This window comes from Enterobacter sp. C3_dUdeg (genome assembly GCF_057536195.1).
In genome coordinates, this window is the sequence record NZ_BAAKFX010000010.1 from 56,852 (window position 1) to 113,303 (window position 56,452).

Genomic DNA, 56,452 nt, shown 5'->3' on the forward strand with positions numbered 1-56,452 from the left:
TATTAAAGACGGCAAAGCTGTCGCGATCGAGTTCGATTACGACGAAACCGTGGTAGACGAACAGGGGGTCAATAAAGGCAGCGTGACTCGCAAGATGAGTATTCCGCTCCTGGCGGCGGTCACCCACCCCATCATCTGTATCGAGGACGGTACCATCGACTTTGAGCTGGAAGTGAGCCAGAGCGAAGCCAGTTCCAGCAGCACCGAAGCGGAGGCCTCCGTGGAAGCGTCCGTCGGCTGGGGCGTTTTCAAAGCGAAAATGACCGGCAAGGTCTCCCATAAATCGGAGCAGACCCGTTCGACCGATACACGCGCGAAATATTCCATTCATACCCAGATTAAACGCCAGGAGCCACCTGAAGCTCTGCAGCGCGTGATTGATTACCTGACCAACGCCAAAACCAAGCCTGTCGCCGCGCAATAATCTTCCACGCCGCGACATACGTGCGATTCCGTAACGCAGGGGCTACCCGGGTAGCCCTTTTTCCAGGAGCGAAATATGTCTTTTAAAAAATGGCTGCGCGGCGGCAAGGATGAGGAGCCGGAAAACAGTGCGGGCAAAGAGGATGAAGGCACGCCGCCGGTACAGGAAAACACGCTTCCATCGCCTCCAGCCGATATTCCCGGCGTGCCGATCTCGCTTGAAGATATCACGCGTGGGATGCAGTACGCGGCCACTGCGGCCAACGAACTGATTGCTCAGCAGTATATGAAGGCGCTGGATCCCTTTTTCGAACCCGCAGAAGACGGTTCGTTAATTCCACGCACGGTACAGCTGGCGCTGGATGAAAAGCACTACTTTGACCTGCCCTTAGTCGCGCTTTCGACACCGCGCGGGCTGATGCTGGAAAAGATGAAGGTCAACCTGACGATCCGTACGGAAGGCATGCAGGCGCCTTCCCGCCAGTCCGGTGAAAACGAATTTGGCCGCTTTCACGTCAGCCTTTCGCCTTCCAGCGATAACAAAGGCGGGCGTGACAGCCGCCACGTCGATGTAGAGATGCAATTTACCGCACTTGAGCCACCGGAAAGCGTCATGCGTTTGATTGACGAATACACCAACAAGGTGATTCCCCGCCCGAAAGCAGAGGAGACTCCGTAATGCAAAAACAACCAGAACGTACAGGTGACAGGGGCATTCAGCTTATTTGCCAGTTTGAAGGGCTGAGGCTGGAGCGTTATCGCGATGCCGTAGGTTTATGGACCATCGGCTACGGCCATTTGATCCTCAAAGAGGAGATGGAAAAGCTCACCAAAATTACCACCGGTGAAGCCAAAGATCTGCTGCGCAAAGATCTGAAACGCACCGAGGACGGCGTGAAAAAACTGCTGAACAACGCTTCGACGCAGAACCAATTCGACGCGCTGGTTTCGTTCGCCTTCAACCTTGGCGTGGGCAATTTAAAGAAATCCACGCTGCTCAAAAAATTCAACGCAGGCGATATCCAGGGCGCCGCACTGCAGTTCAAAAGCTGGAATAAGGCAGGCGGTAAGGTTTTGACCGGGCTTACCCGACGCCGCGAGGCGGAAATGAAGCTATTTCTTAGTTAATTCAACAGGAAAATTACAATGAAACCACTTTACATAGTGAAAATGGCCGTACTGTCTGTTTCGTTATTCAACGTGTTACAGGCAACCGCCGCCATGCCAACCTGCGAAGAGGAAATAAAGGAAGCCAACACCTTTTTATCTTCTCAGGGTATGGTGCCCGTCAATAACGTGACCGATCTGGCGACAACGCTTCGTCATATAAAAAATTTTGGGCGCCTGCCCGACCGCTATATTACCTCGGATGAGGCCAAACGCCTCGGCTGGTCGGGAAGTGAAAGCGAATCGCTTTGGGGTCTTAAACCCACCAATCAAAAATGGATCGGTGGCGATAAATACAGCGATCGCGCTCTTCCTTCCAGTCAGCCCTGGCTTAGCGCGGATATCGATGTCGTGAAGGGGTATCGCTCTCCCAAGCGTTTGATTTACAGCCTGTCAGGGCAACAGCGCTTTATTACGACCGATAAGTATCAGCATATTGTTGAGCTGGATCCCTGCCAATAATAAGCGCCCGTTACGATAATAAATCCCCTTTTCCGAGGGGATTTATCCTTGCAGAGGATGAACGTATGTCTGACATCTATCTCCCGACCCTCATCAGTGAAGCCTTGCTGGCTTTTTCAGGTTTATTTGGCGGCGTCAGTATCTCGTTTTTCTGGCAACCGCAGCGATTGCACCAGCACAGCCGATTTATGGCAGGCATTATTTTTGGTGGAATCAGCATGGGCGCGGCCGTCGCATTAGGTGGATTAGCAGCCCGCTGGTTAAAGATAGACCTTAATCAGGCCGATATCACGCTTGGTTTAGGGTATATCCTCGGGGCAATGAGTAATGGCCTGATCGTCTGGCTGGCAAACTTTTTTCGCCGGCATGAACAGCGCGATATTTTTGATGTTGCAAGCGTCATCAAAAGTAAAGTCAGACATGAATCACTTTCTCCGCCTGATTTAACCCACAACAAACCCGATGGAGAATAAATGCTTAACATAATGAATGGCTGGGTGCTTCCCTTTATTATCTTCGTCGACCTGATAACATCGCTGCTGATTTTGTTTGCCGCCTATAGCCGAAGAGTCCATGCCCTGCCGGTAATGTGTAAAATTGGCTTAGCCGCCCTCGCCTTTGGTTTTTTTGGTGAGAGCAGCTTAAACATGAAATTTATTCTTACCGGTGCTGATATACTGAGTGACAGCTTTCCATTTTGGCTATTGCAGGACTTCGGAACGCTGGTGGTGGTGATATATTATTTCAAATCTCAGTACCGTTAAAAAAACAAAGCGCAACAGAGGTCTGTCTGTTGCGCTTTTCTTTTAACGCATTTTGACTGCAGCCCTTCGCTTTGCTGAAAATCGGCTAATTAGACATATATTTAAAATAGAGCATTGCGGCCTGCGTCCGATTGTTGACCTGTAGTCGGTGAAAGATGGATTCCAGATGCACTTTGACCGTACCTGCGCTGATATTCAATTGCCGGCTGATCTGCTTATTTGTTCCTCCATTCGCCAGCAGCTTAAGAACTTCCTTCTGCCGACGACTCAGGGAGTAGATCGGCAACCCGCCAGTGGGTTGTTCTCGCTGGACCACGGCTTGCTCCGGAAAACAGACCACCCCCGAGGAGACCATACAAAGTATCTGGCTGATTTTCTCGGCGGGGAGATCCTTGGTAAAAATGCCCTTAATGCTTTGGCGGATGTAGAAGTTGAATATCTTATCCGTCGTTTTTCGTAACATCACCACGATCGGTAGCTCAGGCCAGTTTGTCATCAAATTAGTGATAAAATCACGGCACTTCATTTCACCATCCAGCAAAATAATGCTGACCGGCATAGAGGTTAAAATTGCGTGTGCATCTTCAAAATTGCTCGCTGCAAAAACAGTGCATTCCGGCATGACGCGTTCCAGCTCTGTTTTCATACCGTGAATGAAGATCGGTAATTCATCGATCATTAATATATTCATCGTAGCATAACCCCGTGTGAAATCTATTTTCTTAGGTTATTTAACCAACTTATTCCGAAATTAAGTATGCGTGCTATTACAAAACTGTAAAAACAGCATTCGGCATAAGGCAAATGTCATATATCCAAAGCAAAAAGTTAAGCAGTACTACACATTAAACATAGCCATATTTAATTAAGAACGATCTTATCGTTATTAAAAACATCCTGGGCTCAATAGCATATTCCCAGAAATATTGCTGGCACTTATTATTTTACTGCACGCGTGCCATCCACCTACATATTAATATTTCAATGAGGTCATTTATGACAATACTAACAGTGTATTTCTGTGGTACTGGATCTAATAAATTTGATGAGTCTCATGCTAATTACTGGAACGGCGAGCTCATCTCTTCTCTGGCAGCCAATAACAAGGGTAAAGAGTTCGCCGAATGGGTCATTCTTGATGGTCCGGGGAGCGGCAATCTACAAAGCGATGAGCTTTGGGTCAAAAGCGGAGAATATTCTCAGCTTCGCGCCCAGCTTCTGGGCAGCGGCTGGAATGAGAATGTTCAGCATGCGATCAATATTATCAAAGGACACGTTGACTGGCAGCGTGAGAAGCTCACAAAAGAAAACTATGAGCAGCTTAAAAAGGCGGGTGTACCGATTCAGGACGTTGAGGTTACCGGCTCATTTTGGTGGCGCAAATATGACTATGGCGATCGTAAAGTGACCCAGCAGGCGCTGCAGCAGCAAATCATCAAAACCTTCCGCCAGGGTCAGATCCTGCCCACTCAGGTGAACCTTGTTGGGTGGAGCCGGGGCGGAATTAGCTGCCATATGCTTGCCAATGCAATGCTTGCCGATCCCCTTTTAACGACGATTCCGGTGAATATTTTTGCGGTCGATCCGGTTCCGGGTATGGGTAATTTCCAGGCGGACAAAGTCACTCTGGGCAGCAACGTGAAGGAGTATGTGGCTTTCTATGCCAGACATGAGCGATCAAAAGGTTTCTCGTGCGTCATTCCACAGACCGATAGCGCGACAAAAGTCCATATTTATCCCATGTCTGGTCGCCACGCTACGCTGGTAGGGAATGCTTCGGCCAATGGGAATAGCGGGGAAAAAGTGGTCCATGAGCCCGGCACGATCGTGCGTCATTTCGCCGAAGTTTGCCTGCAAAGATGGGGCGTCACGCTGGATAAAAAGCTCAATCTGGATGGAGTGCAGCTGCTGGAATTGCATCAGGCCATTCAGCGTAACGCTCCGCTATTCGCCGAAATGCAGAAAACGGTGTACACCATTTCGGAAAACGATGGGGGGGAGCGTTATGTCTCGTTGGGCAGCACCGGAAAACGGTTCTCGTCCATCCAGGGTTCGCGCTTCAGTCCGGAGTCAGGGCTCGCGTCGGATTATTTGACTAATCAGGCGATCTATAACGTGTTGAAATAAGCGTTACGCGTCCAACGGCAGCTAATGCCGTTGGACGACTATCTGCGAGTCTCAGTCGATGTACTTCATCGCAACCCTTGACGTCAGGCGCGTGATAAGTTCGTAAGCACTCACTTTCGTAATTTCAGCAATGCGTTCGACGGGCAAACCTTCACCCCACATCACGACATCGTCGCCGGGCTTATCCTGGGCTTCAGGCCCCAGATCGACACAAATCATGTCCATCGCCACGCGGCCGACGATCTTCACCTCGCGACCGTTGACCAGAACCGGCGTACCCGACGGCGCGGCGCGCGGATAGCCGTCACCATAGCCCATCGCCACCACTCCGAGACGGGTATCACGCTCGCTGGTCCAGGTACCGCCGTAGCCCACCGGCTCGCCCGCTTTATGGTCACGCACGGCAATCAGGTTAGAGACCAGCGACATGACCGGCTGGAAGCCAAAGTCCGGCCCCCAGGGTTTGTTCTCCAGCGGCGACACGCCGTAGAGAATGATGCCCGGTCGCGCCCAGTCGAAGTGCGACTGCGGCCACAGCAGAATACCGCCGGATGCCGCAATCGAGCGCATCCCCGGCTTGCCTTCGCAAAAGGTGTTAAAGATATCCAGCTGGCGCTCGGTCGCACCGCACTCGGGCTCATCGGCGCGGGCGAAGTGGCTGACGATATTCACCGGCTGGCGCACGTTTTTGCACCGGCATAAACGCTGATAAAACGCTTCCGCGCTTTCCGGACGCACGCCCAGACGATGCATGCCCGTGTCGAGCTTCATCCAGACGGTCACCGGCTCGCTCAGTTCGGCGGTTTCGAGTGCGGTTAGCTGTTCTTCGTTATGTACCGCCGTGTGCAGATGCTGGTCAGCAATGGTCGGTAAATCTGTGGCTTCGAAAAAGCCTTCGAGGAGCAAAATGGGTTGAGTAATGCCGCCCGCACGCAGGCGGAGGGCTTCTTCAAGACGGGCGACGCCAAAGGCGTCGGCATCGGGGAGCGTTCGCGCGGTCTCAAGAAGACCGTGTCCGTAAGCGTTCGCTTTCACGACTGCAACGAGCTTGCTGGCAGGCGCCAGTTCACGCAGACGTTGCAGGTTGTGTCGCAGAGCGCGGCGGTTAATAACAACAGTTGCCGCTTGCATTTGAATTCCTTAGAAATTACTCATCATCATATTGAGGACCGGCATAGTTGTCGAAACGCGACCACTGTCCGTTAAAGGTCAGACGCACCGTCCCGATTGGGCCGTTACGTTGTTTACCAATAATAATTTCGGCGATCCCTTTCAGGTCGCTATTCTCGTGATAAACCTCATCACGGTAGATAAACATGATTAAGTCGGCATCCTGCTCGATGGAGCCGGACTCACGCAGGTCAGAGTTGACCGGGCGCTTGTCGGCACGTTGTTCCAGAGAGCGGTTCAGCTGCGACAGCGCGACGACCGGTACGTGCAGCTCTTTGGCTAACGCCTTGAGCGAGCGGGAAATCTCCGCAATTTCAAGCGTACGGTTGTCGGAAAGCGACGGGACGCGCATCAGCTGAAGGTAGTCGATCATGATGAGGCCGATGCCGCCGTGTTCACGGGCGATACGGCGCGCGCGGGAGCGCACTTCCGTCGGCGTCAGGCCGGAGGAGTCATCGATATATATGTTACGTTTTTCCAGCAGAATGCCCATGGTGCCGGAAATGCGCGCCCAGTCTTCATCATCGAGCTGGCCGGTACGAATGCGGGTCTGATCCACGCGCGACAGCGACGCCAGAGAACGCATCATAATCTGCTCGGAGGGCATCTCAAGGCTGAAGATCAATACCGGCTTATCCTGCAACATCGCCGCGTTTTCGACGAGGTTCATCGCAAAGGTAGTTTTACCCATCGACGGACGCGCGGCGACGATAATCAAATCCGACGGCTGCAGACCGGCGGTTTTCTTGTTCAAATCGTCATAGCCGGTGTTTACCCCGGTCACACCGTCGTGCGGCTGCTGGAACAGCTGTTCGATACGGGCAACGGTGGCGTCGAGGACATCGGCGATGTTTTTTGGACCTTCGTCTTTATTGGCGCGGCTTTCGGCGATTTTAAAGACGCGGGATTCAGCCAGATCGAGCAGGTCTTCGCTGGTACGCCCCTGTGGATCAAAACCGGCTTCGGCGATCTCATTCGCCACCGAAATCATCTCGCGGACGACGGCACGTTCGCGCACGATATCGGCATAAGCGCTGATGTTCGCTGCACTAGGCGTGTTTTTTGACAGTTCCGCCAGATAGGCAAACCCGCCGCAGCTGTCGAGCTGACCAAGACGCTCCAGCGATTCCGCGAGCGTGATCAGGTCGATCGGACTGCCCGACTCCTGCAGGCGCGCCATTTCAGTAAAGATGTGGCGGTGCGGGCGGGTGTAGAAATCTTCCGCCACGACGCGCTCGGCGACGTCGTCCCAGCGCTCGTTATCCAGCATTAAACCGCCCAACACCGACTGTTCCGCTTCAATCGAGTGCGGCGGGACCTTTAACCCTGCGACCTGGAAATCACGCTCGCGAGGTTCAGTCTGTTTGTTGAAGGGTTTGTTTCCTGCCATAGTGAATGGAGTTACCGAGATAAAGAGTGGGTCGAAAGATTACCATATTTTTCTTACGGAGGGAGCATGGCAACGCGCATTGAATTCCAGAAACACGGTGGGCCAGACGTACTGAAAGCGGTGGAGTTCACCCCTGCCGCGCCTGGCGAAAACGAAGTGCAGGTTGAAAACAAAGCCATCGGCATTAACTACATCGACACCTATATTCGCGGCGGTCTCTACCCGCCGCCGTCAATGCCGAGCGGCCTGGGCACCGAGGCAGCCGGTGTCGTCGTCAAAGTGGGCAGCGCGGTTAAGCATATTAAAGAGGGCGACCGCGTGGTGTACGCGCAGTCTGCGCTGGGCGCTTACAGCTCCGTCCACAACATTCCGGCGGATAAAGCCGCCCTGCTGCCTAACGCCATCTCCTTTGAGCAGGCGGCGGCCTCGTTCCTGAAAGGTCTGACGGTTTACTACCTGCTGCGCAAAACCTATGAAATTAAGCCCGACGAGCAGTTCCTGTTCCATGCCGCAGCGGGTGGCGTCGGGCTCATCGCCTGTCAGTGGGCAAAAGCGCTGGGCGCGAAGCTGATCGGCACCGTCGGAAATGCACAAAAAGCGCAGCGCGCGCTGCAGGCGGGCGCCTGGCAGGTGATTAACTACCGTGAAGAGAGCATTGTTGAGCGGCTGAAGGAGATCACCAGCGGCAAAAAAGTGCGCGTGGTGTATGACTCGGTGGGGAAAGACACGTGGGAGGCGTCGCTGGACTGTCTGCAGCGCCGTGGTCTGATGATTAGCTTCGGCAATGCGTCTGGCGCGGTCACCGGCGTTAACCTCGGTATTCTGAATCAGAAAGGTTCGCTGTATGTGACTCGCCCTTCCCTGCAGGGATACATCACCAACCGGGAAGAACTTGAGGAAGCCAGCAACGAGCTGTTCTCGCTGATCGCCAGCGGGGTCATCAAAGTGGATGTGGCAGATGCGCAGAAATTCGCGCTGACCGATGCGCAGCGTGCGCATGAGGTGCTGGAGAGCCGGGCAACGCAGGGGTCGAGCTTGTTGATTCCCTGAGCCCCAAAAAGAAATTGGGCTTCCCGTGGGAAGCCCTTTCTTTTTTTAGTTCGGCTGTATGTAGGGTACAGCTCGATGAATTCTTTAACGGCAGTCATAGTGACAGATTCGATAACTAAATCCTATTCTGTTCTAAGCCATGCCGCCGGAAAAGTTACAAGTATGTGACGAACCCCTCAATACCTTAGTAACGGAAGCGGTTATTGCGCTGATAACTGGGCACTTTTGGCGCTTTAATCGCCCGAATCACCCACACGACCGCAATGGCCAGCAGTAGCCACGGCAATAGTTTGATCGTCAGCGCAAACAGTCCGCCAATAAACATGACCACCGTCGCCACCACGATAGCCGCCAGAATGCCGAGCAGCGAAACGCCTGTCGCTAACAGCATGACAAAAAAGCCAATCACAAAAAGTAGTTCCAGCATGGTGCTCTCCCACGAGTTCCCGAGTAATGCAGTCAGCATTACAAGAATCATGCCAGTATTAACCTGTTGTTATTAAAGCAAAACGCCCCGCGAACGTTCGCAGGGCGTGGTGAATTTGACGAACTTTTAGCGAAAGTTATCGCTTGTCCGCCACCAGTCGCAGCGCATGTTCCAGCACCTCAATATCGGCTCCGGCTTTATGCGCATTCTCGCTCAGGTAGCGGCGCCACTGACGCGCGCCCGGAATACCCTGGAACAGGCCAAGCATATGGCGGGTGATATGACCGAGATAGGTGCCATTGCTCAACTCACGCTCAATGTAGGGGTACATCGCACGCACGACGGCAACCGGATCGGTGTCCGCGCCTTCGATGCCAAAGATTTCGCGATCGACCGTCGCCAGAATGCCCGGATTCTGATACGCCTCGCGGCCGACCATCACGCCATCCATATGCGCCAGATGCGCTTTGGCCTCTTCCAGCGACTTGATGCCGCCGTTGATGGACATCGTCAGGTGCGGGAAGTCACGCTTCAGTTGATACACGCGCGGATAGTCCAGCGGCGGGATCTCACGGTTCTCTTTCGGGCTGAGGCCGGAGAGCCAGGCTTTTCGCGCGTGGATGATGAACATCTCACACTCGCCTTTCCCGGATACCGTGTTGATGAAGTCGCACAGGAATTCGTAGCTGTCCTGGTCGTCAATGCCGATACGGGTTTTGACCGTGACCGGAATGGAGACCACATCGCGCATCGCCTTGATACAGTCCGCTACAAGCTGTGCATTCCCCATCAGACAGGCGCCAAACATGCCGTTCTGCACGCGGTCGGACGGGCAGCCAACGTTCAGGTTGATCTCGTCGTAGCCGCGTTCTTCCGCCAGCTTCGCGCACTGCGCCAGCGCGGCCGGATCGCTGCCGCCCAGCTGCAGGGCAACCGGATGCTCTTCTTCGCTATAGGCCAGATAGTCGCCCTTCCCGTGAATGATTGCGCCCGTGGTCACCATTTCGGTGTACAGCAGCGTATGGCGGGAGAGCTGGCGCAGGAAGTAGCGACAGTGTCTGTCCGTCCAGTCGAGCATCGGCGCAATGGAGAAACGGTGTGCAGGGAAAGCGGTCTGTAATTCTGACGACATGGCGAAGTTTTAAGCATCTGGTGGAAAAGGGGCGCTACTATAGCACAAAGAAAAGCCGGAGGCGCAGCGCCTCCGGTGGACTTTAGAACGTCATGCTCAGCTGAGCCCCGGCGCCCCAGGTTTCGTCCTCGCCGTACAGGCCCATCAGGTCAACATGAACGGTACTGAACGGCGCGAAGCCGACACCGCCGGTAAAGACATTGCTGTCGTTACCCTTCACGTCCGCGCGATAGCCCGCACGCACCGCCAGCCAGCTGAGCGGCGTAACCTCAGCACCGACGCCCACGTACTGCGACGTATCTTCGCTCTTGAAGCCTTTGGTTTCCGTCAGATCGCCATCGGCGGTCAGCGTCACCAGGTCGTTATGCCAGGCGGCGCCGGCGGTCACCAGCGGACGGATCTGGTAGGTGTCTTTGTAGCTCACCACTTCTCCCGTCCGGCCGTTGCGGATACGGATATCTTTGGTGTCGATATCGCGCGACATCAGGTTTTGACCGCTCACGCCAACCGTCCAGTGTTCGCCGAAATCAGCCGCGATACCGGCATCGACGTTAAAGCCCGTGTCGTCCGTGCGGTAGCGGCTGTCGTTCCACTTGTTACTGTCGTAATCGTAGATTGACGTGGTGTAGTTATAGACCCAGGTTTTTTGCAGCTTTGGCGTCACGCCCACGGAAACAGGGACACCGCCGAGGTCAAACTGACGGGCAACGGCAACACCATAGTCGGACACAATCGCTGCCCGGCCAGACGCCGTTGAGTTGAGATTTTTAGTGATTTGATCCGTGCCGTTCAGCGCAGCGTCCAGGGCAACACCGGCAGCCACCACCTTGCTTTGTTGAATACCGCGCAGATAATCAATATCTTGCTGATCGATAGACGAACTCACCCGCCCATGGGCGTAGCCTTTCGCCATAAAGGCCACGGAAAGCACATCGTTAGGGATACTCACGGCAAGCCCAGCACCTGCCGTCGCGCGTGCGGTTTTACCCTTGAGATAGTCCAGCTCATCGGCCAGATCTTTGGCCGCGCCCTGGAATTGATTAATGGAACCTAACGGATTGGTGATGATCTCCCTTGGCGTGAGGTCATCAACCACATCCTTATAGTGATTGATTTTGTCGTTGATGGTATCAATCTCGTCCTGAAGATTGTCCTCATCCGTCACCTGTACGCCAACGGACGGCAAAATGACCGTCACATCATCGTCCGGTTTTGCCTTTGCCAGCAACGCGGGGTTGATTAACGCCCCGCTACCATAGCTCCCGGAGGCAACGCCAGTGCCACCCATTGCGTCGCTACGTGATTCTGTCCAGGTATTGGCTGCTCCCGCCTGATTTGCCATAAACAAGGAAACAGCGATACTAACCACCGAAAATTTAAAATTTTTTTTCACAGTATGCCCGTTATAGTCTGTTATGAAATAACCCCTGTCTGTTATCACCCAAACAGGAACGAACTATTGCTGTGAATAAGTAGTAAAAGACCCGCTATTTCTATCCCTAAGTAAAACTCCCTTACGGCCTGTTATATTTTGTGACGGCCCTCAATATTTATAGAAGAGGAAATTATTTTTTCCCAGGTTTTCCATCATGCGGTCCAAAAAACTGGGGCGGGTGGTCTACCCAGCGATCCTCACGGGTAGCGGCATACACGGGGTTGAGCGGATAGTAGATGCGGTTGTGCTTTTTGTTGGCCTCGCCAACGACCAGTAACCGCACCTCTTCGTCCGTGTTGTTGATAAAGGTGTGGCAGATACCGGTTCCGGCAGGAAACCCCACGCTGTCGCCCGGTTCAAGTTTCCATAAATAGCCATTGATCCACGCTTCTGGATGACCTTCGAGCACATAAACGAACTCTTCTTCATCGCTTTCCGCGTGCGGATAGGACGTCCTGCGCCCGGGCGGTAAACGCTCGTGATGGATACCAATGCGCCCGAGCCCAAGCTTGCGAGCCAACGGGGCGCCGATAGAAAAACGCTCATCGCTATCTGGATAGGTCGAATCATCCGCGCCTTCAACGTCGCGCCAGTGTCGAATACAGTCAGGTTTTTTCATTGTTTATTTCCCGGTTTGCAATGGGTCAGGTATAGCACAGACTGGCGGATCTCGGCGTTTTTACCAGAACATGATAAAGTAGGGGTTTCCGTCCTATAACATCCGGGGTGCTAAATGGATAAGTCCACAAAAGAGCTGTTAGCGCAGGCCGAAAAGCTGTGTTCGCAACGCAATGTGCGCCTGACTCCGCAGCGCCTTGAAGTCTTACGTCTGATGAGCCTGCAGCAGGGTGCTATCAGCGCCTACGATCTGCTGGACCTGCTCCGCGAAAGCGAGCCGCAGGCGAAACCTCCGACCGTGTATCGCGCCCTGGATTTCCTGCTGGTACAAGGATTCGTGCACAAAGTTGAGTCCACAAACAGCTATGTGTTGTGCCATCTGTTCGATCAGCCCACCCATACATCGGCGATGTTTATCTGCGACCGCTGCGGCGTGGTGAAAGAAGAGGCTGCGGAAGGCGTGGAAGATATTATGCATACGCTGGCGGCGAAAATGGGTTTTGCCCTGCGTCATAACGTGATTGAAGCGCACGGACTGTGCTCTGCCTGCGTGGAAGTGGAAGCCTGCCGTCATCAGGACGCGTGTCAGCACGACCACTCTATTCTTGTGAAGAAAAAACCGCGTTAACGGCAAAAGAAAAGGCGGCTCATGGCCGCCCTCAGGGTGTACTTCCTTGTACTTGCGGGTATAGCCCGGTTACCAGCGGTAGTCGTTGCGTTTTTCCCAGTCGCCCACTTCTCTTTCCGCCTGGTCTTTCGCGTAGCCGTAACGCTCCTGGATTTTACCGACAAGCTGATCGCGTTTACCTTCAATGACGGTCATATCGTCATCGGTCAGCTTACCCCACTGTTCTTTCGCTTTACCTTTGAACTGCTTCCAGTTGCCGCCGATTTCGTCTTTATTCATCATCGTGTCCTCTTAGTTAAGCGTCGGGTCGTAACGTCCGTTACGTTCTTTTCTGCTGGACGTGATAATTATTGTAGTTAAGGATTCGGCAGTTGATTTCATATTCGGAATCTTTAACCGTCACGATATATCGTGACGTGAAGGGAACCAGGTATCGTTTTGCCAGTGGCGGTGCCAGATAAAAGCCAGCGATATCCCTCGCAGCGAGAGGAAAACGGCCAGGGCCAGCCACAAACCGTGATTACCCAGCCAGGGAAGCGTCAGCAGCGTCAGACCAAACCCGGCCGCCGCGACCGCCATGCTGTTACGCATTTCCGCTCCGCGCGTCGCACCAATGAACATGCCGTCCAGCAGATAACACCAGACGCCGACCACCGGTAAGATGACTTGCCAGATGAGATAGTGACTCGCCAGCTCGCGCAGCGCAGGAAGAGACGTAAGCAACGCGACAATTTGCTCACCAAAGCAGGCGTAAACCAGGCCAAACGCCAGCGCCACCAGCCCAGACTGGCGGCAGGCTGCCCGCCAGACGTCCCTAAGCTGCTCGCTTTCGCGCGCCCCGTACGCCTGCCCGGAATGCGCTTCTACCGCATAGGCAAATCCGTCCAGCGCGTAGGCGGTAAAGGTCAGCAGCGTCATCAATACCGCGTTGACCGCGACGATTTCTGGCCCCAGTCGGACCCCGAAAACCGTCAGCGCGCCGAAGCAGAGCTGAAGCAGCAGCGAGCGCAGCATGATGTCACGATTGAGCGCCAGCAGCCTACGGATATTGCCGCGCCATGCGGTTTTGAGCAGCGCCAGGGAGATCCCGCGCATCGCCAGCACGCGCCAGACCATCCACAGACCGATAATCAAGGTTCCGTATTCGGCAATCGCCGTCGCCAGCGCCGCGCCCTGCACGTTCATATTCAGGCCCATTACCAGCCAGACATCCAGCACAATGTTGAGAAGGTTGCCTACCACCAGCAAAATCACTGGCGCACGGGCGTACTGAACGCCCAGTAGCCACCCCAGCAGAACCAGGTTTGCCAGCGAGGCGGGCGCGCTGAGCCAGCGAATTTCAAGGAAACGTCGCGCCTGCGCCAGTACCGCCTCGCTGCCGCCAACAACATGGAGCGCAAGGTCGATCAGGGGCGTACGTAATAAAACGATTAACACTCCCGCGCCAAGCGCAAGGATCAGCGGCTGGACCAGCGCGCGCGCCAGACGCAGCGGATCTTTTGCACCATAAGCCTGTGCCGTGAGTCCGGTGGTGCTCATGCGCAAAAAGAGCAGCAGCATAAACAGGAAGCTGGTTGCCGTTGCGCCAATCGCCACGCCGCCAAGATAAACAGGCGAATCAAGATGACCAATAACGGCAGTATCGACCAGCCCCAGCAAGGGCACGGTGATATTGGAAAAAATCATCGGCAGAGCGAGACGCCACAATGCCTTATCTGATTCCGTCAGCAGTGACATGAAAAATACCGGGAGTGGAGAATGAAGCAGGCTACAGCGGCGCCATAGCCTGTCAGGAAGAGATTACAGCCATTCACCGTTGCGAATGACCCCAACCGCCAGTCCTTCGATAGAGAAGTTGTGTTCGCGGAGATCGACCACAATCGGGGAGAACTCGTTGTTTTCAGGCAGCAGCTGAACGGTGTTACCCTGTTTTTTCAGACGCTTGACGGTAACTTCATCATCAATGCGCGCGACAACTACCTGGCCGTTACGCACATCCTGCGTTTTGTGCACCGCAAGCAGATCGCCATCAAGAATACCGATGTCTTTCATCGACATACCGCTAACGCGCAGCAGGAAATCTGCGCTCGGTTTGAACATGCCAGGATCGACCTGGTAGTGGCCTTCAATATGTTGCTGTGCCAGTAAAGGCTCACCGGCGGCAACACGGCCTATCAGCGGAATGCCCGTCTCTTCTTCCACCAGCAGGCGGATACCGCGTGACGCGCCTGAAACAATCTCAATCACGCCTTTACGCGCCAGCGCTTTCAGGTGTTCTTCGGCAGCATTCGGAGAACGGAAGCCCAGACGCTGCGCGATTTCCGCACGCGTGGGTGGCATACCCGTCTGGCCGATATGATCCCGGATGAGATCAAACACCTCTTGCTGCCTGGTCGTTAACGCTTTCATTCCGCCCCCTGGGTGTATATACAGTTATGCTGTGAGTATATACAGTCAAAGGCGATTTTGGAACCAAAAACTGCACAAAAAACCAGGGACTTAATTATTCCTCGAGGCTCATCGGAAATGTGACCAAAGCAGCGTGACCCAGGTGATAACGGCAGTGATAATCGCCAGCAACACGGCAGCAGAGCCCATGTCTTTTGCGCGGCCAGAAAGCTCGTGGAAATCTGAACCAATGCGATCAACAACGGCTTCAATAGCGCTATTAAGAATTTCCACTATCATCACCAGAAGCACGGAACCGATTAGAAGTACGCGGGTAATAGCATCAACATCAAGGAAACAGGCGATGATCACCGCGATGATAGCGGCGACGCCCTCCTGGCGAAAGGCGGCTTCGTTGATCCACGCGGCACGGAAACCTTTCCATGAATAGCCGGCGGCTTTGATGATACGCGTTAACCCAGTGGTATTATTGGCCATTAAAAGAACCTTTTATGAAAAAAAGCGTCAGTAACAGGAACTGTAGCGCGTTTCGCTACAGCCTGAAGTATGACGGGTAACAACAGAAATTTTGCGCGCTTTCTGTTATCCTTGCGCCGCAATTGCATTATTAACCAGAGGCTTTACATCGTTTATGTCCGGCTGGCCACGAATTTACTACAAATTACTTAATTTACCATTAAGCATCCTGGTAAAAAGCAAGTCTATCCCAGCAGAACCCGCGCTGGAATTGGGGCTCGATACCTCGCGTCCTATTATGTACGTTTTGCCTTATAACTCGAAGGCAGACTTACTGACGCTTCGCGCCCAGTGTCTGGCGCATGACTTACCGGACCCGCTTGAACCGCTTGAAGTTGACGGTACGCTGCTGCCGCGCTACGTGTTCATTCACGGTGGACCGCGCGTGTTTACCTACTACACGCCAAAAGAAGAGTCCATCAAGCTGTTCCACGACTATCTTGACCTGCACCGCAGCAACCCCGATCTGGATGTGCAGATGGTGCCGGTATCGGTGATGTTTGGTCGTCGTCCGGGCCGTGAAAAAGGTGAAGAGAATCCGCCGCTGCGCATGCTTAACGGCATCCAGAAGTTCTTCGCGGTCTCCTGGCTGGGACGCGACAGCTTTGTGCGTTTCTCCCCTTCCGTTTCGCTGCGTCGTATGGCGGACGAGCACGGTACCGACAAGATCATCGCGCAAAAACTGGCGCGCGTGGCGCGTATGCACTTCGCCCGCCAGCGCCTCGCTGCCGTAGGACCGCGTCTCCCGGCGCGTCAGGATCTGTTCAACAAGCTGCTGGCCTCCAAAGCGATTGCCCGCGCCGTTGAAGACGAAGCGCGCAGCAAGAAAATATCGCATGAGAAAGCCCAGCAGAACGCCATTGCGCTGATGGAAGAGATTGCAGCGAACTTCTCTTACGAGATGATTCGCCTGTCCGATCGTATTCTCGGCTTTACCTGGAACCGCCTGTATCAGGGCATCAACGTTCATAATGCTGAACGTGTGCGTCAGCTGGCGCACGATGGCCATGAGATTGTCTATGTTCCCTGCCACCGCAGCCACATGGACTACCTGCTTCTTTCCTACGTGCTCTATCACCAGGGGCTGGTACCGCCGCACATTGCTGCCGGTATCAACCTGAATTTCTGGCCAGCAGGTCCGATTTTCCGCCGCCTGGGCGCGTTCTTTATCCGTCGCACCTTCAAGGGCAACAAGCTCTACTCCACCGTGTTCCGCGAGTATCTGGGCGAGCTGTTCAGCCGCGGCTATTCCGTGGAGTACTTCGTGGAAGGCGGTCGTTCCCGTACCGGACGTCTGCTCGATCCGAAGACCGGCACGCTGTCGATGACCATTCAGGCGATGCTGCGCGGAGGAACCCGTCCAATCACGCTGGTGCCAATCTACATTGGCTATGAGCACGTGATGGAAGTGGGCACGTACGCCAAAGAGCTGCGCGGTGCGACCAAAGAGAAAGAGAGCCTGCCGCAGATGCTGCGCGGTTTGAGCAAGCTACGCAACCTCGGTCAGGGCTACGTGAACTTCGGCGAACCCATGCCGCTGATGACGTATCTGAACCATCACGTTCCCGAGTGGCGCGAGTCCATCGATCCTATCGAAGCGATTCGTCCGGCCTGGCTGACGCCAACGGTCAACGGCATCGCGTCCGAGCTGATGGTGCGTATTAACAACGCCGGTGCGGCTAACGCCATGAACCTGTGCTGTACGGCGCTTCTGGCTTCGCGTCAGCGCTCGCTGACCCGCGAACAGCTCACGGAGCAGCTGGATTGCTATCTGGACATGATGCGCAACGTGCCGTATTCCGTTGATTCAACCGTGCCTTCTGCTACCGCCAGTGAGCTTATCGATCACGCGCTGCAGATGAACAAGTTTGAAGTCGAAAAGGACACGATCGGCGACATCATTATTCTGCCGCGCGAGCAGGCAGTGCTGATGACCTACTACCGCAACAACATCACCCATATGCTGATGCTGCCGTCGCTCATGGCGGCTATCATCACCCAGCATCGCCGTATTTCGCGTCAGGAGCTATTGCGTCACGTTGAGACGCTCTATCCGATGCTGAAAGCGGAGCTGTTCCTGCGCTGGAGCAAAGACGAGCTGGCGGGCGAACTGGACAAACTGACGGAAGAGCTGCGTCGTCAGGGGCTGATCACCGTCTCAAACGACGAGCTGCACATCAATCCGTCGCGTTCCCGAACTCTGCAACTGCTTGCGGCCGGTGCGCGCGAAACGCTGCAGCGCTACGCCATTACGTTCTGGCTGCTGAGTGCGAACCCGTCTATCAACCGCGGCACGCTGGAGAAAGAGAGCCGGACGCTGGCACAGCGCCTGTCCGTTCTGCACGGCATTAACGCCCCGGAGTTCTTCGACAAAGCGGTCTTCAGCTCTCTGGTCCTGACGCTGCGTGATGAAGGCTACATCAGCGATACGGGAGATGCCGAGCCGGAAGAGACGCTGAAGGTGTACCAGATGCTGGCCGAACTCATTACGTCGGATGTGCGTTTGACGATCGAGAGCGCGACGCAGGGCGAGTGATGTGAAAAAGCCGGGTTGGTGGTTTCACCTGACCCGGCCTGGCGTTCTGCATAATATAAAGGCCCGGTAAGCGTTAACGCTACCGGGCCTTATTTTTGAGCCTTGTTAAATCACCGCATTCAGCTCAGCAGTGTGAAAGCAATCATCCCGACAATGGCGCCCGTCGTGCCAAGGATGGTTTCCATCAGCGTCCAGGTTTTCAGGGTTTGCGCTTCGGTGGCGCCGGTAAATTTACCGAACAGCCAGAAGCCCGCGTCGTTAACGTGAGAGACCACAATCGAACCGCCCGCGATACAGATAGACAGCGCCGCCATCTGCGCACCGGAATAGTTCAGCTGTTCAATCACCGGCATCACCAGACCCACGGCGGTTAAGCACGCCACGGTTGCGGAACCCTGGATGATGCGCACCGCCGCGGCCAGCACGAAGCAGGTGACCGCAATCGGCAGGCCCATCCCGGTCAGCGCTTCGCCCAGAGCCGGGCCCACGCCGGAATCCACCAGCACCTGCTTGAACACGCCGCCAGCGCCGATCACCAGCAGGATAATGCCCGCCGGCTGCAACGCGGCACCGCAGATCTCCATCACCCGGTCTTTTGGCATTCCCTGACGCATCGCCAGGCCGTAAATCGCCACCAGACACGCCACCAGGATCGCCGTGAACGGGTGGCCGATGAACTCGAACCATTCGTAGGCGCTGGAACCCACCGGCACAAAGCGCGCGGCGATGGTTTTCAGACCCACGAGAACCAGCGGGAGCAGGATCAACGACAGGCTAAAGCCGAAGGACGGCATTTTGCCCTCGCCCAGGTGCGGCTCGGTGATGTCATCCGGAATGTGTAGCTCAACGTAACGGCTGATAAAGTTGCCCCACAGCGGACCGGCAATAATCATTCCCGGGATTGCCGCGCACAGGCCAATCAGGATCATCCAGCCAAAGTCGGCGTGCATCTGGGACGCCAGCAGCATCGGCGCAGGCCCCGGCAGCAGAAACGCTGCAGCCGCAGCCACGCCCGCAAACAGCGGAATAACCAGCTTCACGAGGTTAGTGCCGGTATGACGCGCCATGGAGAACGCGACGCTTATCAGCAGCACAACGGCGACTTCGAAGAACAGCGGCAGCGCGCAAATCAGGCCAGCCAGACCAATCGCGTAGTGCGCGCGGCTGTGGCCGAAGGATTTCAGCATCTTGACGGCAATCTGGTCGACCGCGCCCGTCTCGTGCAAAATCTTGCCAAACATCGCGCCAAGGGCGACCACAATCGCCAGGAAGCCCAGCGTGCCGCCCATCCCTTTTTCCATCGTCGCGGCGATCTTGTCGAGCGGCATACCGGAAAAGAGACCTGCACCTATAGAAACCACCATCAAAGCGACAAAAGCGTGCATACGCGCCTTCATCACTAAAAACAGCAGCAGCAACACGGAACCCACTGCTGTCAAAACTAGCGTTAATGTACTCAAAACTTACTGCCTTTTATTAATGACCTCGATGGTGCTGGCAACAACACCTTCCAGTGACTGATCGATATCAACCACTAAGACGTCTTTCTCATCTTCACCCGGCTCCTGCAGCGCTTCGAACTGCGTCACCAGCATCTGGGTTTTGAAGAAGTGACCTTTACGCGCCTTCAGGCGGCTTTCAATCACCTCGAAGTCCCCCTTCAGGTAGATGAAAGAGAGGTTCGGGTTACCGTCGCGCAGCAGGTCGCGGTAGGTTTTTTTCAGCGCAGAGCAGACGATCAGGGAGACTTTGTTGGTACGCTGCATAGCGAACGCGGCGTCATTCAGCGCCTGCAACCACGGTTTGCGGTCGTCGTCGTTCAGCGGCTCGCCGGACGCCATTTTCATGATGTTGCTGCGCGGATGGAGGAAGTCGCCATCAAGGAACGCAGCCTGGAGTTGATGCGCCACTTCGCTGGCTACGGCTGATTTCCCGCTACCGGAAACGCCCATCAGGACGTAGACGTGGTGATCGTGATTAGTCGTGCTCAAAGGGTGTCCCTCAGTCAATTGTTACGGGTAACAGTTATCGGTAACATTGTCCTGCCGGGGCAAAAGAGAAGCAATATCCAAACGTGCGCGAAGTGAATAAGTGTGAGCTACTTCAAATTTGTCAGTTCAAATAGATCCACCCGGTGACAAGGTGAAACCTAAATCTAACATTTTTGGGGTAACCGTCTCGCCACGAATGCGCGCCAGCAGGCGTTCTGCGCCAATGCGGCCCATACGTTCACGCGGGGTCAGGACGCTCGCCAGACGCGGCTCCATCACCTGGCCAATGTCGTGGCCGTGGAAACCGGCAATCGCCATATCATCCGGGATCTTGAGCCCCAGACGCTGACACTCAAACGCCGCGCCGACCGCAAGGTCATCGTTGGTACAGAAAATACCGTCCAGTTGCGGATACTCACGTCGTGCCTGACGCATCAGCTCAATACCCGACGTATAGGAAGAGGACTGCTCCACCATCACGCTGTAGGGGGTTAAGTTCGCGTCGAGCATCGCCTGCTCGTATCCCTTCTGTTTGATGATAGTACGTTCATCAAGACGCGCACCCAGATAGGCGATATGACGATGACCGCGAGCGATGATCGCCGCCGTCATCTGGCGCGCCGCTTCAAAGTTATCGAACCCCACGGCGATGTCGAGGCACGGCGACTGGCTGTCCATCAGCTCCACCACCGGGATACCGGCCACTTCAATCATTTTGAGCGTGCGGGCAGTGTGGGTACGTTCCGTTAAAATCAGGCCGTCGATGTTCCAGGAAAGCATCGATTCAAGACGTTCCTCTTCCAGTTCCGGCTTGTACCCGTAGTGGGCGAGCATGGTCTGATAGCCAAAAGCATCGGTGACGCTTTCAATGCCGCGCAAAACTTCGGCGAAAACCTGGTTGGTCAGGGAAGGAAGCAGGACGCCCACCGCACGGCTGGTCGCATTGGAGAGAATATCGGGCGCGCGGTTGGGGATATAACCCAGTTCATCAAGGGCCGCGGCAATCTTGCCACGTAACGCCACGGAAACCTGTTCCGGGTTACGTAAAAAACGGCTGACCGTCATTTTGGTCACACCGACGCGATCGGCGACATCCTGAAGTACGGGGCGTTTCTTTTTCATCGTCCTGAGAAATCTTGAAGTGAGAGATTTGCTCAGTTTATCACGGACAAAGCCCATCCTTCCCCTGCCAAAGGGAAGGATGGGCATTTATTTATGATTTATTACATCGGCGGCAGGTCAAACAGCAGAATTTCACTTTCGCTGTCGGCATGCACGGAAAGCGCCTGCTCATCCCAGACGGCCAGGCCATCGGCGGTTGTCGCTTTGGTGCCGTTGATGGACACTTCACCTTTCACCACCTGGATCCAGACGCGGCGGTTGGCGGCAATCTGGTGCACAGACTGTTCGTCTTTCGCCAGCGCCCAGCGGTACAGCTCCATATCCTGATGAACCTTCAGAGAACCTTCACGTGCATCCGGGGACAGCACCAGCTGTTTGCCCTGTTTCGCGTCGAAGCGGCGCTGCTCGTAGCGCGGCGTGATGCCGGTCTCTTCTGGAATGATCCAGATTTGATACAGGTGCAGTTTTTCCGTTTTGCTCGGGTTGTACTCGGAGTGACGCACCCCGGTACCCGCGCTCATAATCTGGAACTCGCCCGCCGGAACCTGCTCTTTGTTGCCCATGCTGTCCTGGTGTTCCACCGCCCCTTCCAGCACATAGGTCAGGATTTCCATGTCTTTGTGCGGGTGGGTACCGAAGCCCTGGCCTGCATCAATCACGTCGTCGTTAATCACGCGCAGTGCGGAGAAGCCCATGAAGTTCGGGTCGTAGTAGTCGGCAAACGAGAATGAATGCCATGAGTCCAGCCAGCCATGATTCGCGTGACCACGTTCGTTTGCTTTGCGTAAGTAGATCATTGTTTCACCCTCAGTTCGTTTCGATGGAGTAAGTGTGGACGTAAACCGCCTGGGATCATAGAGGGTGAAAATTGACTCCTCTGTTCAAAAATTATGAACAAGCGCAGAGGAGCCGTTTTTGCTTATTTCGCGAGGGTTACCGTGGCAGGAGAAGCCTGCTCAAAGGCCCGCTCGAGGATTTCCAGGTTGGTCAGAACGTCAGATTCCTTGACGTAATTCGGCGCGCTAGTTGTGAGAGTTTCATACAGCGCATCGTAGACGCGGCCATAGTCGCCAATTTCCGGTTTCAGCTCTTCCCTGACCGTTACGCCCTCATCGTTCACATACTCCAGCACGCCCACGGAATTATCCGCCACAAAGCCCGGTTCACCCGGCATGATGTTGGCCTTCAGGCTGGTCTCCTGCTGGTCGATGCCGTACTTAATGAACGATCCTTTGGTGCCGTGAACGATAAATTTCGGATAGTCGATTTTCACCAGATGGCTGGTTTTGACGATGGCCTTCAGGTCGCCGTAGAACAGCTGCGCTTCAAAGGTGTCGTCCGGGTTGGCTTTATTACGCAGGCTGCGGATGTCATACGCCACGTGGTCCGGTCGGCCAAACAGGGAGATGATCTGGTCCATCGTATGCACGCCCAGACCATAGAACGAGCCGTCCTGCGGCAGGCCGGGTTGGGTTTCCGCCACCGGACGGTAGTAATCGAAGTGGCTTTCGATTTCCACAATGTCGCCCAGCTTGCCGCTTTCAATCGCCTTTTTCGCCGTCAGGAAGCAGCTGTCAAAGCGACGGTTCTGATACGGCGTAACGGTCAGGCCTTTACTTTTCGCCAGCGCGAACAGCGCTTTTGCTTCGGCGATGGTCGGGGTGAACGGTTTTTCCACCAGCACGTTTTTGCCCGCTTCCAGCGCGCGTTTTGCATAGTCAAAATGGCTATCGGCGTGGGTGCAGACAACAACCAGTTTGACCTGCGGGTCGTTAAGCACTTCATCAAGATCGCTGGTGAAATGGATATGGGAATACTGCGGGGATTGCTCTTCCGGCTTCGCGCGGCGGCGGAAGATGTGCGCGACGTGCCAGCTGTCTTTACGGTTGAGAACATACGGCAGGTGGTAGCGGGTCGTACTTTTACCAAATCCAATAAATGCGCAATGTAGTGTCATGGCTCAGTCCTTTTGGAAGGTTACTGAGTCTAACCATAACAAAAAAAAGCCAGCTAAAAGCTGGCTAAAGTAATACTGGAAGCAATGTGAGCAATGTCGTGCTTTCAGGTTCCCGTAGCGGTCTTCCTGAATGCAGAGCAATAATAATCATTCTCATTCGCACTTGTCCAATACTTTTTGCAAAAAATAGCGGTTGACTCAAATTTTAAAGTCATTGATGTTGGAAGGGACGTTTAACTGACTGAGGAACAAGGAATGAGTGAGATAGTGATACGCCATGCGGAACCGAAAGATTATGACGCCATTCGTCAGATCCACGCCCAGCCGGAGGTGTACCACAACACACTACAGGTTCCTCATCCCTCTGAGCAAATGTGGCAAGAACGGCTATCCGACCAGCCCGGCATCAAGCAGCTCGTCGCCTGCATAGACGGTCATGTCGCTGGCCATCTGTGCATCGTCGTCGCGCAACGCCCGCGCCGCAGCCATGTGGCTGATTTTGGGATTTGTGTCGGCGCGCAGTGGCAAAACCGGGGCGTTGCCAGCGCTCTGATGCGCACCATGATTGATATGTGCGATAACTGGCTGCGCGTTGACCGCATTGAGCTGACGGTATTTGTCGATAACGAACCGGCGATTGCGGTGTACAAAAAACACGGGTTCGAAATTGAAGGCACCGGCAAACGCTATGCCCTGCGCAACGGTGAATATGTGGACGCGTATTATATGGCGCGAATGAAGTGACACACTCCCCTCACCCCGGCCCTCTCCCCACAGGGGCGAGGGAGAAAAGACCGCACCGTGCAATCCCCTCTCCCCTTCGGGGAGAGGGTTAGGGTGAGGGGAATCGTTAATACCCCGCCGACAAATCATCCACCGACCGCGGATCCGACGCGCCAAACAGCGCCCCGTCCGGCCCGACCATAATGCTCTGGGTGCTGCCCATCGCCTCCTTCACCGCCACCTTCTGCCCGCGCTGTTCCAGCAGCTTGATGGTGTCAGGGCTAAAGCCCTTCTCCACGCGCAGCTCGTCCGGCAGCCACTGGTGATGGAAACGCGGAGCGTTGGTCGCTTCGGCGACGTTCATCCCAAAGTCGATGCTGTTCACCACCATCTGCAGCACGGTGGTGATAATACGGCTGCCGCCAGGGCTGCCGGTCACCAGCCAGGTTTTCCCGTCTTTCACGACAATGGTGGGCGACATGGACGACAGCGGACGTTTCTTCGGCCCTACCGCATTCGCATCGCCGCCCACCAGCCCGTAGACGTTCGGCACGCCCGGTTTGGCAGAGAAGTCATCCATCTCGTTGTTCAGCAGAATGCCGCTGTTGCCCGCCACAATCCCGGTGCCGAAGGTGGTGTTGAGCGTGTACGTCACCGCCACCGCGTTACCGTCTTTATCCACCACCGAGAAGTGGGTGGTCTGGTTGCTTTCATACGGCGCCAGCTTGCCGGGGCGGATCTCGCTCGACGGTTTGGCCTTGTTGATGTCAATCTGATCGGCAATGGATTTGGCATACGCCTTGTTGGTCAGCGCCTGCCACGGCACCTTCACGAAATCCGGATCGCCGAGATATTCCGACCGGTCGGCGTAGGCGCGTTTTTCCGCTTCCGCCATCACCTGCATGGCGTCCGCGCTGCCGAAGCCGAACTTGTGCATATCGAAGTTTTCGAGAATATTGAGGATCTGCACGATGTGGATCCCGCCGGAGGACGGCGGCGGCATGGAGAAGACCTCGTATCCGCGATAGGTACCGCTAATCGGCTCGCGCTCCACCGCCTTGTATTCCGCCAGATCCGCTTTGGTGATGAGCCCGCCGTTCTTCTGCATCTCTTCCGCAATCTGGTCGGCAATTGCCCCTTTGTAGAAGGCGTCCGGACCGTGCTCCGCAATCAGCTCCAGGCTTTTGGCGAGGTTCTTCTGCACCAGCCTATCGCCCTTCTTCAGCGGCTCACCGTCTTTCCAGAAGATGGCCTTGCTGTTTTCGTGATTCGGAATCACTTCGCTGCCGTAGGTCTTGAGGTCGTCCGCCAGCGCATCGTTTACCACAAAGCCGTCGCGCGCCAGCTTGATGGCAGGCTGCACCACCTTGTTCAGCGGCATCGTGCCGTATTTTTCCAGCGCCAGCGAGAAGCCCGCAACGGTGCCCGGCGTGCCGGTGGCGAGGTGCGAAGTCAGGGATTTTTTGCTGTCAGGGTTACCCTGATCGTCGAGGAACATATCGCGGGACGCCTGAGAAGGCGCCATTTCGCGGAAATCGATGGCGGTGGTTTTGCCGTCTTTAGTGCGCAGCATCATAAAGCCGCCGCCGCCCAGGTTCCCCGCCTGCGGATGCGTCACCGCCAGCGCATAGCCGACGGCGACCGCTGCATCCACCGCGTTACCGCCCTGTTTGAGAATATCGACGCCCACTTTTGTTGCCAGCGCATCCACTGACGCCACCATGCCATGGGTTGCCCGCACGGGATGAAAAACATCTTCCTCCACGCCGTAAGAGACCGGAGGCGCCGCTGGCGGGTTGGCCGCCACGCTAAATGTACCGCCTGCCATCAGCGCGGCGATGGCGACCCAGCGCAAAAACGTTGGTTTCATCATTATTGTTCTCCAGGTGAAGGGATCCATATTCCCCGCTTAAGCCTGGTTCACAACTCCTAAAAAATCATCGTCATGGTGAAATCGGGGTAAACTTAAGAGAGACCTCAAAAGGAGGAAATGACAATGAAACGCTTATGGATCCTTACGGCGCTGATCCCGTTTGCCGCGCTCGCACAGCCACTCAACACCCTGAACAACCCGAACCAGCAGGGTTACGTTATCCCGAGCCAGCAGCGTATGCAGACGGAGATGATGAGCCAGCAACAGCAGCAGAAAGGAATGCTTAATCAGCAGCTTAAAACGCAGACCCAGATGCAGCAGCAAAGCCTGCAAAATCAGATGAACGCCAACACCCAGCGCGTGCAGCAGGGGCAGGTGCGCGAGCAGCCGCTGCCGAATAAAAACGGCGGGATGTTAGGGGGAATGACGTCGTCAGGCAGCGGACAGCAGCACATGCTGCCGCCGCAGTCGAATGGCAGTATGCTTAATCCGCAGAACTAAAGTCCGGGCCGATCAGGTCGATTGCATCGGTACAGATGCTGTCCACGCCCCAGCGCAGCAGCTCGGCTGCGCGCTGGGGTTTGTTAACCGTGTAGACCAGAATATGCAGACCCGCGTCCTTCAGCATCTTCACCCGCGCCTCATCCAGCAGCCGATGATTGAGATGGATAGAGACGCACGCTAAGCCTGTCGTCAGCTCGCGCCAGTCCTCGCGCCACTCGTCAAGCAGCAGCCCGCGCGGCAGCTCCGGTACGGCCGCCTGTGCGGCCTCCAGCGCATCGATTTCAAATGATGACAGCAGCGGCGCGGTCATCCCTTCCCACAGTTCGCGCGCGGCAAGGGCAATGACTTTGCCCGTCATCGGCCCGGTGCCGGTGGTCGGTTTGATTTCGATATTGGCCATCATGCCGTGCTGGCGACAGCGATCGGCCACTTCCGCCAGCAGCGGCAGCGGTTCGCCTTTGAATTCGCCGCTGTACCAGCTTCCGGCGTCCACTTTCAGCAGATCGCGCCACGGCAGCTCGCCCGCCACGCCCCAGCCGTTGCTGGTGCGTTCGAGGTTATCGTCATGCAGCAGGAAAATTTCGCCGTCTTTCGACAGCTTGGCGTCGAACTCGATCATCGTGTGACCGTAGCGCGCGCCAACGTCAATCGCCGCCAGGGTGTTCTCCGGCGCCAGCTTACCGCCGCCACGGTGGGCGACGACGTGGGGATAAGGCCAGTTGCTCATACTCGTTGTCCTGTTTCACCGTCAAACAGGTGCAGATGGTTTTCCGGCAGGTGCAGCCACAGCGTGCTGCCTGCTTTCGGGCGCTCCTGATGCGCCAGGCGCACCACCATTTTTTGTTCGCCCCAGCGCCCGTGCGCCAGGTTATCTGCACCCAACATCTCCAGCGTGTCCATCACCAGCGGCACGCCGCCGTCCGCCTGAGAGGTTAAAACGATATGCTCGGGGCGGATTCCGAGCGTCATCTTACGCCCGGCGTAGCCACGATAGTACCAGTTGATCGGCAACGCCATCCCGCTTTCCAGCTCAAAATGCGTGCCCGCGCTGCTGATACGCCCTTCCAGCAGGTTCATTGCCGGGCTGCCGATAAAGCTCGCCACAAAGCGGGTGGCCGGTTTCTCATACACCTCCACCGGGGTGCCAATCTGCTCGGCGATGCCTTTGTTCATCACCATCACGCGCTGGGCGAGGGTCATGGCTTCGACCTGATCGTGGGTCACGTACAGGGAGGTAGTTTTCAGGCGACGGTGCAGCTGCTGCAGCTCAAGGCGCATCTGCACGCGCAGCTTGGCGTCGAGGTTAGAGAGCGGCTCGTCGAAGAGGAATACCGCCGGATCGCGCACGATGGCGCGCCCCATCGCCACGCGCTGGCGCTGGCCGCCGGAGAGCTCGCGCGGGCGGCGCTTCAGCAGGCCGTCCAGCTCGAGAATTCGCGCCGCCTCTTTCACCCGCTCGTCAATATGGCCTTTGCCCATCCCGCGGATTTTCAGCCCCCAGGCCATGTTCTCTTCTACGCTCATGTGCGGATAGAGGGCGTAGTTCTGGAACACCATCGCAATGCCTCTGTCTTTCGGCTCCATCTCGGTGACGCGCTGGCGGTCAATCCAGATATCCCCGGAGGTCACGCGCTCCAGCCCCGCCACCATGCGCAGCAGGGTGGATTTGCCGCAGCCGGACGGCCCGACCATCACGATAAATTCCCCGTCCGCCACGTCGAGCGTCAGCGGCTGAATCACCTGGGTTTTGCCATCCCAGCTTTTGGTTACTGCCTGAAGTTTTAAACCTGCCATCTTATTTCTCGCTATCGACCAGGCCGCGGACAAACGCGCGCTGCATGGCTAAAACAATGACTACGGGTGGGATAAGGGTGAGCAGCATCGCCGCCATCACCTGGTTCCAGAGCGTGGTGCCTTCGCCGGTGGCGATCATGCCTTTGATGCCCGCCACGGCGGTACCGAGGTTAACGTCCTGAATAATCAGCAGCGGCCACAGGTACTGGTTCCAGCCGTAGATAAAGGTGATCACAAACAGCGCCGCGAGGTTGGTTTTCGACAGCGGCAGCACGATGTCGCGGAAGAAGCGCATCGGCGACGCGCCGTCGATACGCGCCGCTTCAATCAGCTCGTCCGGCAGGGTCATAAAGAACTGGCGGAACAGGAAGGTGGCGGTCGCCGAGGCCATCAGCGGCAGGGTTAAGCCCGCGTAGCTGTCGAGCAGCTTCAGGTTGGCAATCACCTCAACCGTCGGGAAGATACGCACCTCTACCGGTAGCATCAGGGTGATAAAAATCATCCAGAAGAAGAGGTTACGCAGCGGAAAGCGGAACCAGACAATGGCGAAGGCCGAAAGCATCGACACCGTAATTTTGCCGACCGTAATGCCAAACGCCATGATGAAGCTGTTGAGCATCATCAGCCAGAACGGCGCGCTGTTGGCGCCCACGCCCTGGGTCCAGATGGTCTTCATGTTCTCGAACAGATGCCCGCCGGGGATCAGCGTCATCGGCGTGTCGAACACCGCTTTGGTGTCCAGCGTGGCGGCGACAAACGCCACGTACAGCGGGAAGAGGATGACGATAATCCCTAAAATCAGCATGGTATGGCTGAAAATCGTCAGCCCGCGACGGTTCTCAATCATTGGTAGCGCACCTTACTTTCGACATAGCGGAACTGCACCACCGTGAGGATGATGACGAGGAACATCAGCACGACCGACTGCGCGGCGGAGGCGGAGAGATCCAGCCCCGCAAAGCCTTCGCGGTAGATTTTATAAATCAGCGTGGTGGTCGCCTGCACCGGGCCGCCTGCGGTCGCCGCGTCGATCACCGGGAAGGTGTCGAAGAAGGCGTACACGAGGTTAACCACCAGCAGGAAGAAACTCACCGGGGCGATCAGCGGCAGCGACAGCCTGAAGAAGCGACGAATGGGCCCTGCGCCGTCAATTGCCGCGGCTTCCACCAGCGAGCGCGGAATGGACTGCAGCGCGGCAAAGAAGAACAGGAAGTTGTAGCTGATCTGCTTCCACACCGAGGCGAACACCACCAGGAACATGGCCTGACCGCTGTTCTGGGCGTGGTTCCAGTCGTAGCCGAACTCGGCCAGGAAGTGGGTAATCAACCCGCGACCGGGGTTAAACAGGAAGATCCACAGTACGGCGGCGACGGCGGGAGCCACGGCGTAAGGCAGCAGCATCAGGGTTTGATAAATACGGCTGCCGCGCACCACGTAGTCCACCAGCGCGGCGAAAAACAGCGAGGCAACCAGACCGCTGACGGTCACCAGCGCGCTGAACTTCATCGTCGTCCAGAAGGAGTCCAGGTAGTAGCTGTCATGGAACAGCGCGGTAAAGTTGTCCAGGCCAACAAACTGGCTGGAGAGCCCGAACGGGTCGACGCTTTGTACCGAGTACCACAGCGCTTCGCCCGCAGGCCAGATAAAGAAGATAACGGTGATGACCAGCTGCGGTGCGACCAGAAGATAGGGCAGCCAGCGGGAACGAAACACCGGACGGGATGATGACATAGGTTTGCTCTGTAGGTATTCACCCCTCACCCCGTCCCTCTCCCCAAAGGGGCGAGGGAGAAAAGACGGCTCCGCGCAGTCCCCTCTCCCCTATGGGGAGAGGGTTAGGGTGAGGGGCAGGTTTGAATTACGATTTGGTCGACTGCTCAAAGCGGCGCAGCAGCTGATTCCCGCGCTCTACCGCAGAGTCCAGCGCCTGCTGTGGCGTTTTCTTCCCGGTCCACACGCTTTCCAGCTCTTCATCCACGATGGTGCGGATCTGCGGCATGTTGCCCAGACGCAGACCCTTGGTGAACGGCAATGGCGGCTTGTTCAGCATCTGACGCGTCGCGATGTCCGCGCCCGGGTTCTTGCTGTAGAAGCCCTGCTCGCGGGTCAGGTCGTACGCGGCTTTGGTGATCGGCAGGTAGCCGGTCTTCTGATGCCACTCGGCGGCGTTTTCAGGCTTCGCCAGGAAGTCGAGGAATTCGGCTACGCCTTTGTAGGTGCCCTTGTCTTTACCCTGCATCACCCACAGGCTCGCTCCGCCGATGATGGCGTTCTGCGGCGCGCCCTTCACGTCAGCGTCGTACGGCATCATGCCCACGCCGTAGTTGAATTTGGCGTAGTGGCGGATATCCGCCAGCGAACCGGAAGAGGCGGTGGTAATGGCGCAGTCGCCGTTGTAGAACTTCTCGGTGGATTCGTCTTTACGTCCGAAGTAGCTGAAGTCGCCCTTCTTGTTCAGATCGGCAAGCAGCGCGATATGTTTCACCTGCTCAGGCTTGTTGAACTCCAGGACCGCGTCGGTGCCGTCGAAGCCGTTGTTTTTGGTCGCAACCGGCAGACCGTGCCAGGCGCTGAAGTTTTCAATCTGGATCCAGCCCTGCCAGCCGCTGGCGTAGCCGCACTTCATCCCCGCCGCCTTCAGCTTGGCGGTGTACTCCGCCAGGTCCTGCCAGGTTTTTGGCGGCTGCTCCGGGTCTAAACCGGCTTTTTTGAAGGCATCTTTGTTGTAGTACAGCACCGGCGTGGAGCTGTTAAACGGCTGAGACAGCAGGTGGCCGGTTTTGGAATCGGTGTAGTAACCCGCTACGGTCGGCACGAACTGCGACTCATCGAAGTTGATACCCGCTTCTTTGAACACTTCATAGACCGGTTTGATGGCTTTGGAGGCCATCATGGTGGCGGTACCCACTTCATAAACCTGCAACAGCGCCGGTGCGTTACCGGTACGGAAGGCGGCGATGCCCGCGCTCAGGCTCTGCTCGTAGTTGCCTTTGTACACCGGCACAATTTTGTAATCCTGATGGGTGTCGTTGAAACGCTGCGCCAGGGAGTCAACTTCTTTACCCAACTCCCCTTCCATGGAATGCCAGAACGGAATGGTGGTGACAGCCATTGCGTTCGTCGCAAAAGCCAGACCCAGTGCCAGACCCAAAGCTGTGTGTCGTAACGATGTCATTGTCATCTCTCTTATTGTGCCGGATGCGCGATATCACGCGTTTTATGCTCGCGAGGTAACATGACATGCTCGAATTACAGAAAAATAACTGTTTGTTTACAGATAAGTGACAGCCAGGCGTCAGGGGGATGATGGTTGTGTGAAGGGGGTTGGCGGTGTGGTTTAGGTGCTGTCTGGTGCCCTCACCCCGCCCCTCTCCCACGGGGAGAGGGAGAAAACATTAAAAAAGGCAACTTGCGTTGCCTTTTTGCTTTTACCTCGTGCGGTCTGGTGCCCTCACCCCAACCCTCTCCCACAGGGAGAGGGAGAAGACACTAAAAAAGGCAACTTGCGTTGCCTTTTTGCTTTTACCTCGTGCGGTCTGGTGCCCTCACCCCGCCCTCTCCCACGGGGAGAGGGAGAAAACACTAAAAAAGGCAACTTGCGTTGCCTTTTTGCTTTTACCTATCCGCCCAGATACGCGCTCCGCACCGCTTCGTTCGCCAGCAGCGCGTCGCCGGTATCCTCCAGCACCACGCGGCCGTTCTCCAGCACGTAGCCACGATCGGCGAGCTTCAGCGCCTGGTTGGCGTTCTGCTCGACGAGGAAGATGGTCATCCCCTCTTTGCGCAGCTGCTCGATGGTGTCGAAAATCTGCTGGATGATGATCGGCGCCAGACCGAGCGACGGTTCGTCCAGCAGCAGCAGGCGCGGCTGGCTCATCAGCGCGCGGCCAATCGCCAGCATCTGCTGCTCACCGCCGGACATGGTGCCCGCACGCTGGATGCGGCGCTCCCACAGGCGCGGGAAGAGTTCATATACCCACTTGATGCGGGTCTGGTATTCATCGCGGTGAGCGAAGAACCCGCCCATCGCCAGGTTCTCTTCCACCGTCATGCGGGAGAAGACGCGGCGCCCTTCCGGAACAATAGCCACCGCCTCGCGCATGATTCTGGCGGTCTGCCAGTCGGTAATGTCTTTACCATCGAACACAATCCGCCCGCTGGTGGCGCGCGGGTCGCCGCACAGGGTGCCGAGCAGCGTGGTTTTGCCCGCGCCGTTGGCGCCAATCAGGGTCACGATTTCACCCTGATTGATATGCAGGCTGACGTCGTGCAGCGCCTGGATCTTGCCGTAGTGCGCGTTGACCTTGTCGAACGTTAACATCGCTTTTTCCATCTTATGCCTCACCAAGGTATGCGCGGATCACGTCCGGGTTGTTGCGGATCTCTTCCGGCGTGCCGTTTGCCAGCGGCGTGCCCTGGTTTACCACGTAGATACGGTCCGAAATGCCCATCACCAGCTTCATGTCGTGCTCAATCAGCAGGATGGTGGTGTCGTGACTGTCGCGCAGCTCGGCAATCAGCTCGTCCAGCTCTTTGGTCTCTTTCGGGTTGAGCCCTGCCGCTGGTTCGTCGAGCATCAGGATTTCCGGCTGCGTCACCATGCAGCGCACAATCTCCAGACGACGCTGGTCACCGTAGGCCAGATTGCTCGCCTGACGGTTGGCGTGCTGCAGCAGGCCAATTCGGTCGAGCCAGGTGGCGGCGCGGTCAAGCGCTTCATCCTGCGCGCGGCGGAAGGCCGGGGTTTTCAGCAGGCCGGAGAACAGCCCGGTTTTCAGCTGCTGATGCTGGGCCACCAGCAGGTTCTCAATCACCGTCATCTCGCGGAACAGACGCACGTGCTGAAAGGTACGCACCACGCCCATACGGGCGATCTGCTGGCCCGGCAGCCCTTCCAGGTGCTGGTCGCGCAGCATGATGGTACCGCCCGTCGGCTTGTAGAAGCCGGTCAGGCAGTTAAAGACCGTGGTTTTCCCTGCGCCGTTCGGACCAATCAGGGAGACAATCTCTTTCTTGTGCAAATCCAGATTCACGTTGTTGACCGCCAGCAGGCCGCCAAAACGCATCATCAGGCCGTTAACGGATAATAATGGCTGACTCATGCCTGCTCTCCTTTCGCTTGCCCGTTCTTCAGCTTCAGCTGTGGACGGGTCATCGGCAGCAGACCCTGCGGACGCCAGATCATCATCAGCACCATCAAACCACCCAGCATCAGCATGCTGTATTCGTTAAAGTCGCGCATCAGCTCGCGCGAGACCACCAGCAGGATGGCCGCGAGGATAACGGCGAACTGCGAGCCCATCCCGCCGAGCACCACAATCGCCAGCACAAAGGCGGATTCGGCGAAGGTGAACGATTCCGGGCTAACGAAGCCCTGACGCGCGGCAAACAGCGTTCCGGCGAAACCGGCAAACGCGGCGCTGATGGTGAACGCGGTCAGCTTGATGCGGGTCGGGTTCAGGCCCAGGGAGCGGCAGGCAATCTCATCTTCACGCAGCGCTTCCCACGCGCGGCCCAGCGGCATGCGCAACAGGCGGTTGATCACGAACAGGGTAATCACCACCAGCAGCAGCGCCACCAGATAGAGCCAGATCACGCGGTCGGACGGGTCATACTTCACGCCGAAGAAGTTGCTGAAGGTATCCCAGCCGCCTTCGCGGGCGGTACGGCTAAATTCCAGGCCGAAGAAGGTCGGTTTCGGGATCTGGCTGATGCCGTTCGGGCCGCCGGTCACTTCGGTGTTGTTGAGCAGCAGGATACGGACGATTTCGCCGAATCCTAAGGTCACAATCGCCAGGTAGTCGCCGCGCAGGCGCAGTACCGGGAAGCCAAGCAGGAAGCCTGCAGCGGCAGAGACCAGCCCTGCCAGCGGCAGGCAGGTCCAGAAGCCGAGACCGTAATAGTGGTTCAGCAGCGCGAAGGTATAGGCGCCGATGGCGTAGAAGCCGCCGTAGCCCAGCACCAGCAGGCCCGAAAGCCCCACGACCACGTTCAGACCGAGACCGAGAATCACGTAGATCATGGTCAGCGTGGCGATATCCACGGTGCCACGCGACACCACGAACGGCCACGCCACGGCGGCCACCAGCAGCGCCACGAGGAACAGCTTCTGCTTAACCGTAGAACCGTCGATTGCCGGCAGGACGAATTTCGGCCCGGAGACGTTTTTCAGCGTCTTCTGGAACAGCGGACGCAGCAGCTGGAACAGGAACACTACGGCCGTGCCGATAAATACCCACTGCCAGCGGATGTCAGCTGCGGTATCGACAACCAGTTTGGTGCCATTCAGCTCAAGCTGGACGCCCATAAAGACGCTGGCCAGCACGAAGAACATGGCGGCAGAGAGCAGCGCCATTGCAAAATGCATCGGTTTCATACTTTCTCTACCTCCGGACGGCCCAGAATACCGGTAGGCATCACCAGCAGAACCAGAATCAGCAGGGCAAACGACACCACGTCTTTATACTCCGTGCTCAGGTACGCCGAGGAGAGCGCTTCGGCCACGCCCAGGATCAGGCCGCCGATCATCGCGCCCGGAATACTGCCGATACCGCCCAGAACCGCCGCGGTGAAGGCTTTCATCCCGGCCATGAAGCCGATGTATGGGTTGATCACGCCGTAGAACTGGCCGAGCAGGACGCCCGCCACCGCCGCCATCGCGGCGCCAATCACGAAGGTCAGGGCAATCACGCGGTCGGTGTTGATGCCGAGCAGGCTCGCCATCTTCAGGTCTTCCGCGCAGGCGCGGCAGGCGCGTCCCATACGCGAGTAGCGGATGAACAGCGTCAGGGCGAGCATCGCAATAAAGGTCACGACCCAGATAACCAGCTGCATGGTGGTGATAGAGGCCGCGAAGTTTTCGCTGGCCCCCACAATCCACTGGCCGTTAAACAGGCTTGGCAGCGCCACGTCGCGCGAACCTTCGGTCAGGCTGACGTAGTTTTGCAGGAAGATCGACATCCCGATCGCGGAAATAAGCGCAATCAGGCGCTTGGAGCTGCGCACCGGCCGGTAGGCCACGCGCTCAATGCTCCAGCCGTAGGCGCTGGCAATCACGATCGCGCCGACAAACCCGGCGGCGACCAGCAGCCAGCTGCTGTCGATGCCCATCATCATCAGGGCGGCGATAATCATAAAGGAGACGTAGCTACCGATCATGTACACCTCGCCATGGGCGAAGTTGATCATGCCGATAATGCCGTAAACCATCGTATAGCCGATGGCGATCAGCGCGTAGGTGCTTCCCAGCGTAACGCCGTTAAACATCTGCTGCAGGAAATAGAGAAACTGCTCGGACATATGCAAACCTTTTTATACCCGCCCGTCATGCCGGGCGGTGGGATAATTATTTGGCGGCCGAGGATGAACCGTCGGCGTGCCACTTAAAGACACCAAACTCAAATCCCTTCAGATCGCCTTTCTCATCCCAGTTCAGCGGCCCAATCACGGTGTTCGCCCCGTGTGCTTTTAAATCTTTCACCAGATCCAGCGGTTCTTTGCTGCCGGAGCGATCCAGCGCGGTGGCCAGAGACTGTACGGCCGCGTAGGTGATCCAGACGTACGGACCACTCGGATCTTTCTTCTGCGCCTTGAGCGCATCCACGATAGCCTTGTTGGCCGGATCCTGGTCATAGCGTTTTGGCATCGTCACCAGCATGCCTTCGGCAGAATCCCCCGCGATGTTTGACAGGGAGGCATTGCCCACGCCCTCTGGCCCCATAAACTGGGTTTTCAGACCGGTGGCGCGCGCCTGACGCAGCATCTGCCCCATCTCCGGGTAGTAGCCGCCGTAGTAAACGAAGTCGATATTCTCTTTTTGCAGACGGGCAATCAGCGCGGAGAAGTCTTTCTCACCGGCGGTAATGCCGTCGAAGAAGACGATGTTCGCGCCGCCTTTTTTCAGGCCGTCCTGCACGGAGCGCGCCAGGCCTTCGCCGTACTGCTGTTTGTCATGAATAATGGCAATACGCTGTGGCTTAACGGTCTCGAGGATGTATTTGGCGGCGGTGGGGCCCTGCGAGGAGTCCAGACCGGCGGTACGCATGATGTGCTGATAGCCGCGCTGGGTCAGTTCCGGGTTCGTTGCGCCTGGGGTGATCATCAGAATGCCTTCGTCTTCGTAGATATCAGACGCAGGCTGCGTGGAGGATGAGCACAGGTGGCCGATCACATACTGAATACCGTCGTTGACGATTTTGTTGGCGACCGCGACGGCCTGTTTCGGATCGCAGGCGTCGTCATATTCCACGCCCACCAGCTTGTCGCCTTTGATGCCGCCCTTAGCGTTGATGTCTTTGATGGCCTGGCGCGCGCCGTTGAATTCCATGTCACCCCACTGGGCAACAGGGCCGGACATCGCGCCCACTACCGCAACTTTAATGTCGTCTGCCATAGCGGCATGCGAGATCGACAGTGCGACTATCCCCGCGATTAACGTCTTCGCGTTCCTTTTCATCTCTGAATCCCCATTCGTGATGTCGTGTTTATATTTTGTTTTATTATGGTTAAAAAGCATTCTGTACTTTTAATGAACAACGCTATTTTTACCAGTGCCTTTAATGGTTTAGCGCAGTTTTTTGTCAAAAACCAGACTAAAATCTCTATTTTTCAGGCGATTAAGCAAAGATAATATTCTGAAATCAGGCAGAGATAAACAAATAAAAGTGCAGTTTGCAGCATAAAATAACGGTACAAAGCGCCGAATAAATCACTACCGTTCAGGTTAAAATTCTGCTTATTTTTCGATCCATGTGTTTTCAAACTGCCCAACGCGTTGCCAAAAAACTAATCACCTGGTTAATGAGAATAAAAAGAGGAAGCCGCTGAGTGAATAAATTGAGTACACTGCCCCTACTCAATCTGATTTGGACAAGTGGCTAATGAAACTGACTATCGTGCGTCTGGTGACCTTTAGCGACCAGGATCATATCGACCTGGGCAAGATCTGGCCGGAATATTCCCCTTCGTCGCTGCACGTTGATGAGACCCACCGCATTTATGCCGCGCGTTTTAACGAACGCCTGCTGGCAGCGGTTCGCATAACCCTGAGCGGTACGGAAGGGGCGCTGGACTCGCTGCGCGTGCGTGACGTCACCCGTCGTCGCGGTGTGGGACAGTATTTAATTGAAGAAGTGATCCGCGAAAACCCGAGCGTGACCTCATGGTGGATGGCTGATGTGGGCGTGGAAGACCGCGGCGTGATGGCGGCGTTTATGCAGGCGTTAGGGTTTACGGCGCAGGAAAGCGGGTGGGAGAAGCGCTAAAAGAAAGCCGGGTGGCGGCTGCGCCTTACCCGGCCTACATTATCTGCCGCATTTTCCCAAGCATTTCGTGTTGCAGGAAGGCGGCAAGTTATGAAATCCCCGGGAGCTTACATAAGTAAGTGACCGGGGTTGAATAACGCAGCCAACGCACCTGCGGCGCGAAAGGCGACGGGAAAATTATTTGGCGTCTGTCGCCGTACCGTTAGCATGCCAGTCAAACACGCCGAACTCGAAGCCCTTCAGGTCGCCCTTCGCGTCCCAGGAGAGTGGTCCCATGACGGTCTCGACGGTATTCGCTTTCAGCCAGGTGGCAATCTCAGCCGGATCGGCTGACTGGTTCAGGCCCGCCTGCAGAGACTGCAGCGCCGCGTAGGTGGTCCAGACGAACGCGCCGCTTGGATCCTGTTTCTTCGCCTTGATGGCATCTACGATAGGTTTGTTCGCAGGGACCTGGTCGTAGTTCTTCGGTTTGGTTACCAGCAGGCCTTCGGCTGATTCACCCGCAATGTTAGACAGGGAAACGTTCGCCACGCCTTCCGGGCCCATAAACTGGGTTTTCAGGCCCGCAGCGCGCGCCTGGCGCAGGATCTGGCCCATTTCCGGGTGGTAGCCACCGTAGTAAACGAAATCAATATTCTCTTTCTTCAGACGCGCCACCAGGGTGGAGAAGTCTTTCTCACCGGCGGTGATCCCGTCGAAGAACACCACGTCGGCATTCGCTTTCTTGAGGTTATCCTGCACTGAACGCGCCAGACCTTCACCGTACTGCTGCTTGTCATGAACGATGGCAATGCGCTTCGGCTTCACTTTTTCAACGATGTATTTCGCCGCGGTTGGGCCCTGGTCAGAGTCCAGACCGGTGGTGCGCAGGGTCAGCTTGTAGCCGCGCGCGGTCAGCTCCGGTGCGGTCGCTGCCGGGGTGATCATCAGAATACCTTCGTCTTCGTAGATGTCAGACGCAGGCTGAGTCGAGGAAGAGCACAGGTGACCGATAACGTATTTGATCCCGTCGTTCACCACTTTGTTCGCGACCGCGACCGCTTGTTTCGGGTCACAGGCATCATCATATTTTACGATCTGCAGTTTTTCGCCCTTGATACCGCCCTTGGCATTAATGTCTGCAACCGCCTGCTCAGCGCCGGTAAATTCCTGGTCGCCGTACTGTGCTACCGGACCGGACATTGCGCCAACCACAGCCACCTTGATGTCTGCCTGTGCCATGGTGCTGAATGCCAACGCGATACATCCTGCCAGTAACGCTTTACCCTTCATGTTCATCCTGAGATTCCCCATTATTATGGTTATTACGATTGTTGTGATGTTGTTGTGCAGCGCTTTATGTCAGTTATAGGTGTGCTGTCTGCGCTTTTTCAGCATACTCTGCTAAAACATACCCGATTTTTATGATTTTGGAATAGCTAATTTGAAATGAATATATGATAAGCCCGGCAGGGATTTTCGCCGGGCATGTGGCTTTAACGTGTCAGCGACGCGGAGATAATGTCCAGCGCTTTACGGAACTGCGCTTCAGGGATAGTCAGCGGATACAGGAAACGAATGACGTTGCCGTAGACGCCGCAGCTCAGCAGCAGCAGCCCTTCCTGCAACGCACGCTCCTGCACCTGGCGGGTAAATTCCGGCGAAGGCTGGCCCGTTTGCGGGTCGTTAAACTCCACCGCCACCATCGATCCCTGCGCGCGAATGTCAGCGATATACGGGCAGTGTTCTTTCGCCTTGTTCAGCACTTCCACCAGGTGATGGCCAAGATGCGCCGAGCGCGTGCAGAGATCCTCTTCATCAATCACGTCGAGCACGGCATGCGCCGCCGCAATCGCCAGCGGGTTCCCGGCGTAAGTACCGCCCAGCCCGCCCGGTGCAGGGGCGTCCATCACCTCCGCACGGCCCGATACCGCTGAGAGCGGCATCCCGCCCGCCAGGCTTTTCGCCATGGTGATCAGATCGGGCTTCACGCAGTGGTGTTCCATCGAGAACAGCTTGCCGGTACGGGCGAAGCCGCTTTGCACCTCGTCGGCAATCAGCAAAATACCGTGGGTGTCGCACAGGGCGCGCAGCGCCTGCATAAAATCAGCTGGCGCAATGTTGAAACCGCCCTCTCCCTGAACCGGTTCGAGAATAATGGCCGCGACCTGGTCGGGTGCGATATCCGCTTTAAAGATGCGTTCCAGGCTTTTCAACGCTTCCGCCGTGCTGACGCCGTGCAGTTCATTCGGATACTGCGCGTGATACACCGAACCGGGGAACGGGCCAAAGCCGAGCTTGTACGGCGCAACTTTTCCGGTCAGCGCCATGGTCATAAAGGTGCGGCCGTGGAACGCGCCGCCGAAGGTGATTAGGCCGGGACGTTTAGTGTACGCCCGGGCAATTTTGACCGCGTTTTCGACCGCCTCTGCCCCCGTGGAGAAGAACGCGGTTTTGGCCGGACCGTCAACGGGCACGCGCTGGTTGATGCGCTCGGCTAGCGCCACATAGCCTTCGTACGGCACAATCTGGTACGCCGTATGGGTAAACACGTGGAGCTGTTTTTCAATAGCGGAAATGACTTTTGGATGGCGATGGCCGGTATTCAGCACCGCGATCCCGGCGGCGAAGTCGATGTACTCGTTACCTTCCACGTCCCACACCGTGGCGTTTTCAGCTTTATCAGCATAGAAGTTACACATCACGCCGATGCCGCGCGGCGTCGCCTGTAAACGCCGGTCGTTCAGTTCGTTATTTTTCACCCTGTCCCCCTGAGAAAGTCGCCTGCTTAGCGCATCAGTAAGTGTTTGCCAGGGGGAGGGAATTCGCCAGAGCGGGCGCTAAAAAAACAAAACCCCCAGACTTTCATCCAGGGGTTCTCGGTGTACTTCGCGAAAATTACGCTTCGATAGCGGCGCGAAGTTTTTTCATGGCGTTCTTTTCAAGCTGACGGACACGTTCCGCAGAAACGCCGTAGCGGTCGGCCAGCTCCTGCAGCGTGGACTTGTTGTCTTCGTCCAGCCAGCGGGCGCGAATAATATCCTGGCTACGCTCGTCGAGGCCTTCCATCGCATGGGTCAGCTTGTTCGCGGCCTGATCTTCCCAGTTATCCTCTTCGATGCCGTCAGCAAAGTTAGAGGTTTTATCCTGCAGATACAGAACCGGCGCCATTGGCTGGCTGTCAGATGCGTCGTCGTCGGAGGACATATCAAAGGTCATGTCCTGCGCGGCCATACGGGATTCCATCTCACGCACGTCTTTGCTGGTTACGCCCAGCTCGCGCGCCACCATTTCCACTTCATCCTGGTTGAACCAGCCCAGACGCTGCTTGGCTTTACGCAGGTTGAAGAACAGTTTGCGTTGCGCTTTTGTCGTGGCGACTTTCACGATACGCCAGTTGCGCAGCACGTATTCATGAATTTCTGCTTTGATCCAGTGCACAGCGAAGGAGACGAGTCGCACACCCACTTCCGGGTTAAAGCGACGCACAGCCTTCATCAGGCCGATGTTGCCTTCCTGAATCAAGTCCGCCTGCGGCAGGCCATAGCCCGCATAGTTACGAGCAATGTGAACAACAAAGCGCAGGTGAGACAGGATCAGCTTTTTCGCTGCTTCCAGATCGCCCTGGTAATGCAGCTTTTCAGCAAGCTCCTTTTCTTCCTCGGCCGTTAACATCGGCCAGGTGTTCGCAGCCCGGATATAAGATTCCAGGTTACCAACAGGGGCTAAAGCTAAAGTTTGCATTTCTTTGGTCATTCATTCCTCTCAATGTTTCTTCTGGTCCTGGCCGTCCCCGTCAGGCAACAACCATGCCAAAGCGTTTGAGCAACGAGATTAGCATTCACTCTTTTATCAGACAGTGATTTTATCCACAAGTTCCAGGTGCAACGGTGAATAAATTACGCACAAATTGTGACATGGAGATGATAACAGGGGAAGCGACAACAGGGACGCTTTCCCTGCAGAGCGAGCATCTCGGTGCAGGGAAAGATTATATCACGCTTTTATTAGTCGGGAGTAAAGTGACGTAAATGTTGAACGGTTGCCAGCCAGGCTGCCACCCACCCAATCATCGAACAAACCAGCAGCAGCAACAGGCACTCATCGAAGCCTAACCCGCTGATATCAAACTTCGTTCCGAAAACCTGCGCCACTTCAGTCACGGCAGAAGAGAGCCGCATCACCAAAATTTCTGACAATATCAGTGAAAGAAATGCACCGGAAAAACCGAGCAATGCGCCACCGTAAAGGAACGGTCGGAGGATGAAACCATCCGTCGCACCAATCAGTTTCTGCACGTTAATGGTATCGCGACGGGCAAAGATGCTCAGGCGCACGCTGTTGCCGATGACGAGGAAGACCGCCGCCACCATCAGCACGCCAATCATCGCCGCGACGCGTCCTACCAGCCCGGTCAGGGCAGCAAGGCGTGCAAACCAGCTGTCGTCCATGCGCACTTCATCAATGCCCTTAATGCGCGTGATGCGATCGCGCAGGGTGTTAAGCGAATCGGTCCCCTGGAAATCCAGCTTCGGGATCACCACCGCCACGGCGGGCAGCGGGTTCTCTTCGAGCATATCCAGCGCGCCGCCAAAGCCAGACCAGTTACGGAACTCGCCCAGCGCGTCTTCACGTGAGAGATAGTTGACCTTCTCCACGCCCTGCTCGGCCTGGATTTGCCCGACCACCTGCGCGGCGGCGTTATCGTCGAGCGCTTTATCCATATAGACCGTGATCTGCGGCGACGGATAATACTGTGAGGCCGCCTGGTTGACGTTTTTATAGACCATATAGCAGACGCTTGGCAGCGTCAGGGAGATGGCGATCACCATCACCGTCAGGAACGTCGCCAGCGGTTTGCTTTTCAGGTCCTGCAGCGCGCCGTGGAAGGCGTAGCGCACCTGCTCGTTAAACACGTTGGTTTTACGGGAGGCCGGTTTTGGCGCGGCCTTCTGGCGCTTCGGCGCATTACGATTGCCGTCACCACCGCCCTGCGGCTTACGGAAACGGTCAAACCGGTTTCCGAACTGCCGAATCTGGTTTATTGCATCACGCTTATTCACCGTGGCCTCCGTGCAAATGCCCGTCGCTCAGGGTCAGCATGCGGTACGAACGACGGGAAATGAGCCCGATGTCGTGCGTGGCCATCAATACGGTGACTCCTACGCGGTTGAATTCCTCAAACAGACGCAAAATCCCTTCGGACAGGGCATCGTCCAGGTTACCGGTCGGTTCATCCGCCAGCAGTACGGCAGGCTTGTTCACCACCGCACGGGCGATGCCTACGCGCTGCTGCTCACCGCCGGAGAGCTGGATCGGGAAGTTCTTCGCTTTGTCCAGCAGCCCGACCTTATCCAGCGCCGCAGAAACGCGGCGGCGGATATCGTCATAGCTGGCGCCGGCAATAATCAGCGGAATGGCCACGTTATCGAAAACGGTGCGATCCATCAGCAGGTGGTGATCCTGGAAAATCATGCCGATCTGACGACGCAGGAACGGCACTTCACGGTTTTTCAGGCGGCTAATCTCATGGCCGCCGAAAAAGATTTTCCCGGCGCTTGGCCGCTCGATCCCACAGATAAGCTTGAGCAGGGTACTTTTCCCCGCGCCGGAATGGCCGGTCAGGAATGCCATCTCGCCCGGCTGCAGGTGGAATGTTACCCCCTGCAGCGCTTGTCTCCCACCGAGATAGGCCTTGCTGACGTGTTCAAAGCGAATCATTGTTAGTCCTCTCGGGCAAATAATGCCTCAATAAAGTCGTCCGCCTTAAACGGACGCAAATCCTCAATACGCTCGCCCACACCGATGTAGCGGATAGGAATACCGAACTGATCGGCCACGGAGAAGATCACCCCGCCTTTCGCGGTGCCGTCCAGCTTGGTCAGCGCGATCCCCGTCAGTCCTACCGCTTCATTGAACAGCTTCGCCTGGCTGATGGCGTTCTGTCCGGTGCTGGCATCAATGGTCAGCATAATTTCATGCGGCGCGTCTTCGTCCAGCTTCTTCATGACGCGAACGATTTTCTTCAACTCTTCCATCAGGTGCGATTTGTTCTGCAAACGCCCTGCGGTATCGGCAATCAGCACGTCCACGTTGCGCGCCTTCGCCGCCTGGATGGCGTCGAAGATCACGGACGCGGAGTCCGCGCCGGTATGCTGGGCAATCACCGGAATGTTGTTGCGCTGGCCCCAAACCTGCAGCTGCTCAACCGCTGCCGCGCGGAAGGTATCGCCCGCCGCCAGCATCACCGATTTGCCCTGCTGCTCGAACTGACGCGCCAGCTTGCCGATGGTGGTAGTTTTACCCACGCCGTTCACGCCGACCATCAGAATAACAAATGGCGTTTTGCCTTCAATATTAAGCGGTTCGTCAACTTTTGCGAGAATTTCACCCATCTCGTCTTTCAGCAAACCGTACAGCGCTTCGGCGTCGCGCAGCTGTTTGCGGCTCGCCCCTTCTGTCAGATTGGCGATGATCTTACGGGTGGTTTCCACGCCGACGTCCGCAATCAGCAGCTGTTCTTCCAGCTCTTCAAAGAGATCGTCGTCGATCTTCTTGCCGCGGAACAGACTGATAAATCCGGAACCTAAGTTTTCTTTGGTTTTGAGCAGGCTGCGCTTCAGGCGCGCGAAGAAACCTTCTTTGGTCGGTTTTTCCTGCTCCTGGACGCTCTCTTCTTCGGCCTGCTCTTCTACCGGCACGACGATGACCGCTTCTTCCGCGGCTTCTGCCGCCAGCGCCTGGGCTTCCAACTCTTCATCGGTCAGCTCTGGCTCGAGTGCCGCTTCTTCTTCCACCGCCTCAACAATTTCAACGGTTTCCGCTTCGGCCTGCCACTCTTCGGCAGAAACCTCTTCGGCTTTCACCTCTTCCGGCAGCGGCAGCTCTTCGTGTTCGATAACGGCCTGCGGCGCTTCGGCAAGGGCCTCAATGACAACCGGCTCTGGCTTCTCGCTCTCCTGAACCTGTTCCGTGACCTCAACAACCTCTTGTGCAAAGGTTTCAATCTCTTCTTTGCTGTGCGCCGTTTCTTCCGCTTCGACAACCGCGGCGGTTTCTACAGGCGTTTCAGGCTGTGACTGCTCTTCAACGGCTTGTTGCTCTTCGGTTTTCTGTTCTGTTTCTTGCTCTTTTTCACCGAAGCCCAGCCAGGAAAAGAAGCCACGTTTTTTTTGTTTTGCCATCTGCGACTACACTCCTCGCGGCGCTATATACATGGAAGCTAAAAAAATGATGAAATAGTCTAACACTTTACTTAATTGACATCACCGCCCGCAATCGCAGGCCAATTGTTAACAGAGCTTTCCTGAGATGAAGAAACCCAACCGCGCCCCGGCCGGTCAAATTCGTATTATCGGCGGTCAGTGGCGAGGCCGGAAATTACCGGTGCCGGACAGCCCCGGTTTACGCCCTACTACCGACCGCGTGCGCGAGACGCTGTTTAACTGGCTGGCCCCGTCAATGGTAGACGCCCACTGCCTGGACTGCTTCGCCGGAAGCGGCGCGCTCGGCCTGGAAGCGCTGTCGCGCTATGCCGCCAGCGCCACGCTGCTGGAGATGGAGCGCGGCGTGGCGCAGACGCTGCAGCAAAATCTGGCGACGCTGAAGGCGAGCAACGCCAAAGTCGTGAACACCAACACGCTGAGTTTTCTTGCGCAGAAAGGCACGCCGCATAACGTGGTGTTTGTCGATCCGCCGTTCCGCAAGGGGCTGCTGGAAGAGACGTTATCCCTGCTTGAGCAAAACGGCTGGCTGGCGGATGACGCGCTAATTTACGTTGAAAGCGAAGTGGAAAATGGTTTACCGCCGGTTCCCGCGTACTGGGATCTGCACCGCGAAAAGGTCGCCGGCCAGGTCGCTTATCGTCTTTATCACCGTCAGGCACAAGGAGGCTCCGATGCCGGTACTGATTAACCTGGGACGTTTGCTGATGCTGGGCGTCTGGGCGTTTTTAATTCTCAACCTGGTACACCCCTTCCCGCGCCCGATGAATATTTTCGTTAACGTCGCGCTGATTTTCACGTCGTTTATGCACGCCCTGCAGATGGTGATGCTGAAAAACGGCCTGCCAAAAGACGGCCCGCAGATGACGGGCTGGCAGCAGCTGCGCGTGTTTATTTTCGGCGTGTTTGAACTGCTGGTGTGGATGAAGAAGTTTAAGGCGCAGGTGAAGAAGTAAGGCGCGGCCTGATGCCCTCACCCTAACCCTCTCCCACAGGGAGAGGGAACGATTACACCCTCTCCCTGTGGGAGAGGGCCGGGGTGAGGGGAAAATTACCGCTCCGGTTCAAACCCTTCAAACCGCGTCCCTTTGTAGCTCAACGTCCCTTTCTCCACCACCGTCAGCTGATGGTACTGCTGCGCCTCCAGGCGAAAGGTCATCTCGAGGCCGCCTGCTTCCGGCCTAAAGCTCGCTTCATAGCGCATTGCTGTGCCCGCAGGCGTCACCTGCTGCTGGCGCGAGCGGCGGTCGTTGAGCGGTTTCTCGCGTTTGTTGGTCACCACCACGCGCTTTTGCATCAGCGGTGCGGCATCGTTATCCGCCTTCTCGCGGCGCTGCTGCACGAAACGGAACGAGGCGGCAATGACGATAATCGCCACCACGATAATGAAAAAAAGCGGCATCTTGCTCATTCGACAATCCCATCAGATTTTGCGGAATTCAGGATACCTTGCCTCCCCCGCCATTGCCAAACGCCCGCCCGCGTCACTACACTGGATCAGAAACTGATTATTCAGACTTAACAGATACAGGGAGTTAATATGCTTTGGTCATTTATCGCTGTCTGTTTTTCCGCATGGCTTTATGTCGATGCATCGTACCGCGGTCCCACCTGGCAGCGCTGGTTATTTAAACCGGTCACGCTGTTGCTCCTGCTGCTGCTGGCCTGGCAAGCGCCGATGTTTAACGCCGTCAGCTATCTGGTGCTCGCCGGGCTGTGTGCATCCCTGATTGGCGATGCCTTAACCCTGCTGCCGCGCCAGCGCCTGCTGTACGCCGTTGGGGCGTTCTTCCTGTCGCATCTGCTCTATACCATCTACTTTGCCAGCCAGATGACGCTCTCCTTCTTCTGGCCGCTGCCGCTGGTGCTGCTGGTGATTGGCGCCCTGCTGATTGCGGTGATCTGGTCGCGTCTGGAAGAGATGCGTTTGCCGGTCTGTACGTTTATCGCCATGACGCTGGTGATGGTGTGGCTGGCGGGCGAACTGTGGTTCTTCCGTCCGACCGCTCCAGCGATGTCAGCGTTCTTCGGCGCCGCGCTGCTGCTGATCGGGAATGTCGTCTGGCTGGGCAGCCACTATCGCCGCCGCTTCCGGGCGGATAACGCGATTGCCGCCGCGTGTTACTTTGCCGGGCATTTCCTGATTGTGCGTTCGCTGTATATCTAAATAGCGCTTGACTCTGGAGTCGACTCCAGAGTGTATGCTGCGGTTAATGAGAAAATTATCATTGCCGGAGACTGCCATGTCGACTCCAGAAACACCTAAAAAAGTTCCTCAATTCTCGGCACTTAAACTCAGCCCGGTGCCGTCGAAAGACGAGTGCTGCTGCGAAGGCGCGTGCGAAACGCAAGCTCAACCCCTTCCTGAAAGCGGCAACCGCTACAGCTGGGTCGTCAACGGCATGGACTGCGCGGCCTGCGCCCGCAAGGTGGAAAACGCCGTCAAGCAGGTGCCGGGTGTGAATCACGTTCAGGTGCTGTTCGCCACCGAAAAGCTGCTGGTTAGCGCCGATAACGACGTCAGCAAGCAGGTTGAAGCCGCCGTCAGCCAGGCGGGCTATACCCTGCGCAGCGAAACGGCGCCCGTTGAAAAAGCCTCCTCCCTGAAAGAAAACCTGCCGCTCATTACCCTCATCATCATGATGGCCCTGAGCTGGGGTCTGGAGCAGATTAACCATCCGTTCGGCAATCTGGCGTTTATCGCCACCACGCTGGTCGGGCTGTTCCCGATTGCCCGTCAGGCGCTTCGCCTGATGAAAAGCGGCAGCTGGTTTGCCATCGAAACGCTGATGAGCGTGGCGGCAATCGGCGCACTGTTCATTGGCGCGACGGCAGAAGCGGCGATGGTGCTGCTGCTGTTCTTAATCGGCGAACGCCTTGAGGGCTGGGCGGCGAGCCGGGCGCGTAAAGGGGTCAGCGCGCTGATGGCGCTGAAGCCGGAAACCGCCACTCGCGTGATAAACGGCACGCGTGAAACGGTCGCCATCAATACGCTGCGCCCGGGCGACGTGATTGAGGTGGCCGCAGGGGGGCGTCTGCCCGCCGACGGCGCGCTGCTTACCGCCACCGCGAGCTTTGATGAAAGCGCCCTGACCGGGGAATCCATTCCGGTAGAGCGTGCCGCGGGTGAAAAAGTACCTGCTGGCGCCACCAGCGTCGACCGTCTGGTGCAGCTCACCGTGCTTTCCGAGCCGGGCGACAGCGCCATCGACCGTATCCTGAAGCTGATTGAAGAGGCCGAAGAGCGCCGCGCGCCGGTCGAACGCTTTATCGATCGCTTCAGCCGGATTTATACCCCTGCCATCATGCTGGTTGCCCTGCTGGTCACCGTCGTCCCGCCGCTGTTCTTTGGCGCGCCGTGGGAGGGCTGGATTTATAAAGGGCTGACGCTGCTGCTGATTGGCTGCCCGTGCGCGCTGGTGATTTCCACCCCGGCGGCGATTACCTCAGGTCTGGCGGCAGCGGCGCGTCGCGGCGCGCTGATTAAGGGCGGCGCGGCGCTGGAGCAGCTGAGCCAGGTTCAGCATATCGCCTTCGATAAAACCGGTACGCTGACCGTGGGTAAGCCGCAGGTAACCGGTGTCTATCCGCAGGACGTCAGTGAAGATGAGCTGCTTACACTGGCCGCCGCCGTTGAACAGGGGTCCACTCACCCGCTGGCGCAGGCGATTGTGCGAGAAGCGCAGTCGCGCGGGCTGGACATCCCTCCGGCAACCGCCCAGCGGGCGCTGGTCGGGTCAGGGATTGAGGCCATCGTTGACGGTAAAAAGGTGCTGATTGTCGCGGCGGGCAAGTCTTCCAGTCCAGAGGTTGAGGCGTTAGAACAGACCGGACAAACCGTCGTGACCGTTATGCAGGACGGCGTCGCGAAAGGGATGCTGGCGCTGCGCGATACCCTGCGCGATGACGCAAAAGAAGCCGTGGCGGCGCTGCACAAGCTGGGCGTGCAGGGCGTTATTCTCACCGGTGATAACCCTCGAGCGGCGGCAGCGATTGCCGGAGAGCTGGGGCTGGAGTTTAAAGCCGGACTGTTGCCTGCGGATAAGGTCAGCGCCGTGACGGAGCTGAACGCTCGCGCGCCGCTGGCAATGGTCGGTGACGGGATTAACGATGCCCCGGCGATGAAAGCGTCCACCATCGGTATTGCGATGGGCAGCGGCACCGACGTGGCGCTGGAAACGGCCGACGCGGCATTGACGCACAACCGCCTGACCGGGCTGGCGCAGATGATTAGCCTGGCGCGCGCGACGCGGGCCAACATCCGTCAGAACATCGGCATTGCGCTCGGGCTGAAAGGAATTTTCCTCGTGACGACCCTGCTCGGCATGACCGGACTGTGGCTGGCGGTGCTGGCGGATACCGGGGCAACGGTGCTGGTGACGGCGAACGCGCTCCGGCTGCTGCGTCGCCGATAAAAAAAGCCCGGTGGCGCTAACGCTTACCGGGTACATGTCCTGCTAACTCGTAGGTCGGGTAAGGCGAAGCCGCCACCCGACTTTTTTATAAGAAATAGCTCATCGCCAGGCCTAAAAAAAGCACCAGACCAACGTAGTTATTGTTCATAAACGCTTTAAAACAGGCGTCACGTTCACGCTTCGCAATCAGCTTTTGCTGGTACGCAAACAGCAGTCCCGCCACCAGCACGGACCAGTAAAACTCCCAGTTCAGCCCGTTCAGGCGACCGATCGCAACCATCAGCGCCAGTACCGCAACCTGCAGGATACCGATAATCAGCTTGTCCTGACGACCAAAGAGGATGGCGGTGGATTTAATGCCAATCTTCAGGTCATCGTCGCGGTCTACCATCGCGTATTGCGTGTCATACGCCACGGCCCAGAGAATGTTCGCCAGGAACATCAGCCAGCAGCTGAGCGGTAAGGACTCACTAACCGCCGCAAACGCCATCGGAATCGACCAGCCAAACGCCGCGCCCAGCACCACCTGAGGCAGGTGGGTATAGCGCTTCATAAAGGGATATACCCAGGCCAACGCCAGCGCCGCAACGGAAAGCAGAATGGTCATGGTGTTGAGGGTTAACACCAGCAGGAAAGAGAGCAGCACCAGAACAATGAACAGCACGCGGGCTTCTTTCCCGGTGACCTGCCCGCTGGGTAACGGACGTCCGGCAGTACGCTTAACATGACCGTCGAATTTACGATCGGCATAGTCATTCACCACGCAGCCCGCAGCGCGCATCAGCCAGACGCCGGCAACGAACACGGCCAGGATCCACAGCGGCGGCACGCCTGGCGTGGCGAGCCACAGCGCCCACAGGGTCGGCCACAGCAGCAGTAACGCGCCAATGGGTTTATCGGTACGCATTAAGCGGTGATACGCCAACAGCTTATTCTGCGTCAGGCTCCACTCCATTTTTTCTTCCTCTTAGTACAACGGTGATGCCGGTAAAAAAAGCTCCGTCAGAATTAACGGTTTACCGCTCAGGCGAAGGCGGGAACGACGCCCCCAGAGTTCGGCATCACGACCAATCTCAATAAAATCCCGGGTAAGCTCAGACGAGGTAAAAAGGTAACGCCCCAGAGGCGTTTTCCCCAGACGTTGCAGCGCGAGCTCTGGCCCGGAAAGGGTGGACTCGGGGACCACCGTCCGCCCGGCAAGCCACGGCTCACCATCAGCACAGAGTAAAATTTCGCGCAGCCAGTAGCGTGGCTCTTGCGGCAGCAGCGGCAGCTCGCTGGCGATCTCATCGCCAGAGACAAACCCTTCCTGAATCAGGGTCACCGTGACCGTTTTACCCTGTTGCTCAAAACGTTTCGTCATGGAATCTTCCAGCAACAGCCAGTCCAGTTGCTGCGGATCAAGCGCAGGTATTTGGTCGAAATAGCGCAGCGCACGCAGTTGCGTTAGCGCAGGGTGTGACATGCCAGACTCTCCGATACATAACGTAATGGCATTGTATCGCAGAAACACGGATTGAGGGGGGCCAAACGTTATTTAACGATCACGATCGCAACATGGGCGCAACAGCCTGGCGGCTACGAAAAAAAGTGCGCCCACTCAGGCGCACCAAACTACTAACAAATCAGCACTGTGGGGAAACGGTTACCCCTTGCCTTTTACACTGCTGATAAAGGTGGAACGGGCAGTGGTTGAACCTAAACGTTCGGCTTCATCAAGCAGTTTCAGCGCCTTATCGACATCGCCGCGCTTCACCGCCTGCTTAATGGCGTTGTTGAAGTACTCTTCGGTGTCGTTTAGTACCGGCTCGGCTTTCTTCGCCGGGGCAGGCGCTGCGGTCGCTACCGGTGCGGCTGCCGTGGCAGCTGGCGCGGTATAGGCAGGAGCAGCTGTGTTACCTACAGTGACAGGGCCGGAACCGGAAGAGCCAAACAGCGGGCCGACCAGCACGCTTGAACCGCTGTTCGTTTTCACCTTCAGCTTTAACGTTCCGTCGGTGACGTGACGAGCAATCGGGTCTGGAATATCAGGAATCGTGTTACCGGTACCTTTTGCGTAGGCTTTAGCCGGATCGAGCAACGTGGTGGTCTTCTGAAGATCTTGCTCAGTGGTAAAGACCAGGACGTAGAGTTTTTGCTGGCCCAGCGCTGGCGTAAGGCGCATGACGCCTTCCAGACGGTCGGCGCTCATCACGCCGGGCTCCTGATACGTAAAGTATTCACTTGGGAAAAAGGCAGATGGCGTCATGTTCTGATCGAGAATTAACACGTTTGGTGCAAATACACTCGTCTGCTTATTAACTTCACTGGTCAAGGTAATGGCCAGTTCACCAATATTGGCGGGTACGCTATACGCAGCGACAGGGCCGGTAATACCCGGAACATTAAGTGACTGACCAGCCGTTGAGAGCTGGGTGGTCTGGGTTTTAGACTGATCGACAGGGGTCCAGACAAGCTGTTGCAATGCCGCTGTCGGAATGGCTGGCGCGGATGTTGTGTTTTGCGGAACGAAATTGACGTTAGCGAGCGTTACAGCAGGCGCGCTTGCCAGCAGCCCTGCGGTTAAACAAAGGGCAAGGAGAGTTTTGTTCATTTTCATTGTTATCACCTCAAAATGCACAGGTCAGCGGTAGCCAGGCAATAGCGCGCCGTCCCAAGGATTGAGGGGCTTGCGCCCCTCAGTTTGGTCATTACGTCAGGTTAAGACGGGATTACCACCAGATTTCCATCTGGGCGCCGAAGGACCACTCATCGTTGTCGCCGCGGCTGAAGCTTTTCGCAGTGGTATCGCTATAGGCCATGCCTGGGGTGTAACCCGCAACGGAGTTTTTACCTGAAGGCGCATAACCCCATTTCTCATCCCACTTGGCATAGGTGGCGAAGACGCGGATTGCTGGACGTGACCAGATGCTGTCGCCAGCCTGCCACTGTTGTGCCAGGGTGATTTTATACTGGTTGTTGGTTTCGCCAGTTTCCTGAGATTTGACGTTGTCGTAGCCCACTTCAAGCAGAGTGCTCATGATAGGCGTCCATTTGTACATAGGACGAACGCCTACGGTCCACCATTTAGTACCGTTGTTGTTATCCCAGTTGATATCCTGGTACATACCGACGTACATCAGATCCCAGCTATCGCCCAGGGAGATAGCACCGTGGTCAAGTACGCGCCACAGGTGCCCGTTGTTGTTGATGCCGTAGTTGATATCGTCAGTGGTGCCAATGTTCGAACCTTGCGACAGACCTTTACCCTGAGAGGTCATAGAGTCAGTTGCATATTGCAGAACGAATTTGTTGTAGCCTTTCAGCATGCTCTGCGTGTGTTCAGCGGTGAACATCCAGCCATCTTTAGATGCGCCGTCGATCAGGTGATAATCATCACGTGGGTTTGCACGGCCGTAATCAGCCCCCAGCTCCAGGGTACCGCCCGGGTTAACTTCCATCTGGGCTAAACGCACGTCAAAGACATCGTTCGCCGTGCGAGTGGTGTAGTCATAAACGCTGTTGCTGGCGAAGGATGAAGAACCGCCGGCTTCAGAAGAACGGGTTGCAGCCAGAGAGAGCTTACCAAAACCTACGTCGATGTTTTCCAGACCTGCACCAGGACCTGAAATATCCCAGTAGTAGAAGTCGATCATGTGGACGTCATGACGCTGATAGAAGCGCTTACCGGCCCAGATAGTCGAACCTGGCAGCCACTCAATCAGGTTTTTACCCTGCACGTTGGCTTCACGGAACGCCGGGTCAGTGGCCTCCCAGTCGTTCTGTTGCGCCACGGAATACGCGACGTTGGTGTCGAAGTAGAAGCTCTTATCGCCCTCTTTCCACACTTCCTGGCCCAGTTTCAGTTCCGCATAGGTTTCACATTCGTTACCCAGACGGTATTTACTTTGAGCACCGGTTGCCTGGAAGCACTGTTGTTCGCCGCCACTACCCGTCCAGCCGATACCGGAACGAGCATAACCATGGAAATCCACGGCCATTGCCTGAGCAGACATTACGCCCGCTGCGACGGCAACTGCCAGAGGAAGTTTGCGCAGAGTAATCATCATTCTATCTCCTGAGATCATTGCTTTTCTTTGAACACTTCACCTGTCGGTTTCGTGTCTTCTTTTGGGATTGCTTAAACGCCTGGCTCTTTGTGCAACCGACGACATGCAGTGCCATCCTCACGGAACAGATGGCAACGCTCTGGCGGCAAGCCGATAGCGAATGTGGCACCCTCTTCTACCAACACCACGTCGTTCTGGCGGTAGACCAGGTTCTGACGGATGGCGGGGATCTGGATATGAATCTGTGTTTCGTGACCAAGCTGTTCGACGACCTGAACGTCACCTTCCAGGGTCACATCAGCGATGTGGCTCGGCAGCAGGTGCTCAGGACGAATACCGAGGGACATGTTTGCCCCGACCTGTACGTTGGCGCTGTCGACCGGCAGCCAGACCTGCTGGCGGTTTGGCAGCTCCACCTGTACCTGTTCAATGGCTGTCGCGGTCACTTTGACGGGCAGGAAGTTCATCTTTGGCGAGCCAATGAAGCCCGCAACAAAGCGGTCTGCCGGGTAGTGGTACAGCTCCAGCGGTTTACCCACCTGCGCCACGCGGCCGGCATCCAGCACCACGATTTTGTCGGCGAGGGTCATCGCTTCCACCTGATCGTGGGTGACGTAAATCATCGTGCGGCCAAGACGCTTGTGCAGACGGGAGATTTCAATACGCATCTGGACGCGCAGGGCGGCATCCAGGTTAGAAAGAGGTTCATCGAGCAGGAACACGCGCGGTTCGGCCACCAGCGTACGGCCAATCGCCACACGCTGACGCTGACCACCGGAAAGCGCTTTTGGTTTACGCTCCAGCAGGTGGGCCAGCTGTAACACTTCCGCCACCTGCGTCACGCGCTGGTTAATGACCTCTTTCTTCGCGCCGGCCAGCTTCAGGCCAAAGGACATATTTTCGGCAACGGAAAGGTGTGGATAGAGTGCATAAGACTGGAACACCATACCGACGCCACGTTCGGCAGGCGGGATGTCGTTCATTCGGGTATCACCAATCAGCAGGTCGCCGCTGGTAATCGTTTCAAGACCGGCAATCATACGCAGCAGAGTAGATTTACCACAGCCTGATGGGCCAACAAACACCACGAATTCGCCTTCGTTGATGTCCAGATTGATGTCTTTCGACACCACAACGTCACCCCAGGCTTTCGTTACATTACGCAGCTGTACGCTCGCCATGCCCTTCTCCCTTCGTTACAACCTGTCACCGACAGAAACATTCAAGATAAGTTCACTATGGGGTATCCATTACTTTCCCGAATCCTCCACCCCCCGCCTTTTTTATGGGGGAGGAGGCGGGAGGATGAGGGAGCAGGCTCTGCGACCGCCATGGGCGGGCTGAGGCAAAATTCGTGAAGCCGCCTGCAAAATTCGGTGGGTTTTTATGTGCGCCAGCACTCATAACTTAAATTTATGCAACGGAGATCACACAAACGGGGGGTGGGGCGTAGGGGTTGGGAGGATGGAAAGAGGATGTCAAATAAGGAGACTGAGACACGTTGAACCACTGAAGTCATACCATGAGACATCACCAAAAAGGATGGCAGCTATGAATATCAAGACTGGCGCACGCGTTTTCGCATTGTCCGCCCTCGCAGCAATGATGATTTCCGCACCGGCGCTCGCCAAAATTGAAGAAGGCAAACTGGTTATCTGGATTAACGGCGACAAGGGCTATAACGGCCTGGCCGAAGTGGGCAAAAAATTCGAAAAAGATACCGGCATCAAAGTTACCGTAGAACACCCTGACAAGCTGGAAGAGAAGTTCCCGCAGGTTGCAGCAACCGGCGACGGCCCGGACATCATCTTCTGGGCGCATGACCGTTTCGGGGGTTACGCGCAGTCTGGCCTGCTGGCAGAAGTGACGCCAGATAAAGCCTTCCAGGACAAACTGTTCCCGTTCACCTGGGATGCCGTTCGCTATAACGGCAAGCTGATCGCTTACCCTATCGCGGTTGAAGCCCTGTCTCTGATTTACAACAAAGACCTGGTACCAAACCCACCGAAAACCTGGGAAGAGATCCCGAAACTGGATAAAGAGCTGAAGGCGAAAGGTAAATCCGCGCTGATGTTCAACCTGCAAGAGCCGTACTTCACCTGGCCGCTGATTGCTGCCGACGGCGGTTACGCGTTCAAGTTTGAAAACGGCAAATATGACGTGAAAGACGTGGGCGTGGACAACGCGGGCGCGAAAGCGGGTCTGACCTTCCTGGTTGATCTGATCAAGAACAAACACATGAACGCGGATACTGACTACTCCATCGCGGAAGCGGCGTTCAACAAAGGCGAAACCGCGATGACCATCAACGGTCCGTGGGCCTGGACCAACATCGACAAGAGCAAAGTCAACTACGGCGTGACGCTGTTGCCAACCTTCAAAGGCAAGCCGTCTAAACCGTTCGTTGGCGTGCTGAGCGCGGGCATCAACGCCGCCAGCCCGAACAAAGAGCTGGCGAAAGAGTTCCTGGAAAACTACCTGCTGACCGATCAGGGTCTGGATGAAGTGAACAAGGACAAACCGCTGGGCGCCGTCGCGCTGAAATCCTTCCAGGATCAGCTGGCGAAAGATCCACGTATCGCGGCCACCATGGATAACGCCCAGAAAGGCGAAATCATGCCGAACATCCCACAGATGGCTGCGTTCTGGTACGCCACGCGTACCGCGGTCATCAACGCTGCAAGCGGTCGTCAGACTGTCGATGCCGCGCTGAAAGATGCTCAGGGTCGTATTACTAAGTAATGACGTAGTCCCCTCTCCCTTCGGGAGAGGGTTAGGGTAAGGGTTGGCGCTATCCGCACGCCCTCACCCCGGCCCTCTCCTCCAGGAGAGGGAGAAAAGATCAAACGTTGTAGAGGAAAAACCCCATGGATGTCATTAAAAAGAAACGCTGGTGGCAAAGCGACGCGCTGAAGTGGTCAGCGATCGGTCTGCTGTGCCTGCTGGTGGGTTACCTTGTTGTTTTAATGTACGTACAAGGGGAATATCTGTTTGCCATCATGACGCTGATTTTAAGCTCTGCTGGCCTGTATATTTTCGCTAATCGTAAAGCCTATGCCTGGCGCTATGTTTATCCGGGCGTGGCCGGGATGGGGCTGTTTGTCCTGTTCCCGCTGATTTGTACCATCGCCATTGCGTTTACCAACTACAGCAGCACCAACCAGCTTGCGCAGGAACGCGCGCAGCAGGTCCTGCTGGATCGCTCATATCAGGCAGGCAAGACCTTTAACTTCGGCCTGTATCCTGCCGGTAACGAGTGGAAGTTAGCGCTTACTGACGAAGCAAGCAGCAAATACTATGTCTCC

Annotated in this window: 58 protein-coding genes (2 of these 58 cut by a window edge); 19 read left to right on the plus strand and 39 right to left on the minus strand. The window is 56.4% G+C overall.

The features are described from left to right. The 6 genes from AC27FC_RS18580 to AC27FC_RS18605 form a co-directional block, all read left to right on the plus strand. Positions 1–424: the 3' portion of a DUF2589 domain-containing protein gene (locus AC27FC_RS18580; protein ID WP_023334176.1), read on the plus strand. The gene continues 134 nt to the left of window position 1, outside the view; 424 of the gene's 558 nt are visible here — the last part of the coding sequence; the start codon falls outside the window, past its left edge; the stop codon is at positions 422–424. Between the two features lie 75 nt (positions 425–499). Continuing rightward, entirely contained in the window at positions 500–1,102 is a 603-nt protein-coding gene (locus AC27FC_RS18585) for a DUF2589 domain-containing protein (RefSeq protein ID WP_094935054.1), read from the plus strand. Then, the gene (locus tag AC27FC_RS18590) at positions 1,102–1,551 is read left to right on the plus strand and encodes a lysozyme (RefSeq protein WP_048976345.1); all 450 of its coding nucleotides are present in this window, start codon (positions 1,102–1,104) and stop codon (positions 1,549–1,551) included. Before AC27FC_RS18585 ends, AC27FC_RS18590 begins: the two co-directional genes overlap by 1 nt. A gap of 18 nt (positions 1,552–1,569) precedes the next feature. Further along, positions 1,570–2,052, plus strand: a complete 483-nt coding sequence (locus AC27FC_RS18595) for a ribonuclease domain-containing protein (RefSeq protein ID WP_094935055.1) — start codon at positions 1,570–1,572, stop codon at positions 2,050–2,052. A 65-nt stretch (positions 2,053–2,117) separates the two neighbouring features. Further along, positions 2,118–2,525, plus strand: coding sequence for a hypothetical protein (locus AC27FC_RS18600; RefSeq protein ID WP_033144411.1), 408 nt, complete (start codon positions 2,118–2,120; stop codon positions 2,523–2,525). Further along, the gene (locus AC27FC_RS18605; RefSeq protein WP_032662594.1) at positions 2,526–2,816 is read left to right on the plus strand and encodes a hypothetical protein; all 291 of its coding nucleotides are present in this window, start codon (positions 2,526–2,528) and stop codon (positions 2,814–2,816) included. An 85-nt stretch (positions 2,817–2,901) separates the two neighbouring features. On the opposite strand, the gene AC27FC_RS18610 is transcribed toward AC27FC_RS18605, so the two are convergent. Beyond that, entirely contained in the window at positions 2,902–3,495 is a 594-nt protein-coding gene (locus AC27FC_RS18610) for a response regulator transcription factor (protein WP_224435039.1), read from the minus strand. Positions 3,496–3,812: 317 nt separating this feature from the next. Between AC27FC_RS18610 and AC27FC_RS18615 the strand changes: the two genes are divergently transcribed. Further along, positions 3,813–4,943 carry an ENY2 family protein gene (locus tag AC27FC_RS18615; RefSeq protein ID WP_032662597.1) on the plus strand — a complete coding sequence of 377 codons (1,131 nt, stop codon included), beginning with the start codon at positions 3,813–3,815 and terminating at the stop codon, positions 4,941–4,943. A 51-nt stretch (positions 4,944–4,994) separates the two neighbouring features. On the opposite strand, the gene alr is transcribed toward AC27FC_RS18615, so the two are convergent. After that, a complete protein-coding gene (alr, locus tag AC27FC_RS18620) occupies positions 4,995–6,074 on the minus strand; it encodes an alanine racemase (RefSeq protein ID WP_094935056.1) in 1,080 nt (359 codons plus the stop codon). A 16-nt stretch (positions 6,075–6,090) separates the two neighbouring features. Beyond that, the gene (dnaB, locus tag AC27FC_RS18625) at positions 6,091–7,503 is read right to left on the minus strand and encodes a replicative DNA helicase (RefSeq protein WP_023310046.1); all 1,413 of its coding nucleotides are present in this window, start codon (positions 7,501–7,503) and stop codon (positions 6,091–6,093) included. Positions 7,504–7,569: 66 nt separating this feature from the next. On the opposite strand from dnaB, the gene AC27FC_RS18630 reads away from it, so the two are divergent. After that, positions 7,570–8,553: a quinone oxidoreductase gene (locus AC27FC_RS18630; protein WP_094935057.1), complete on the plus strand. Its 984-nt coding sequence runs from the start codon at positions 7,570–7,572 to the stop codon at positions 8,551–8,553. Positions 8,554–8,737: 184 nt separating this feature from the next. Here AC27FC_RS18630 and pspG read toward each other — a convergent pair whose 3' ends face one another. From pspG to AC27FC_RS18650, 4 genes are all read right to left on the minus strand, one after another. After that, the gene (pspG, locus tag AC27FC_RS18635; RefSeq protein WP_023310044.1) at positions 8,738–8,980 is read right to left on the minus strand and encodes an envelope stress response protein PspG; all 243 of its coding nucleotides are present in this window, start codon (positions 8,978–8,980) and stop codon (positions 8,738–8,740) included. Positions 8,981–9,116: 136 nt separating this feature from the next. Next, the gene (gene dusA / locus AC27FC_RS18640; protein ID WP_045355242.1) at positions 9,117–10,112 is read right to left on the minus strand and encodes a tRNA dihydrouridine(20/20a) synthase DusA; all 996 of its coding nucleotides are present in this window, start codon (positions 10,110–10,112) and stop codon (positions 9,117–9,119) included. Positions 10,113–10,194: 82 nt separating this feature from the next. Then, entirely contained in the window at positions 10,195–11,505 is a 1,311-nt protein-coding gene (locus AC27FC_RS18645; protein ID WP_033144404.1) for a conjugal transfer protein TraF, read from the minus strand. Between the two features lie 172 nt (positions 11,506–11,677). Further along, positions 11,678–12,166, minus strand: a complete 489-nt coding sequence (locus tag AC27FC_RS18650) for a cupin domain-containing protein (protein WP_023310041.1) — start codon at positions 12,164–12,166, stop codon at positions 11,678–11,680. A gap of 114 nt (positions 12,167–12,280) precedes the next feature. Between AC27FC_RS18650 and zur the strand changes: the two genes are divergently transcribed. After that, positions 12,281–12,793 carry a zinc uptake transcriptional repressor Zur gene (gene zur / locus AC27FC_RS18655; protein WP_094935058.1) on the plus strand — a complete coding sequence of 171 codons (513 nt, stop codon included), beginning with the start codon at positions 12,281–12,283 and terminating at the stop codon, positions 12,791–12,793. Between the two features lie 69 nt (positions 12,794–12,862). On the opposite strand, the gene AC27FC_RS18660 is transcribed toward zur, so the two are convergent. From AC27FC_RS18660 to AC27FC_RS18675, 4 genes are all read right to left on the minus strand, one after another. Next, positions 12,863–13,072, minus strand: coding sequence for a CsbD family protein (locus AC27FC_RS18660; RefSeq protein WP_094935059.1), 210 nt, complete (start codon positions 13,070–13,072; stop codon positions 12,863–12,865). Positions 13,073–13,192: 120 nt separating this feature from the next. Next, positions 13,193–14,530, minus strand: coding sequence for an MATE family efflux transporter DinF (dinF, locus tag AC27FC_RS18665; protein WP_487160259.1), 1,338 nt, complete (start codon positions 14,528–14,530; stop codon positions 13,193–13,195). Positions 14,531–14,593: 63 nt separating this feature from the next. After that, positions 14,594–15,202, minus strand: a complete 609-nt coding sequence (gene lexA, locus AC27FC_RS18670; RefSeq protein ID WP_023310039.1) for a transcriptional repressor LexA — start codon at positions 15,200–15,202, stop codon at positions 14,594–14,596. Positions 15,203–15,310: 108 nt separating this feature from the next. Beyond that, positions 15,311–15,679 carry a diacylglycerol kinase gene (locus AC27FC_RS18675; RefSeq protein ID WP_023334158.1) on the minus strand — a complete coding sequence of 123 codons (369 nt, stop codon included), beginning with the start codon at positions 15,677–15,679 and terminating at the stop codon, positions 15,311–15,313. A gap of 154 nt (positions 15,680–15,833) precedes the next feature. On the opposite strand from AC27FC_RS18675, the gene plsB reads away from it, so the two are divergent. Further along, the gene (gene plsB, locus AC27FC_RS18680) at positions 15,834–18,254 is read left to right on the plus strand and encodes a glycerol-3-phosphate 1-O-acyltransferase PlsB (RefSeq protein WP_033144402.1); all 2,421 of its coding nucleotides are present in this window, start codon (positions 15,834–15,836) and stop codon (positions 18,252–18,254) included. Positions 18,255–18,373: 119 nt separating this feature from the next. Here plsB and gntU read toward each other — a convergent pair whose 3' ends face one another. The 5 genes from gntU to AC27FC_RS18705 all read right to left on the minus strand — a co-directional run bounded on the left by gntU (position 18,374) and on the right by AC27FC_RS18705 (position 23,324). Further along, entirely contained in the window at positions 18,374–19,714 is a 1,341-nt protein-coding gene (gene gntU / locus AC27FC_RS18685) for a gluconate transporter (protein ID WP_010436459.1), read from the minus strand. Positions 19,715–19,717: 3 nt separating this feature from the next. After that, positions 19,718–20,245, minus strand: coding sequence for a gluconokinase (gene gntK, locus AC27FC_RS18690; RefSeq protein WP_008503362.1), 528 nt, complete (start codon positions 20,243–20,245; stop codon positions 19,718–19,720). Positions 20,246–20,371: 126 nt separating this feature from the next. Beyond that, the gene (gene gntR / locus AC27FC_RS18695) at positions 20,372–21,367 is read right to left on the minus strand and encodes a gluconate operon transcriptional repressor GntR (RefSeq protein WP_021242747.1); all 996 of its coding nucleotides are present in this window, start codon (positions 21,365–21,367) and stop codon (positions 20,372–20,374) included. Positions 21,368–21,468: 101 nt separating this feature from the next. Further along, positions 21,469–22,164: a pirin family protein gene (locus tag AC27FC_RS18700; RefSeq protein WP_196355183.1), complete on the minus strand. Its 696-nt coding sequence runs from the start codon at positions 22,162–22,164 to the stop codon at positions 21,469–21,471. Between the two features lie 122 nt (positions 22,165–22,286). Beyond that, on the minus strand, positions 22,287–23,324 hold the full coding sequence (locus AC27FC_RS18705) for an oxidoreductase (protein WP_196355182.1): 1,038 nt from the start codon (positions 23,322–23,324) through the stop codon (positions 22,287–22,289). A gap of 255 nt (positions 23,325–23,579) precedes the next feature. On the opposite strand from AC27FC_RS18705, the gene yhhY reads away from it, so the two are divergent. Further along, complete coding sequence (gene yhhY, locus AC27FC_RS18710) at positions 23,580–24,068, plus strand: N-acetyltransferase (protein ID WP_045143059.1); 489 nt, start codon at positions 23,580–23,582, stop codon at positions 24,066–24,068. 106 nt (positions 24,069–24,174) lie between these two features. On the opposite strand, the gene ggt is transcribed toward yhhY, so the two are convergent. Beyond that, positions 24,175–25,920, minus strand: a complete 1,746-nt coding sequence (ggt, locus tag AC27FC_RS18715; RefSeq protein WP_196355181.1) for a gamma-glutamyltransferase — start codon at positions 25,918–25,920, stop codon at positions 24,175–24,177. Positions 25,921–26,043: 123 nt separating this feature from the next. Between ggt and AC27FC_RS18720 the strand changes: the two genes are divergently transcribed. Further along, positions 26,044–26,421 (plus strand): DUF2756 family protein, encoded by a 378-nt coding sequence (locus tag AC27FC_RS18720; protein WP_045888353.1) that lies wholly within the window; start codon positions 26,044–26,046, stop codon positions 26,419–26,421. Here AC27FC_RS18720 and ugpQ read toward each other — a convergent pair. The 10 genes from ugpQ to livK all read right to left on the minus strand — a co-directional run bounded on the left by ugpQ (position 26,405) and on the right by livK (position 36,673). Further along, a complete protein-coding gene (gene ugpQ, locus AC27FC_RS18725; RefSeq protein ID WP_196355180.1) occupies positions 26,405–27,151 on the minus strand; it encodes a glycerophosphodiester phosphodiesterase in 747 nt (248 codons plus the stop codon). The genes AC27FC_RS18720 and ugpQ overlap by 17 nt on opposite strands. Further along, positions 27,148–28,218, minus strand: a complete 1,071-nt coding sequence (locus AC27FC_RS18730; RefSeq protein ID WP_029742187.1) for a sn-glycerol-3-phosphate import ATP-binding protein UgpC — start codon at positions 28,216–28,218, stop codon at positions 27,148–27,150. Before AC27FC_RS18730 ends, ugpQ begins: the two co-directional genes overlap by 4 nt. A gap of 1 nt (position 28,219) precedes the next feature. Then, positions 28,220–29,065 (minus strand): sn-glycerol-3-phosphate ABC transporter permease UgpE, encoded by an 846-nt coding sequence (ugpE, locus tag AC27FC_RS18735; RefSeq protein ID WP_033144397.1) that lies wholly within the window; start codon positions 29,063–29,065, stop codon positions 28,220–28,222. Further along, the gene (ugpA, locus tag AC27FC_RS18740) at positions 29,062–29,949 is read right to left on the minus strand and encodes a sn-glycerol-3-phosphate ABC transporter permease UgpA (RefSeq protein ID WP_033144396.1); all 888 of its coding nucleotides are present in this window, start codon (positions 29,947–29,949) and stop codon (positions 29,062–29,064) included. The genes ugpE and ugpA overlap by 4 nt, the downstream gene beginning before the upstream one ends. Before the next feature lie 127 nt (positions 29,950–30,076). Further along, a complete protein-coding gene (gene ugpB, locus AC27FC_RS18745) occupies positions 30,077–31,393 on the minus strand; it encodes a sn-glycerol-3-phosphate ABC transporter substrate-binding protein UgpB (RefSeq protein ID WP_094935064.1) in 1,317 nt (438 codons plus the stop codon). 444 nt (positions 31,394–31,837) lie between these two features. Further along, complete coding sequence (gene livF, locus AC27FC_RS18750; RefSeq protein WP_008500102.1) at positions 31,838–32,551, minus strand: high-affinity branched-chain amino acid ABC transporter ATP-binding protein LivF; 714 nt, start codon at positions 32,549–32,551, stop codon at positions 31,838–31,840. 1 nt (position 32,552) lies between these two features. Beyond that, positions 32,553–33,320 carry a high-affinity branched-chain amino acid ABC transporter ATP-binding protein LivG gene (gene livG, locus AC27FC_RS18755; RefSeq protein ID WP_023310024.1) on the minus strand — a complete coding sequence of 256 codons (768 nt, stop codon included), beginning with the start codon at positions 33,318–33,320 and terminating at the stop codon, positions 32,553–32,555. Continuing rightward, positions 33,317–34,594, minus strand: coding sequence for a branched chain amino acid ABC transporter permease LivM (gene livM, locus AC27FC_RS18760; protein WP_023310023.1), 1,278 nt, complete (start codon positions 34,592–34,594; stop codon positions 33,317–33,319). The genes livG and livM overlap by 4 nt, the downstream gene beginning before the upstream one ends. After that, positions 34,591–35,517 (minus strand): high-affinity branched-chain amino acid ABC transporter permease LivH, encoded by a 927-nt coding sequence (gene livH, locus AC27FC_RS18765; RefSeq protein WP_008500099.1) that lies wholly within the window; start codon positions 35,515–35,517, stop codon positions 34,591–34,593. Before livH ends, livM begins: the two co-directional genes overlap by 4 nt. Positions 35,518–35,563: 46 nt before the next feature. Beyond that, positions 35,564–36,673 carry a high-affinity branched-chain amino acid ABC transporter substrate-binding protein LivK gene (gene livK / locus AC27FC_RS18770; protein ID WP_112778040.1) on the minus strand — a complete coding sequence of 370 codons (1,110 nt, stop codon included), beginning with the start codon at positions 36,671–36,673 and terminating at the stop codon, positions 35,564–35,566. Between the two features lie 424 nt (positions 36,674–37,097). Here livK and panM point away from each other — a divergent pair, with 424 nt between their 5' ends. Then, entirely contained in the window at positions 37,098–37,481 is a 384-nt protein-coding gene (gene panM / locus AC27FC_RS18775) for an aspartate 1-decarboxylase autocleavage activator PanM (protein ID WP_196355178.1), read from the plus strand. Positions 37,482–37,658: 177 nt separating this feature from the next. Here the strand turns inward: panM and livJ are convergent, their stop codons facing one another. From livJ to ftsY, 6 genes are all read right to left on the minus strand, one after another. Next, positions 37,659–38,759 (minus strand): branched chain amino acid ABC transporter substrate-binding protein LivJ, encoded by a 1,101-nt coding sequence (livJ, locus tag AC27FC_RS18780; RefSeq protein ID WP_072163886.1) that lies wholly within the window; start codon positions 38,757–38,759, stop codon positions 37,659–37,661. A 197-nt stretch (positions 38,760–38,956) separates the two neighbouring features. Further along, complete coding sequence (locus tag AC27FC_RS18785; protein WP_196355177.1) at positions 38,957–40,222, minus strand: 4-aminobutyrate--2-oxoglutarate transaminase; 1,266 nt, start codon at positions 40,220–40,222, stop codon at positions 38,957–38,959. A gap of 136 nt (positions 40,223–40,358) precedes the next feature. Continuing rightward, on the minus strand, positions 40,359–41,216 hold the full coding sequence (gene rpoH, locus AC27FC_RS18790) for an RNA polymerase sigma factor RpoH (protein WP_023310018.1): 858 nt from the start codon (positions 41,214–41,216) through the stop codon (positions 40,359–40,361). 251 nt (positions 41,217–41,467) lie between these two features. After that, positions 41,468–42,523 carry a permease-like cell division protein FtsX gene (gene ftsX / locus AC27FC_RS18795; protein ID WP_032662628.1) on the minus strand — a complete coding sequence of 352 codons (1,056 nt, stop codon included), beginning with the start codon at positions 42,521–42,523 and terminating at the stop codon, positions 41,468–41,470. Beyond that, entirely contained in the window at positions 42,516–43,181 is a 666-nt protein-coding gene (gene ftsE, locus AC27FC_RS18800) for a cell division ATP-binding protein FtsE (protein ID WP_025758973.1), read from the minus strand. Before ftsE ends, ftsX begins: the two co-directional genes overlap by 8 nt. 2 nt (positions 43,182–43,183) lie before the next feature. Beyond that, complete coding sequence (ftsY, locus tag AC27FC_RS18805) at positions 43,184–44,644, minus strand: signal recognition particle-docking protein FtsY (RefSeq protein ID WP_064672999.1); 1,461 nt, start codon at positions 44,642–44,644, stop codon at positions 43,184–43,186. 127 nt (positions 44,645–44,771) lie between these two features. Between ftsY and rsmD the strand changes: the two genes are divergently transcribed. Then, positions 44,772–45,374 carry a 16S rRNA (guanine(966)-N(2))-methyltransferase gene (gene rsmD, locus AC27FC_RS18810; protein ID WP_196355176.1) on the plus strand — a complete coding sequence of 201 codons (603 nt, stop codon included), beginning with the start codon at positions 44,772–44,774 and terminating at the stop codon, positions 45,372–45,374. Next, positions 45,358–45,639, plus strand: coding sequence for a DUF1145 family protein (locus AC27FC_RS18815; protein WP_010436509.1), 282 nt, complete (start codon positions 45,358–45,360; stop codon positions 45,637–45,639). Before rsmD ends, AC27FC_RS18815 begins: the two co-directional genes overlap by 17 nt. A 95-nt stretch (positions 45,640–45,734) precedes the next feature. Here AC27FC_RS18815 and AC27FC_RS18820 read toward each other — a convergent pair whose 3' ends face one another. Further along, entirely contained in the window at positions 45,735–46,094 is a 360-nt protein-coding gene (locus AC27FC_RS18820; RefSeq protein WP_196355175.1) for a DUF2500 domain-containing protein, read from the minus strand. 129 nt (positions 46,095–46,223) lie between these two features. On the opposite strand from AC27FC_RS18820, the gene AC27FC_RS18825 reads away from it, so the two are divergent. Both AC27FC_RS18825 and zntA read left to right on the plus strand, forming a co-directional pair. Beyond that, positions 46,224–46,850 (plus strand): lysoplasmalogenase, encoded by a 627-nt coding sequence (locus AC27FC_RS18825; RefSeq protein WP_024906687.1) that lies wholly within the window; start codon positions 46,224–46,226, stop codon positions 46,848–46,850. 76 nt (positions 46,851–46,926) lie between these two features. Continuing rightward, positions 46,927–49,098, plus strand: coding sequence for a Zn(II)/Cd(II)/Pb(II) translocating P-type ATPase ZntA (zntA, locus tag AC27FC_RS18830; protein WP_196355174.1), 2,172 nt, complete (start codon positions 46,927–46,929; stop codon positions 49,096–49,098). Positions 49,099–49,183: 85 nt separating this feature from the next. Here zntA and ubiA read toward each other — a convergent pair whose 3' ends face one another. The 5 genes from ubiA to malK form a co-directional block, all read right to left on the minus strand. Then, positions 49,184–50,053 carry a 4-hydroxybenzoate octaprenyltransferase gene (gene ubiA, locus AC27FC_RS18835; protein ID WP_032662636.1) on the minus strand — a complete coding sequence of 290 codons (870 nt, stop codon included), beginning with the start codon at positions 50,051–50,053 and terminating at the stop codon, positions 49,184–49,186. 12 nt (positions 50,054–50,065) lie between these two features. Then, positions 50,066–50,563, minus strand: a complete 498-nt coding sequence (gene ubiC / locus AC27FC_RS18840) for a chorismate lyase (RefSeq protein ID WP_023334136.1) — start codon at positions 50,561–50,563, stop codon at positions 50,066–50,068. Positions 50,564–50,743: 180 nt separating this feature from the next. Further along, on the minus strand, positions 50,744–51,697 hold the full coding sequence (malM, locus tag AC27FC_RS18845; protein WP_196355173.1) for a maltose operon protein MalM: 954 nt from the start codon (positions 51,695–51,697) through the stop codon (positions 50,744–50,746). A gap of 112 nt (positions 51,698–51,809) precedes the next feature. After that, positions 51,810–53,147 carry a maltoporin gene (locus tag AC27FC_RS18850; RefSeq protein WP_087823762.1) on the minus strand — a complete coding sequence of 446 codons (1,338 nt, stop codon included), beginning with the start codon at positions 53,145–53,147 and terminating at the stop codon, positions 51,810–51,812. 71 nt (positions 53,148–53,218) lie between these two features. Next, positions 53,219–54,328, minus strand: a complete 1,110-nt coding sequence (gene malK / locus AC27FC_RS18855) for a maltose/maltodextrin ABC transporter ATP-binding protein MalK (RefSeq protein WP_023310005.1) — start codon at positions 54,326–54,328, stop codon at positions 53,219–53,221. A 370-nt stretch (positions 54,329–54,698) separates the two neighbouring features. On the opposite strand from malK, the gene malE reads away from it, so the two are divergent. Next, complete coding sequence (malE, locus tag AC27FC_RS18860) at positions 54,699–55,889, plus strand: maltose/maltodextrin ABC transporter substrate-binding protein MalE (protein WP_039264157.1); 1,191 nt, start codon at positions 54,699–54,701, stop codon at positions 55,887–55,889. Positions 55,890–56,014: 125 nt separating this feature from the next. Beyond that, on the plus strand, positions 56,015–56,452 hold the 5' portion of the coding sequence (gene malF / locus AC27FC_RS18865) for a maltose ABC transporter permease MalF (RefSeq protein ID WP_232960303.1). The gene runs 1,107 nt beyond the window's last position; the window shows 438 of its 1,545 coding nt (coding positions 1–438); the start codon lies at positions 56,015–56,017; the stop codon falls past the right edge of the window.

Bases quoted from the DNA above. Each gene is read 5' to 3' on its own strand.
- rpoH (WP_023310018.1), bottom strand. From the start codon at position 41,216: ATGACCAAAGAAATGCAAACTTTAGCTTTAGCCCCTGTTGGTAACCTG.
- livH (WP_008500099.1), bottom strand. From the start codon at position 35,517: ATGTCCGAGCAGTTTCTCTATTTCCTGCAGCAGATGTTTAACGGCGTT.
- lexA (WP_023310039.1), bottom strand. From the start codon at position 15,202: ATGAAAGCGTTAACGACCAGGCAGCAAGAGGTGTTTGATCTCATCCGG.
- zur (WP_094935058.1), top strand. From the start codon at position 12,281: ATGGATAAGTCCACAAAAGAGCTGTTAGCGCAGGCCGAAAAGCTGTGT.
- AC27FC_RS18675 (WP_023334158.1), bottom strand. From the start codon at position 15,679: ATGGCCAATAATACCACTGGGTTAACGCGTATCATCAAAGCCGCCGGC.
- livF (WP_008500102.1), bottom strand. From the start codon at position 32,551: ATGGAAAAAGCGATGTTAACGTTCGACAAGGTCAACGCGCACTACGGC.
- ggt (WP_196355181.1), bottom strand. From the start codon at position 25,920: ATGATGAAACCAACGTTTTTGCGCTGGGTCGCCATCGCCGCGCTGATG.
- gntR (WP_021242747.1), bottom strand. From the start codon at position 21,367: ATGAAAAAGAAACGCCCCGTACTTCAGGATGTCGCCGATCGCGTCGGT.
- ubiA (WP_032662636.1), bottom strand. From the start codon at position 50,053: ATGGAGTGGAGCCTGACGCAGAATAAGCTGTTGGCGTATCACCGCTTA.
- ftsE (WP_025758973.1), bottom strand. From the start codon at position 43,181: ATGATTCGCTTTGAACACGTCAGCAAGGCCTATCTCGGTGGGAGACAA.
- zntA (WP_196355174.1), top strand. From the start codon at position 46,927: ATGTCGACTCCAGAAACACCTAAAAAAGTTCCTCAATTCTCGGCACTT.
- AC27FC_RS18600 (WP_033144411.1), top strand. From the start codon at position 2,118: ATGTCTGACATCTATCTCCCGACCCTCATCAGTGAAGCCTTGCTGGCT.
- ftsY (WP_064672999.1), bottom strand. From the start codon at position 44,644: ATGGCAAAACAAAAAAAACGTGGCTTCTTTTCCTGGCTGGGCTTCGGT.
- AC27FC_RS18705 (WP_196355182.1), bottom strand. From the start codon at position 23,324: ATGACACTACATTGCGCATTTATTGGATTTGGTAAAAGTACGACCCGC.
- AC27FC_RS18630 (WP_094935057.1), top strand. From the start codon at position 7,570: ATGGCAACGCGCATTGAATTCCAGAAACACGGTGGGCCAGACGTACTG.
- AC27FC_RS18650 (WP_023310041.1), bottom strand. From the start codon at position 12,166: ATGAAAAAACCTGACTGTATTCGACACTGGCGCGACGTTGAAGGCGCG.
- AC27FC_RS18825 (WP_024906687.1), top strand. From the start codon at position 46,224: ATGCTTTGGTCATTTATCGCTGTCTGTTTTTCCGCATGGCTTTATGTC.
- ugpA (WP_033144396.1), bottom strand. From the start codon at position 29,949: ATGTCATCATCCCGTCCGGTGTTTCGTTCCCGCTGGCTGCCCTATCTT.
- AC27FC_RS18610 (WP_224435039.1), bottom strand. From the start codon at position 3,495: ATGATCGATGAATTACCGATCTTCATTCACGGTATGAAAACAGAGCTG.
- AC27FC_RS18720 (WP_045888353.1), top strand. From the start codon at position 26,044: ATGAAACGCTTATGGATCCTTACGGCGCTGATCCCGTTTGCCGCGCTC.
- ubiC (WP_023334136.1), bottom strand. From the start codon at position 50,563: ATGTCACACCCTGCGCTAACGCAACTGCGTGCGCTGCGCTATTTCGAC.
- alr (WP_094935056.1), bottom strand. From the start codon at position 6,074: ATGCAAGCGGCAACTGTTGTTATTAACCGCCGCGCTCTGCGACACAAC.
- ugpE (WP_033144397.1), bottom strand. From the start codon at position 29,065: ATGATTGAGAACCGTCGCGGGCTGACGATTTTCAGCCATACCATGCTG.
- ugpQ (WP_196355180.1), bottom strand. From the start codon at position 27,151: ATGAGCAACTGGCCTTATCCCCACGTCGTCGCCCACCGTGGCGGCGGT.
- dinF (WP_487160259.1), bottom strand. From the start codon at position 14,530: ATGTCACTGCTGACGGAATCAGATAAGGCATTGTGGCGTCTCGCTCTG.
- livM (WP_023310023.1), bottom strand. From the start codon at position 34,594: ATGAAACCGATGCATTTTGCAATGGCGCTGCTCTCTGCCGCCATGTTC.
- dnaB (WP_023310046.1), bottom strand. From the start codon at position 7,503: ATGGCAGGAAACAAACCCTTCAACAAACAGACTGAACCTCGCGAGCGT.
- malK (WP_023310005.1), bottom strand. From the start codon at position 54,328: ATGGCGAGCGTACAGCTGCGTAATGTAACGAAAGCCTGGGGTGACGTT.
- livK (WP_112778040.1), bottom strand. From the start codon at position 36,673: ATGAAAAGGAACGCGAAGACGTTAATCGCGGGGATAGTCGCACTGTCG.
- AC27FC_RS18605 (WP_032662594.1), top strand. From the start codon at position 2,526: ATGCTTAACATAATGAATGGCTGGGTGCTTCCCTTTATTATCTTCGTC.
- AC27FC_RS18595 (WP_094935055.1), top strand. From the start codon at position 1,570: ATGAAACCACTTTACATAGTGAAAATGGCCGTACTGTCTGTTTCGTTA.
- AC27FC_RS18660 (WP_094935059.1), bottom strand. From the start codon at position 13,072: ATGAATAAAGACGAAATCGGCGGCAACTGGAAGCAGTTCAAAGGTAAA.
- AC27FC_RS18615 (WP_032662597.1), top strand. From the start codon at position 3,813: ATGACAATACTAACAGTGTATTTCTGTGGTACTGGATCTAATAAATTT.
- panM (WP_196355178.1), top strand. From the start codon at position 37,098: ATGAAACTGACTATCGTGCGTCTGGTGACCTTTAGCGACCAGGATCAT.
- AC27FC_RS18585 (WP_094935054.1), top strand. From the start codon at position 500: ATGTCTTTTAAAAAATGGCTGCGCGGCGGCAAGGATGAGGAGCCGGAA.
- pspG (WP_023310044.1), bottom strand. From the start codon at position 8,980: ATGCTGGAACTACTTTTTGTGATTGGCTTTTTTGTCATGCTGTTAGCG.
- malE (WP_039264157.1), top strand. From the start codon at position 54,699: ATGAATATCAAGACTGGCGCACGCGTTTTCGCATTGTCCGCCCTCGCA.
- rsmD (WP_196355176.1), top strand. From the start codon at position 44,772: ATGAAGAAACCCAACCGCGCCCCGGCCGGTCAAATTCGTATTATCGGC.
- livJ (WP_072163886.1), bottom strand. From the start codon at position 38,759: ATGAACATGAAGGGTAAAGCGTTACTGGCAGGATGTATCGCGTTGGCA.
- AC27FC_RS18815 (WP_010436509.1), top strand. From the start codon at position 45,358: ATGCCGGTACTGATTAACCTGGGACGTTTGCTGATGCTGGGCGTCTGG.
- AC27FC_RS18590 (WP_048976345.1), top strand. From the start codon at position 1,102: ATGCAAAAACAACCAGAACGTACAGGTGACAGGGGCATTCAGCTTATT.
- AC27FC_RS18730 (WP_029742187.1), bottom strand. From the start codon at position 28,218: ATGGCAGGTTTAAAACTTCAGGCAGTAACCAAAAGCTGGGATGGCAAA.
- plsB (WP_033144402.1), top strand. From the start codon at position 15,834: ATGTCCGGCTGGCCACGAATTTACTACAAATTACTTAATTTACCATTA.
- AC27FC_RS18820 (WP_196355175.1), bottom strand. From the start codon at position 46,094: ATGAGCAAGATGCCGCTTTTTTTCATTATCGTGGTGGCGATTATCGTC.
- AC27FC_RS18850 (WP_087823762.1), bottom strand. From the start codon at position 53,147: ATGATGATTACTCTGCGCAAACTTCCTCTGGCAGTTGCCGTCGCAGCG.
- yhhY (WP_045143059.1), top strand. From the start codon at position 23,580: ATGAGTGAGATAGTGATACGCCATGCGGAACCGAAAGATTATGACGCC.
- AC27FC_RS18700 (WP_196355183.1), bottom strand. From the start codon at position 22,164: ATGATCTACTTACGCAAAGCAAACGAACGTGGTCACGCGAATCATGGC.
- dusA (WP_045355242.1), bottom strand. From the start codon at position 10,112: ATGTCGTCAGAATTACAGACCGCTTTCCCTGCACACCGTTTCTCCATT.
- malM (WP_196355173.1), bottom strand. From the start codon at position 51,697: ATGAAAATGAACAAAACTCTCCTTGCCCTTTGTTTAACCGCAGGGCTG.
- ugpB (WP_094935064.1), bottom strand. From the start codon at position 31,393: ATGACATCGTTACGACACACAGCTTTGGGTCTGGCACTGGGTCTGGCT.
- livG (WP_023310024.1), bottom strand. From the start codon at position 33,320: ATGAGTCAGCCATTATTATCCGTTAACGGCCTGATGATGCGTTTTGGC.